Source organism: Cupriavidus sp. 22TCCZM04-2, assembly GCF_057798895.1.
In genome coordinates this window covers 57672-114531 of sequence record NZ_JBYOJS010000015.1, presented here as the reverse complement: position 1 = coordinate 114531, position 56860 = coordinate 57672, and the positions used below count along the sequence as shown (strand labels likewise).

48 protein-coding genes, 1 pseudogene and 1 riboswitch (2 of these 50 only partly in view) are annotated in these 56860 nt (G+C 67.4%); of the genes and pseudogenes, 23 read left to right on the top strand and 26 right to left on the bottom strand.

Features of this window, described 5'->3' with window-relative positions; all coding sequences use genetic code 11:
• Positions 1-517, top strand: partial view of a ribosome-associated ATPase/putative transporter RbbA gene (rbbA, locus tag AC3FKG_RS21225; RefSeq protein ID WP_488744044.1) — the final stretch only. It extends 2216 nt beyond the left edge of the window; 517 of the gene's 2733 nt are visible here — the last part of the coding sequence; its start codon lies beyond the left edge, outside the window; the stop codon is at positions 515-517.
• 2 nt (positions 518-519) lie between these two features.
• Complete coding sequence (locus tag AC3FKG_RS21220) at positions 520-1644, top strand: ABC transporter permease (RefSeq protein ID WP_483711966.1); 1125 nt, start codon at positions 520-522, stop codon at positions 1642-1644.
• Positions 1645-1701: 57 nt separating this feature from the next.
• On the opposite strand, the gene AC3FKG_RS21215 is transcribed toward AC3FKG_RS21220, so the two are convergent.
• Both AC3FKG_RS21215 and AC3FKG_RS21210 read right to left on the bottom strand, forming a co-directional pair.
• Positions 1702-2478 carry a 3-hydroxybutyrate dehydrogenase gene (locus tag AC3FKG_RS21215; protein ID WP_483711967.1) on the bottom strand — a complete coding sequence of 259 codons (777 nt, stop codon included), beginning with the start codon at positions 2476-2478 and terminating at the stop codon, positions 1702-1704.
• 32 nt (positions 2479-2510) lie between these two features.
• The gene (locus AC3FKG_RS21210) at positions 2511-3902 is read right to left on the bottom strand and encodes a GntP family permease (RefSeq protein WP_483711968.1); all 1392 of its coding nucleotides are present in this window, start codon (positions 3900-3902) and stop codon (positions 2511-2513) included.
• Positions 3903-4188: 286 nt separating this feature from the next.
• Between AC3FKG_RS21210 and AC3FKG_RS21205 the strand changes: the two genes are divergently transcribed.
• Complete coding sequence (locus tag AC3FKG_RS21205; protein ID WP_483711969.1) at positions 4189-5694, top strand: sigma-54 interaction domain-containing protein; 1506 nt, start codon at positions 4189-4191, stop codon at positions 5692-5694.
• 6 nt (positions 5695-5700) lie between these two features.
• Here AC3FKG_RS21205 and AC3FKG_RS21200 read toward each other — a convergent pair whose 3' ends face one another.
• From AC3FKG_RS21200 to gudD, 4 genes are all read right to left on the bottom strand, one after another.
• On the bottom strand, positions 5701-6951 hold the full coding sequence (locus tag AC3FKG_RS21200; RefSeq protein WP_483711970.1) for a D-amino acid dehydrogenase: 1251 nt from the start codon (positions 6949-6951) through the stop codon (positions 5701-5703).
• A 144-nt stretch (positions 6952-7095) separates the two neighbouring features.
• Positions 7096-7195: riboswitch (glycine riboswitch) on the bottom strand.
• 177 nt (positions 7196-7372) lie between these two features.
• Positions 7373-8716, bottom strand: a complete 1344-nt coding sequence (gene gdhA, locus AC3FKG_RS21195) for an NADP-specific glutamate dehydrogenase (RefSeq protein WP_483711971.1) — start codon at positions 8714-8716, stop codon at positions 7373-7375.
• 321 nt (positions 8717-9037) lie between these two features.
• On the bottom strand, positions 9038-10000 hold the full coding sequence (locus tag AC3FKG_RS21190; protein WP_483714381.1) for a Bug family tripartite tricarboxylate transporter substrate binding protein: 963 nt from the start codon (positions 9998-10000) through the stop codon (positions 9038-9040).
• A 103-nt stretch (positions 10001-10103) separates the two neighbouring features.
• Positions 10104-11465, bottom strand: a complete 1362-nt coding sequence (gene gudD / locus AC3FKG_RS21185) for a glucarate dehydratase (RefSeq protein ID WP_483711972.1) — start codon at positions 11463-11465, stop codon at positions 10104-10106.
• Between the two features lie 196 nt (positions 11466-11661).
• Here gudD and AC3FKG_RS21180 point away from each other — a divergent pair, with 196 nt between their 5' ends.
• Together AC3FKG_RS21180 and AC3FKG_RS21175 are read left to right on the top strand one after the other, a co-directional pair.
• Entirely contained in the window at positions 11662-12399 is a 738-nt protein-coding gene (locus AC3FKG_RS21180; protein ID WP_488744043.1) for a FadR/GntR family transcriptional regulator, read from the top strand.
• A gap of 147 nt (positions 12400-12546) precedes the next feature.
• Entirely contained in the window at positions 12547-14124 is a 1578-nt protein-coding gene (locus AC3FKG_RS21175) for an aldehyde dehydrogenase (NADP(+)) (protein WP_483711974.1), read from the top strand.
• A 6-nt stretch (positions 14125-14130) separates the two neighbouring features.
• Here the strand turns inward: AC3FKG_RS21175 and AC3FKG_RS21170 are convergent, their stop codons facing one another.
• The 6 genes from AC3FKG_RS21170 to AC3FKG_RS21145 all read right to left on the bottom strand — a co-directional run bounded on the left by AC3FKG_RS21170 (position 14131) and on the right by AC3FKG_RS21145 (position 20704).
• The gene (locus AC3FKG_RS21170) at positions 14131-15153 is read right to left on the bottom strand and encodes a porin (protein ID WP_488744075.1); all 1023 of its coding nucleotides are present in this window, start codon (positions 15151-15153) and stop codon (positions 14131-14133) included.
• Positions 15154-15234: 81 nt separating this feature from the next.
• Positions 15235-16230 (bottom strand): Bug family tripartite tricarboxylate transporter substrate binding protein, encoded by a 996-nt coding sequence (locus tag AC3FKG_RS21165; protein WP_483711975.1) that lies wholly within the window; start codon positions 16228-16230, stop codon positions 15235-15237.
• A 90-nt stretch (positions 16231-16320) separates the two neighbouring features.
• Positions 16321-17499, bottom strand: a complete 1179-nt coding sequence (locus AC3FKG_RS21160; RefSeq protein WP_483711976.1) for an acyl-CoA dehydrogenase family protein — start codon at positions 17497-17499, stop codon at positions 16321-16323.
• Between the two features lie 37 nt (positions 17500-17536).
• Positions 17537-18760, bottom strand: coding sequence for an acyl-CoA dehydrogenase family protein (locus AC3FKG_RS21155; RefSeq protein WP_488744042.1), 1224 nt, complete (start codon positions 18758-18760; stop codon positions 17537-17539).
• Positions 18761-18773: 13 nt separating this feature from the next.
• Positions 18774-19484, bottom strand: coding sequence for an enoyl-CoA hydratase/isomerase family protein (locus AC3FKG_RS21150; RefSeq protein ID WP_483711978.1), 711 nt, complete (start codon positions 19482-19484; stop codon positions 18774-18776).
• Entirely contained in the window at positions 19481-20704 is a 1224-nt protein-coding gene (locus tag AC3FKG_RS21145) for a CaiB/BaiF CoA transferase family protein (RefSeq protein WP_483711979.1), read from the bottom strand. The genes AC3FKG_RS21150 and AC3FKG_RS21145 overlap by 4 nt, the downstream gene beginning before the upstream one ends.
• 391 nt (positions 20705-21095) lie before the next feature.
• Between AC3FKG_RS21145 and AC3FKG_RS21140 the strand changes: the two genes are divergently transcribed.
• Complete coding sequence (locus AC3FKG_RS21140; protein WP_488744041.1) at positions 21096-22349, top strand: alkyl sulfatase dimerization domain-containing protein; 1254 nt, start codon at positions 21096-21098, stop codon at positions 22347-22349.
• A gap of 38 nt (positions 22350-22387) precedes the next feature.
• Here AC3FKG_RS21140 and AC3FKG_RS21135 read toward each other — a convergent pair whose 3' ends face one another.
• The 5 genes from AC3FKG_RS21135 to AC3FKG_RS21115 all read right to left on the bottom strand — a co-directional run bounded on the left by AC3FKG_RS21135 (position 22388) and on the right by AC3FKG_RS21115 (position 28899).
• Positions 22388-23398 carry a tripartite tricarboxylate transporter substrate binding protein gene (locus tag AC3FKG_RS21135; protein ID WP_488744040.1) on the bottom strand — a complete coding sequence of 337 codons (1011 nt, stop codon included), beginning with the start codon at positions 23396-23398 and terminating at the stop codon, positions 22388-22390.
• Between the two features lie 16 nt (positions 23399-23414).
• Entirely contained in the window at positions 23415-24725 is a 1311-nt protein-coding gene (locus tag AC3FKG_RS21130; RefSeq protein WP_488744039.1) for a DUF1254 domain-containing protein, read from the bottom strand.
• A gap of 55 nt (positions 24726-24780) precedes the next feature.
• A complete protein-coding gene (locus tag AC3FKG_RS21125; protein ID WP_483711983.1) occupies positions 24781-25782 on the bottom strand; it encodes a Bug family tripartite tricarboxylate transporter substrate binding protein in 1002 nt (333 codons plus the stop codon).
• Positions 25783-25883: 101 nt separating this feature from the next.
• Entirely contained in the window at positions 25884-28055 is a 2172-nt protein-coding gene (locus AC3FKG_RS21120; protein ID WP_488744038.1) for an acetate--CoA ligase family protein, read from the bottom strand.
• 37 nt (positions 28056-28092) lie between these two features.
• Positions 28093-28899 (bottom strand): IclR family transcriptional regulator, encoded by an 807-nt coding sequence (locus AC3FKG_RS21115; protein WP_483711985.1) that lies wholly within the window; start codon positions 28897-28899, stop codon positions 28093-28095.
• 154 nt (positions 28900-29053) lie between these two features.
• Between AC3FKG_RS21115 and AC3FKG_RS21110 the strand changes: the two genes are divergently transcribed.
• Positions 29054-30085 (top strand): LysR family transcriptional regulator, encoded by a 1032-nt coding sequence (locus AC3FKG_RS21110; RefSeq protein ID WP_483711986.1) that lies wholly within the window; start codon positions 29054-29056, stop codon positions 30083-30085.
• 371 nt (positions 30086-30456) lie between these two features.
• Positions 30457-31785, top strand: a complete 1329-nt coding sequence (locus AC3FKG_RS21105; RefSeq protein WP_483711987.1) for a TAXI family TRAP transporter solute-binding subunit — start codon at positions 30457-30459, stop codon at positions 31783-31785.
• Positions 31786-32106: 321 nt separating this feature from the next.
• Here AC3FKG_RS21105 and garD read toward each other — a convergent pair whose 3' ends face one another.
• Complete coding sequence (gene garD / locus AC3FKG_RS21100; protein ID WP_483711988.1) at positions 32107-33696, bottom strand: galactarate dehydratase; 1590 nt, start codon at positions 33694-33696, stop codon at positions 32107-32109.
• A 16-nt stretch (positions 33697-33712) separates the two neighbouring features.
• On the bottom strand, positions 33713-35092 hold the full coding sequence (locus AC3FKG_RS21095; RefSeq protein WP_488744037.1) for an MFS transporter: 1380 nt from the start codon (positions 35090-35092) through the stop codon (positions 33713-33715).
• A 371-nt stretch (positions 35093-35463) separates the two neighbouring features.
• On the opposite strand from AC3FKG_RS21095, the gene kdgD reads away from it, so the two are divergent.
• Both kdgD and AC3FKG_RS21085 read left to right on the top strand, forming a co-directional pair.
• On the top strand, positions 35464-36378 hold the full coding sequence (gene kdgD, locus AC3FKG_RS21090; RefSeq protein ID WP_488744036.1) for a 5-dehydro-4-deoxyglucarate dehydratase: 915 nt from the start codon (positions 35464-35466) through the stop codon (positions 36376-36378).
• Between the two features lie 518 nt (positions 36379-36896).
• On the top strand, positions 36897-37406 hold the full coding sequence (locus tag AC3FKG_RS21085) for a hypothetical protein (protein WP_483711991.1): 510 nt from the start codon (positions 36897-36899) through the stop codon (positions 37404-37406).
• Between the two features lie 79 nt (positions 37407-37485).
• Here the strand turns inward: AC3FKG_RS21085 and AC3FKG_RS21080 are convergent, their stop codons facing one another.
• Positions 37486-38481: a Vgb family protein gene (locus AC3FKG_RS21080; RefSeq protein ID WP_483711992.1), complete on the bottom strand. Its 996-nt coding sequence runs from the start codon at positions 38479-38481 to the stop codon at positions 37486-37488.
• Positions 38482-38636: 155 nt separating this feature from the next.
• Between AC3FKG_RS21080 and AC3FKG_RS21075 the strand changes: the two genes are divergently transcribed.
• The 4 genes from AC3FKG_RS21075 (at position 38637) to AC3FKG_RS21060 (ending at position 42260) form a co-directional block, all read left to right on the top strand.
• Positions 38637-38954: a YnfA family protein gene (locus AC3FKG_RS21075; RefSeq protein WP_483711993.1), complete on the top strand. Its 318-nt coding sequence runs from the start codon at positions 38637-38639 to the stop codon at positions 38952-38954.
• Positions 38955-39186: 232 nt separating this feature from the next.
• Entirely contained in the window at positions 39187-40707 is a 1521-nt protein-coding gene (gene adh, locus AC3FKG_RS21070) for an aldehyde dehydrogenase (RefSeq protein ID WP_483711994.1), read from the top strand.
• A gap of 115 nt (positions 40708-40822) precedes the next feature.
• Positions 40823-41851 carry an alcohol dehydrogenase AdhP gene (gene adhP / locus AC3FKG_RS21065; protein WP_488744035.1) on the top strand — a complete coding sequence of 343 codons (1029 nt, stop codon included), beginning with the start codon at positions 40823-40825 and terminating at the stop codon, positions 41849-41851.
• A gap of 10 nt (positions 41852-41861) precedes the next feature.
• Positions 41862-42260: a DUF779 domain-containing protein gene (locus AC3FKG_RS21060; protein ID WP_483711996.1), complete on the top strand. Its 399-nt coding sequence runs from the start codon at positions 41862-41864 to the stop codon at positions 42258-42260.
• A 57-nt stretch (positions 42261-42317) separates the two neighbouring features.
• Here the strand turns inward: AC3FKG_RS21060 and AC3FKG_RS21055 are convergent.
• Positions 42318-42422: pseudogene (locus AC3FKG_RS21055) on the bottom strand (helix-turn-helix domain-containing protein); the annotation flags it as partial.
• A 66-nt stretch (positions 42423-42488) separates the two neighbouring features.
• Positions 42489-42731 carry a hypothetical protein gene (locus AC3FKG_RS21050; RefSeq protein ID WP_483711997.1) on the bottom strand — a complete coding sequence of 81 codons (243 nt, stop codon included), beginning with the start codon at positions 42729-42731 and terminating at the stop codon, positions 42489-42491.
• A gap of 172 nt (positions 42732-42903) precedes the next feature.
• Between AC3FKG_RS21050 and AC3FKG_RS21045 the strand changes: the two genes are divergently transcribed.
• The 3 genes from AC3FKG_RS21045 to AC3FKG_RS21035 are packed head-to-tail and all read left to right on the top strand — an operon-like array spanning position 42904 to position 47135.
• Positions 42904-43794: an alpha/beta hydrolase gene (locus AC3FKG_RS21045; RefSeq protein ID WP_483711998.1), complete on the top strand. Its 891-nt coding sequence runs from the start codon at positions 42904-42906 to the stop codon at positions 43792-43794.
• A gap of 9 nt (positions 43795-43803) precedes the next feature.
• The gene (locus AC3FKG_RS21040; protein ID WP_488744034.1) at positions 43804-45837 is read left to right on the top strand and encodes a penicillin-binding protein 1A; all 2034 of its coding nucleotides are present in this window, start codon (positions 43804-43806) and stop codon (positions 45835-45837) included.
• 38 nt (positions 45838-45875) lie between these two features.
• Positions 45876-47135 (top strand): arsenic transporter, encoded by a 1260-nt coding sequence (locus tag AC3FKG_RS21035; RefSeq protein WP_483712000.1) that lies wholly within the window; start codon positions 45876-45878, stop codon positions 47133-47135.
• A gap of 25 nt (positions 47136-47160) precedes the next feature.
• Here the strand turns inward: AC3FKG_RS21035 and AC3FKG_RS21030 are convergent, their stop codons facing one another.
• A complete protein-coding gene (locus AC3FKG_RS21030; RefSeq protein ID WP_483712001.1) occupies positions 47161-47322 on the bottom strand; it encodes a hypothetical protein in 162 nt (53 codons plus the stop codon).
• Positions 47323-47642: 320 nt separating this feature from the next.
• Here AC3FKG_RS21030 and folE point away from each other — a divergent pair, with 320 nt between their 5' ends.
• The 3 genes from folE to AC3FKG_RS21015 all read left to right on the top strand — a co-directional run bounded on the left by folE (position 47643) and on the right by AC3FKG_RS21015 (position 49343).
• Positions 47643-48404 carry a GTP cyclohydrolase I gene (folE, locus tag AC3FKG_RS21025; protein ID WP_483712002.1) on the top strand — a complete coding sequence of 254 codons (762 nt, stop codon included), beginning with the start codon at positions 47643-47645 and terminating at the stop codon, positions 48402-48404.
• Positions 48405-48426: 22 nt separating this feature from the next.
• Positions 48427-48870, top strand: a complete 444-nt coding sequence (locus tag AC3FKG_RS21020) for a BLUF domain-containing protein (protein WP_483712003.1) — start codon at positions 48427-48429, stop codon at positions 48868-48870.
• Between the two features lie 179 nt (positions 48871-49049).
• Positions 49050-49343, top strand: a complete 294-nt coding sequence (locus AC3FKG_RS21015) for a nicotinamide mononucleotide transporter (RefSeq protein WP_483712004.1) — start codon at positions 49050-49052, stop codon at positions 49341-49343.
• A gap of 23 nt (positions 49344-49366) precedes the next feature.
• On the opposite strand, the gene AC3FKG_RS21010 is transcribed toward AC3FKG_RS21015, so the two are convergent.
• Positions 49367-49621, bottom strand: a complete 255-nt coding sequence (locus AC3FKG_RS21010) for a hypothetical protein (RefSeq protein ID WP_483712005.1) — start codon at positions 49619-49621, stop codon at positions 49367-49369.
• A gap of 647 nt (positions 49622-50268) precedes the next feature.
• On the opposite strand from AC3FKG_RS21010, the gene AC3FKG_RS21005 reads away from it, so the two are divergent.
• From AC3FKG_RS21005 to AC3FKG_RS20995, 3 genes are all read left to right on the top strand, one after another.
• Positions 50269-50916, top strand: coding sequence for a response regulator (locus AC3FKG_RS21005; RefSeq protein ID WP_483712006.1), 648 nt, complete (start codon positions 50269-50271; stop codon positions 50914-50916).
• Positions 50917-50922: 6 nt separating this feature from the next.
• Complete coding sequence (locus AC3FKG_RS21000) at positions 50923-53988, top strand: hybrid sensor histidine kinase/response regulator (protein ID WP_488744033.1); 3066 nt, start codon at positions 50923-50925, stop codon at positions 53986-53988.
• A 117-nt stretch (positions 53989-54105) separates the two neighbouring features.
• Positions 54106-55497 (top strand): MFS transporter, encoded by a 1392-nt coding sequence (locus tag AC3FKG_RS20995; RefSeq protein ID WP_488744032.1) that lies wholly within the window; start codon positions 54106-54108, stop codon positions 55495-55497.
• 72 nt (positions 55498-55569) lie between these two features.
• On the opposite strand, the gene AC3FKG_RS20990 is transcribed toward AC3FKG_RS20995, so the two are convergent.
• A complete protein-coding gene (locus AC3FKG_RS20990; protein ID WP_483712009.1) occupies positions 55570-56544 on the bottom strand; it encodes a Bug family tripartite tricarboxylate transporter substrate binding protein in 975 nt (324 codons plus the stop codon).
• 63 nt (positions 56545-56607) lie between these two features.
• A protein-coding gene (locus AC3FKG_RS20985) for an SDR family oxidoreductase (protein WP_483712010.1) crosses the window boundary here: on the bottom strand, positions 56608-56860 show its 3' portion. 560 nt of this gene lie beyond the right edge of the window; 253 of the gene's 813 nt are visible here — the last part of the coding sequence; its start codon lies beyond the right edge, outside the window — the gene reads right to left on this strand; the stop codon is at positions 56608-56610.

The following is a 56860-nucleotide window of genomic DNA, read 5'->3' as shown; positions in this document are numbered from 1 at the left end:
GGAAAAGGAACTCGGTTCGATCACCAACCTGTATGTGACGCCCGTCACGCGCACGGAATTCCTGCTGGGCAAGCAATTGCCCTACGTGGCGCTGGCCATGTTCAATTTCCTGCTCATGGCCTTGCTGGCCGTTACCGTCTTCGGCGTGCCCGTCAAGGGCAGCTTCCCGGCCCTGGCATTGGCCGCGCTGATCTATGCATTCTGCGCGACCGGCATCGGCATGCTGGCGTCGACCTTCACGCGCAGCCAGATTGCCGCGATGTTCTTCGCCATCATCGGCACCATGATTCCGGCCGTGCAGTTCTGCGGCATGCTGGTGCCAGTTTCGTCGCTGGAGGGGAGCGCGCGGCTGGCCGGCCTGGCCTACCCGGCCACGCACATGCTCACCATCAGCCGCGGCGTATTCAACAAGGCGCTGGGGCTGCACGACCTGCTCGCATCGTTCTGGCCGATGCTCGTGGCGGTGCCGGTGATCTTCGCCGCCACCGCGGCGTTGCTGAAGAAGCAGGAGCGCTGACCATGCGGCACCTGGCCAACATCTACCGCCTCGGCATCAAGGAACTGTGGAGCCTGGTGCGCGACCCGACCATGCTGGTGCTGATCATCTATGTGTTCAGCGTGTCGGTCTACACCGGTGCCACCGCCGTGCCCGAGACGCTGCACATGGCGCCTGTCGCGGTGGTCAATGAAGACGCCTCGCCGCTGGCCGAGCGCATCGTCTCCGCGTTCTATCCGCCCCAGTTCGCGCCGCCGCTGCTGATCTCGCCCGCGCAGATGGACAAGGGCATGGACGCCGGGGACTACACGTTCACGCTGGACATCCCGCCCAATTTCCAGCGCGACGTGCTGGCCGGCCGTTCGCCCGCCGTGCAGCTGAACGTGGACGCCACGCGCATGACGCAGGCGTTCAGCGGCAGTGGCTACATCCAGCGCATCTTCACGGAAGAAGTGAACGAGTTCGTGCAGCGATACCGTGGTGCCGCGCCCCCGCCGGTGGACCTTGCACTGCGCGCGCGCTTCAACCCGAACCTGACGCAGTCATGGTTCGGCGGGCTCACGCAGATCATCAACAACGTCACGATGCTGTCGATCATCCTGACCGGCGCCGCGCTGATCCGCGAGCGCGAGCACGGCACCATCGAGCATTTGCTGGTCATGCCGGTGACGCCGACCGAGATCATGCTGGCCAAGGTGTGGTCGATGGGCATGGTGGTGATGGCTGCGGCCATGCTGTCGCTGGTGTTCGTGGTGCGCGGCGCGCTGCATGTGCCCATCGAGGGCTCGCTGCCGCTGTTCATGGCGGGCGTGGCGCTGCACCTGTTCGCCACCACGGCAATGGGCATCTTCCTGGCGACGGTGGCGCGCAACATGCCGCAGTTCGGGATGCTGATGGTGCTGGTGTTGCTACCGCTGCAGATGCTCTCGGGCGGCAACACGCCGCGCGAGAGCATGCCGCAGATCGTGCAGGACATCATGCTGGCGGCGCCGACCACGCATTTCGTGGCGCTCGGGCAGGCGATTCTGTTTCGCGGCGCAGGGCTGGATGTGGTATGGAAGCCGTTCCTGGCGTTGCTGGTGATCGGGACGGTGTTGTTTGCGATGTCGTTGAACCGGTTTCGGAAGACGATTGGGAAGATGGCTTGAAATTCGGATGGGTGCCGGGGTGTCCGGCATGCACCCATCCGCCAATGGCCGGAACCCCTACTGCGCCGTCCAACCCCCATCGGCCACCCACGTCGCCCCGCGCACTTCGGCCGCCATCGGCGAACACAGCATCAGCGCCAGCCCGCCAAGCTGCTCCGGTGTAACGAACTGCCCCGAGGGTTGCTTCTCGCCGAGCAGCCGAATGCGGGCGGCATCAGGCGAAAGCCCTTCCCGCGCAGCGAGATCATCGATCTGCTTCTGCACCAGCGGTGTCAGCACAAACCCCGGGCAGATGGCATTGCAGGTCACGCCGGTGCCGGCCGTCTCCAGCGCCGTTACCTTGGTCAGTCCCACCAGCCCATGCTTGGCGGCCACATAGGCGGATTTACCAGCCGATCCAACCAGCCCGTGCACCGAAGCAATATTGATGATCCTCCCCCAATTGCGCGCCCGCATGCCGGGCAGCACATGCCGCGTAGTGTGAAAGCCGGAACTCAGGTTAATGGCGATGATGTCGTCCCACTTCTGTGCGTCGAAGCTTTCGACCGGCGATACATGCTGGATGCCGGCGTTGTTCACAAGAATGTCCACGCCGCCGAAGCGTTCATTGGCCATGGCGATCATCGCGCCGATTTCATCGGGCTTGCGCATGTCGGCCGGGTGGTGCGCCGCCTCGCGGCCCGTGGCGCGGATAGCATTGAGCGCGGCATCCACGTCACCAAACCCGTTGAGCACGATATTGGCGCCGGCCTCTGCCAGCGCCTGGGCAATGCCCAGTCCAATGCCGCTCGTGGAACCGGTCACGAGCGCGGTCTTTCCGTTCAGGGTAGTCATGGCAATGCGAATTCGGTAGAGACAGGAAACGGTCAGACCAGTCCGGTCGTGTAGTAGACCAGGATGACGAAAAACACTGCCAGCGTCTTGATCATGGTGACGGCGAAGATGTCGCGGTAGGACTCGCGGTGCGTGAGGCCGGTCACGGCCAGCAGCGTGATTACCGCGCCGTTGTGCGGCAACGTATCCATGCCGCCGCTGGCCATCGACACCACGCGGTGCAGCACCTCCAGCGGAATGCCCGCTGCCTGCGCGCCCTGGATGAAGGTGTCGCCCATGGCCGCCAACGCAATGCTCATGCCGCCCGACGCCGAACCGGTGATGCCGGCCAACGCACTCACCGACACCGCCGCGTTGACCAGCGGATTCGGAATCGCGCGCAGCGCGTCGCCCACCACCAGGAAGCCCGGCAGCGCCGCGATCACGCCGCCGAAGCCGTATTCCGATGCGGTGTTCATGGCCGCCAGCAGCGCGCCGCCCACGGCCATCTTGCTGCCTTCGGCAAAGCGCTGGCGCACGGTGCCGAACGCGGTCACCACCACCAGCAGGATGCCCAGCAGCAACGCGCCTTCCACGGCCCAGATCGCGACCACGGAGGCGGTCGTGATGCTCACTGGCTTGGCCAGCCCCGGCAGCTCCAGCGAACTGGTCGCGCCGTACCACTGCGGGATCATGCGCGTCAGCACGAAATTGGCCACGCCCACCAGCACCAGCGGCGCCAGCGCCAGCAGCGGGTTGGGCAACTGTGCCGTTTCCACCGGTTCCGGCTCGTTCAGCAGCGACGTGCCATAGCCCTCGCCCTTGGCCATCGCGGCGCGGCGGCGCCATTCGAGGTAGCTCAGGCCCACCACGATGATGAACAGCGCACCGGCCACGCCCAGCACCGGCGCCGCCCACGCGGTGGTCTTGAAGAAAGTGGTCGGGATGATGTTCTGGATCTGCGGCGTACCGGGTAGCGAATCCATCGTGAACGAGAACGCGCCCAGCGCGATCGCGCCCGGCATCAGCCGCTTCGGGATATTGCTCTGCCGGTACAGCTCGGCCGCGAACGGATAGACCGCGAACACGACCACGAACAGCGACACGCCGCCATAGGTCAGCAGCGCGCAGACCGCGACGATCACCGCATTCGCGCGCGAGCTGCCGATGTAGCGGATGGCGGCCGCGACGATCGAGCGCGAGTAGCCGGACAGCTCGATTACCTTGCCGAACACGGCGCCGAGCAGGAACACGGGGAAGTACAGCTTCACGAAGCCGACCATCTTCTCCATGAAGATGCCGGTAAAGGCCGGCGCCACCGCCGACGGCTCGGTCAGCAGCACGGCGCCTAGCGCCGCCAGCGGGGCAAACAGGATGACGCTGTAGCCGCGGTAGGCGGCAAGCATCAGGAAGGCTAAAGCAGCAACGACGATCACAAAGGACATGAAGTCTCCGCGAGTTTGTTCTTGGTCTGGGGAAATATAGGCCCCGGCACCCGAAGGCGCCCAGTCACTTACATCTGTGGCAGGCAACGCGGCACGGGTCCGCGCATCCGGGACGGGGTGACATCGCAGGGAACATGCCAGGACAAAAAGTGGATCAACATCATCTTTTAGATCATTTGCGTGACAATTAGATATTCACCCGTCTTGATTTCGAGATAGCTCAAAAATAACTGACGAGAAAAGACTCCACTGTGAGACTATTTCGTCTCCAAATCGAGAAGAACAAATGGAAACACTCAGCGAAGCCGGAGACAACGTCCTGGGCAACTACGATTCCGTGGCGCGCCGCGCGATGGAATCGCTGTTCCGCACGTTCGAGAATTTCAGCGAAGGTACGATCGTGGTCGATGTGCAGGGCCGCGTGGTGTGGATCAACAAGCGTTATGCGGCGCGTTTCGGCTTTGCCGATCCGCGGGACGCGATCGGGCTCGACTGCGAGCGGGTCATTCCCAACAGCCTGCTGCGCGAGGTGGTGGCCACCGGCAAGCCGATCCTGCTCGACATCATGGAGGCCGCGCGCGAGCCGATGATCGTGATGCGCCTGCCGATCAAGGACGACGACGGCAATACCGTGGGCGCCGTGGGCTTTGCCCTGTTCGACGAACTCAAGGCCCTGACGCCGCTGCTGTCGCACTACACCCGCGCCCGCGACGAACTGGCCGCCACGCGACGCACGCTGGAGCAGACGCGCCGCGCCAAGTACACCTTCGCGAGCTTCGTCGGCAATTCGCCCGCCACGCTGGAGCTCAAGCGCCTGGCACGCCGCGCGGCGCAGGTCGATGCGCCGGTTTTGCTGCTTGGAGAAACCGGTACGGGCAAGGAACTGCTGGCCCACGCCATTCATGCCGGGTCGCTGCGCGCCGACCGGCCGCTGGTCACCGTCAACGTCGCGGCGATTCCGGACGCGCTGCTGGAAGTTGAATTCTTCGGCGCCGCGCCCGGCGCCTATACCGGCGCGGAGCGCAAGGGACGTGTCGGCAAGTTCGAGCTGGCCGATGGCGGCACGCTGTTCCTCGACGAGATCGGCGACATGCCGCTCTCGCTGCAGGGCAAGCTGCTGCGCGCGCTGCAGGACAAGGAGATCGAGCCGATCGGCTCGAACCGCATCATCCGCTCGGACGTGCGCATCATTGCCGCGACGTCGGCCGACCTGCCCGCGCTGGTGGAGGCGGGCAAGTTCCGGGCGGATCTCTACTACCGCCTCAATGTCGTGCCGATCTGCCTGCCGCCGCTGCGCCTGCGCCAGGCGGACCTGCTGCCGCTGGCCTACGCGATCCTGGAAGAAATCTGCCGGCGCACCGAACGCGATGCGCCGGTGCTGTCCGACTCCGCGCTCGCGCTGATGGGCGAGCACGACTGGCCGGGCAATGTCCGCGAACTGCGCAACACGCTGGAACGGCTGGTGATGATGCACGACGGCGGCGAGGTCGATGCATCGATGCTGGCGCCGCTGCTTGGCCGGCGCGCGGTCACGGCACCGGCTCAAGCGCCCGCCACGCAGCCGGTGGTGACGGATACGCCAGCGCCGTTGCTGCCGCCGGCGCCGCAGGGCTACGCCGATGCCATGGCGCAGTACGAGGCCGCATTCCTGACACAGGCGCTGGCTGCCAGCCGCGGCAACGCGCCGCGCGCGGCCGCGGCCATCGGCATCAGCCGCGCGGCGTTCTACAAGAAGCTGGTGGCGCACCGCGCGGCCGGCCGCATGGCGCCGGCCGGGGCGGCGGAGGACTGAGCGAAGTCAGTGAACCGGGTGGCTGGCGGCGATGGTGTGACTGATCATCGCGGCCGTGGCGGCAGAAAGCGTCCAGCCCAGATGTCCGTGTCCCGTGTTGTAGAACACGCGCGTGGCGCGACCGCGCGCGACCCGAGGCATCATGTCGGGCATCATCGGCCGCAGGCCCGCCCATGGCACCGCCCGCGAAGTCTCGATATCGAAATTGCGCCGCACCCATGACACCAGCGGTGCGATGCGGTCCGCCCGGATATCGCGGTTGTCGCCGTTGAATTCGGCGGTGCCGGCGACGCGGAAACGGTCCACGCCCAGCCGGCTGGTCACGATCTTGGCGCTCTCGTCGAGCAGGCTCACATACGGCGCGTTCTTCACGCTGCGCGCGTCATCGAGATGCACGGTGATCGAATAGCCCTTGACCGGATAGACGTTGAGGCGGTCACCCAGCATCGCGGCGATATGGCGGCTGCCCACGCCGGCGCAGACCACTACGGCGGTTCCCTTGATTTCGTGTTCGCCGCCATCCTGCCCCGAAGCGATGGCGGCTTCCGATGCGCCCACGCGCATCGTGACGCCGTCCGGGCGCAGGTCCACGGCCTTCACGTCGACGCCGTGCAGGAACGTCACGCCAAGCCGCTCGCATGCGCGCGCCAGGCCGCGCGTGAACTTGTGGATGTCGCCGGTGGAATCGGACGGCGTGTAGTAGCCGCCGTAGTAATGGCCCTGCAGGGTCGGCTCGATCGAACGGATCTCTTCCGGCGTGACGGCGTAGCGCTCCAGGCCGCCTTCCACCAGCATCTGGTTGGTACGGCCCGCGGCCTCGAAGCTGGGGCGGTCGTGATAGAAGTGCAGGATGCCGCGGCGCTCCAGATTGAAATCGATCTGCTCGCGCTCCGCCATGTCGAACAGGTGCTGGCGCGCGGCGATGGCCAGGCGCGTGGTCTCGATGGTATTCGCGCGGTAGTTGCGGAGGTTGCCGACGAATTCACCGAGCCACGAGTACTTGTGCCACGACGGACGCGGATTGAGCAGCAGCGGCGCGTCGCGCCGCATCATCCATTTGAAGCCCTTGAGCAGCGTGCCGGCATTGTTCCAGACCTCCGCGTTGCAGGCGGAAAGCTGGCCGCCATTGGCGAATGACGTTTCCATCGCCGGATAGTGGTGACGGTCCAGCACGGTGACGCGATAGCCCTGTTTCGCGAGGGTATAGGCGGTCGTGACGCCGGTAATGCCGGCGCCGATGACGAGCATGTGAGACATGACAGATTGTCCTGAAGCAAGGATGAATTTGACCGTTGCCGGTCCCCTGCCCCATCTGTCCGTGGTACCTGAGAGCTTCGGCATGGCCAACGACCATGCCGTCCCCTTCGGTGGGCGCGAAGCGCCTCTCTCCAGATCTGTACTTGCGACGCCACAGTCCTCGGTGCCTGAGAGTTTCCGGGGCGGTTGCTCCGTCGGCGCCGGACCCGCCAAGCGGCGAGCCGGTCTCTCCTGCGATGTCGCACGACGCCGGAGGTTGATCCGGCGCCGCTTGTTTTTTGACAGGCGAGGGCCTGTCGAGCGGGATGATAGCTTGAAGATGCGGGGGTTGGTGAGTGGGGTTATCCCCCACGGCAGAGGGAGATTGGATTTTTGGGATGATTGGCTTGTCGTGCTTGGCGGCCCTCCAGGAACGACAAGATCAAATCACCCCTTGCGCCAGCATTGCATCCGCAACCTTCACAAAGCCCGCGATATTCGCGCCTTCGACGTAGTTCACATAGCCTCCGTCCTTCTGGCCATGGTGAATGCAGTTCTGGTGGATATCCTTCATGATCGCGTGCAGCTTCTCGTCGACCTCCGCGTGGTGCCACGACAGCCGCATGGCGTTCTGCGACATCTCCAGTCCCGACGTGGCCACGCCACCGGCGTTGCTGGCCTTGCCCGGCGCGTAGAGGATCTTCGCGTCAACGAAGCGGTCCACGGCTTCCAGCGTGGAAGGCATGTTGGCGCCTTCGGCCACGCAGATGACGCCATTGCCGAGCAGGGCCTCGGCGTCGTTGCCATCGAGTTCGTTCTGCGTCGCGCACGGCAGCGCCACGTCGGCGGGCACGTGCCACGGCGTGCGGCCTGCCTCGAACGTCAGGCCATGGCGCGCGGCAAAGTCAGAGAGACGGCCGCGCTCTTCGTTCTTGAACGCCATGACTTCGGCAAGCTGTCCAGCGGTCATGCCCTGCGGGTAATGCAGCACGCCGCCGGAGTCCGACAGCGTCAGCACCTTGGCACCCAGTTCGATAGCCTTTTCAGCGCCGTACTGCGCAACGTTGCCCGAGCCGGAAATCAGCACGCGCAGGCCGTCGAAGCCCATGCCGCGGCGGTGAAGCATTTCCTGCGCGAAGTACACCGTGCCGTAGCCGGTGGCTTCCGGACGCATCAGGCTGCCGCCGTACGCCAGGCCCTTGCCCGTGAACACGCAGGCGGACTGGTTCGACAGCTTCTTCATCATGCCGGCCATGAAGCCGACTTCGCGCGCACCCACGCCGATGTCGCCGGCAGGGATGTCAGTGTCCGGACCCAGGTGGCGGAACAGCTCGGTGACCAGGGCCTGGCAGAAGCGCATCACCTCGGCGTCCGACTTGCCCTTCGGGTCGAAGTCGGAACCGCCCTTGCCGCCGCCCATCGGCAGCGTGGTCAGCGCGTTCTTGAAGGTCTGCTCGAAGCCCAGGAACTTCAGCACCGACAGGTTCACCGTCGGGTGAAAGCGCATGCCGCCCTTGAACGGGCCGATGGCCGAGCTGTGCTGCACGCGGAACGCGCGGTTGACCTGCACGCGGTTCTGGTCGTCGGTCCACGCCACGCGGAACTGGATCACGCGCTCGGGTTCGACCAGGCGCTCGAGCAGCGCCTGGTCGGCATAGCGCGGGTGACGCTCGACAAACGGCCAAAGCGTCATCATGACTTCTTTCACGGCCTGCAGGAATTCGGGCTGGCCGGGGTCGCGCCGGGCTACGCCGGCCAGGAATGCGTCGAGGGAGGGAGAATTCACGGGATGTCTCTGCTGTGCTGGAAAGATCGGCCGCGCCGGATGCGTGCCCGGCTTGCGTGCCGTAAGAATTGCGCGATTCGTGGAACTACCCCGGCCAACGCAATTGTTAATACATTGACGAAATGCGATGAATGTATTAACGGGGCAACACTTTACCACCGTGAAGCGATTTCCCGACAGTCAAAACTGCTTGACCGTTACGCATGCGACCCGAAAATCCCCCCCAAACGGGACTGCGATTAAACGGCATGGCAAGGCGCCGCCACGTCTGTGCGCCCTGCAGTTCCCCGCCAAGCACGATCACGCGGTTGTTGGCCCAGCTCAGTCCATCGTGATCTTGCCCTGCTCGATCACCGTCTTCCAGCGCTTGAGTTCCTGGTTCTCGAACTGCGCGAACTGCTCCGGCGTATTGGCCACCACCTCGAAGCCGCTTTCGGCCAGCTTCTCGCGCATCTTCGGCTCGTTGAGCGCGCCGACCAGCGCGCCATGCAGGCGGCTCTTCACCTCGGGCGACAGCCCGCGCGGTGCGGCAATACCCTGCCACGAATAGACCTCGACGTCCTTCACGCCGCCTTCGGCCATGGTCGGCACATTGGGCAGCACCGCGGCACGCTTGTCCGACGTCACCGCCAGCGCGCGCAACTTGCCGGTGCGGATATGCTGCAGCACGGCGTTGATGTTCTGGAACGACACGTCGACCTGTCCGGCCAGCAGGTCCGAGATTGCCGGCGCGCCGCCCTTGTACGGAACGTGCAGACCCTCGGTGCCGCTCTTCTGCCAGAACAGCGCGGCGGTCAGGTGGTCGGACGAACCCGCGCCCGAGGTCGCGAAGGCGACCTTGCCCGGGTTCTTCTTCATGTAGCTGACCAGTTCCTGCAAATTCTTCGCCGGGAAATTCGGCGTGGCGACCAGCACGTTGGGCGCCCGCACCGCCACGGTAAGCAGGTCGAAATCCCTGGCCGGATCGTAGCCCAGGTTCTTCTGCAGGAACGGATTCACCGCGAACACGCCGATCGACGCCACCAGCATGGTGTAGCCGTCCGCCTGCGCGCGCTTGACGAACGTGGCACCGATCGCGCCCGTGGCGCCGGGACGGTTATCGATGACGAAAGGCTGGCCCAGCTTCTCGTTGAGCGGCGGAGCAAGCATGCGCGCGATGGTGTCGGTCGAGCCGCCGGCCGGGAATGGCACCACCACCGATACCGGCTTTTGCGGCCAGGCCGGACTGGCCGCCATGGCCGCACCGCTTGCCACGGTCACGGCTGCCAGGGCCGCTGCAGCCATGCCCGCGCCCGCACAGCGGCGCAGCAGCGTGGAAAGATGGATCATTGTTGTCTCCTTTGGAATTGGTTTGGTGCTGCAGTATTGGATCGCGACGGCGGCGTTCTCAGCGGACCATGCAGGGCGCCTTGTTGTTGAACTTCCAGCCCGGGATCAGGAACTGCATGGCGATGGCGTCGTCGCGCGCCCCCAGTCCCTTTTCCTGGTAGAGCGCATGGGCACGAGCCAGCGCGTCCATGTCGAGCTCCACGCCAAGCCCCGGCGTCTTGGGCACCTGCACCATGCCGCCTTCGATCCTGAGCGGGTCGCGCGTCAGGTTCTCGCCGTCCTGCCAGATCCAGTGCGTGTCGATCGCGGTGATGCGGCCTGGCGCGGCAGCGGCCACGTGGGTGAACATCGCCAGCGAGATATCGAAGTGGTTGTTCGAATGCGACCCCCAGGTCAGACCCCACTCGGCACACATCTGCGCCACGCGAACCGAGCCCTGCATGGTCCAGAAGTGCGGGTCGGCCAGCGGGATGTCCACCGACTGCAGCCGCACCGCGTGGCCCATCTGGCGCCAGTCGGTGGCGATCATGTTGGTGGCGGTTGGCAGCCCCGTCGCGGCGCGGAACTCGGCCATGATCTCGCGCCCGGAGTAGCCGTCTTCGGCGCCGCACGGGTCTTCCGCGTAGGCCAGGATGCCGTGCTTGTCGCGGCACAGGCGGATGGCGTCCTTCAGCAGCCAGCCGCCGTTCGGATCGAGCGTCACGCGCGCCTTCGGGAAGCGCTCGTGCAGGGCGATGATCGCTTCCATCTCCTCGTCGCCGCGGAGCACGCCGCCCTTGAGCTTGAAGTCGTTGAAGCCATAGCGTTCGTAGGCGGCCTCGGCCAGGCGCACCACGCCCTTGGCGTCCATCGCGACTTCGTTGCGCACGCGGAACCATGCGTTGCCGGCGTCGGGCTCGGTGCGGTAGTCGAGCGAGGTCTTCTTGCGGTCGCCTACGTAGAACAGGTAGCCCAGCATCTCAACGGCATCGCGTTGCTGGCCTTCGCCCAGCAGCGCGGCCACCGGCACCTGCAGATGCTTGCCCAGCAGGTCGAGCAGTGCGGCTTCGAGTGCGGTCACGGCGTGGATCGTGATGCGCAGGTCGAACGTCTGCAAGCCGCGGCCGCCCGCGTCGCGGCTGGCGAACGTGGAGCGGACCTGGTTGAGGATCGCCTGATACTGGCCGATGCCCTGCCCCACCACCAGCGGGCGAGCGTCCTCGAGCGTCTGGCGGATGCCCTCGCCGCCCGGCACCTCGCCGACCCCGGTGTTGCCGGCGCTGTCCTTGAGGATCACGATGTTGCGGGTGAAGTACGGGCCATGCGCGCCCGACAGGTTCATCAACATGCTGTCGTGGCCGGCAACCGGCACTACGGTTAGTTCAGTCACCACCGGCGTTGCGGCCTGGTTGCCGTGGATGGCGGCTTGCGATGCGTTCATGCGGGCTGTCTCCGGAATCTGATTGGCTTTCGGTGGCGCAGCGGCGTCGGCTGCGGCATCCCTGTATCGGCAGATCCCGGACTACGGATCCTTTCGGCCGCAGTCCGTTATCAGTCGTCGTATAACTTATGACCGAGTATAATGACCACATTCCGGCCCGGTCAAGGCCGCAATTTCCCTACGCCTGCCCACGCCCATGTCCGACGCCCAGATCTCGACTCCCGCCCCCCAGCGCCGCCGCGGCCGTACGCTGGCCGAGGAAGTGGTGAGCGGCCTCACCGAGCGCATCCGCGAGGGGCAGCTCAAGCCCGGCGACAAGCTGCCGACCGAATCCGAGGTCATGACGAGCTTCGGCGTGAGCCGCACCGTGGTACGTGAAGCGTTGTCGCGCCTGCAGGCCAGCGGGCTCGTGGAAACGCGCCATGGCATCGGCACCTTCGTGCTGGCACGTCCGGCCGAGACGGCCTCTCCGTTTCGCATCGACCTGGCGACCATGGGCACCGCCATGGACGTGCTGGCCATGCTCGAATTCCGCGTCAGCCTGGAGGCCGAGGCTGCCGGCCTGGCCGCCACGCGCCGCAGCGACGAGCAGCTTGCCGCCATGCGACTCGCGCTCGACGCCATGACGCGCGGCGCCACCGAGGGCAGCGATGCCGTCAGCGCGGATTTCGACTTCCACCTGTCCATTGCCCGCGCCACCGGCAACCGCTATTTCACGGACATCATGGGCCACCTGGGCACCATGCTGATCCCGCGCAGCCGCCTGCAGGTGAACAGCCAGGAACGCGCCCAGTACCTGGAGCGTGTGCATATCGAGCACGAAAATATCTACGACGCCATCGAGCGCCACGATCCGGAAGCTGCCAAGGCCGCCATGCGCATGCACCTGACCAACAGCCGCGAGCGGCTGCGCAAGGCTTCCGCCGCCGCCTGAGCCGGCGGCTGGCCGCACGGGTTGCGGCCAGCCATCTCATGTCATATGATGTCTTACGAGATGACACCTCGCGGCGTCACACCGGGACCGGATCGGCCTGTGTGACCGCGGCCTCCGCCCCCTCTTCCCTTTGCAGGAAATCCAGACATGACCATCACCGGCGAAATGCTGATCGGCGCGAGCGCCGTGCGCGGCACCGACGAACCCTTCCACGCCATCAACCCGGCTACCGGCGAGACCCTGGAACCGGTCTTCCACGGCTCCCGCAGCGCCGATGTGGCGCGTGCCTGCGAGCTGGCCGAAGCGGCGTTCGATACCTTTCGCGCCACCTCGCCCGAGCAACGCGCGAGCTTTCTCGAAGCGATTGCTACCCAGATCGAAGCCCTTGGCGACGCGCTGATCGAACGCGCCCATGCCGAGAGCGCGTTGCCGATCGCGCGCCTGCAAGGCGAGCGCGGCCGCACCACAGGCCAGCTGCGCCTGTTCGCCACGGTGCTGCGCGCCGGCCGCTGGCAGGACGCCACGCTCGACAGCGCGCTGCCCGAGCGCACGCCGCCGCGGCCCGACCTGCGCATGCAGAAGATCGCCATCGGGCCGGTGGCCGTGTTCGGGGCCAGCAACTTCCCGCTGGCCTTCTCCGTGGCCGGCGGCGACACCGCATCGGCCCTGGCGGCTGGCTGCCCGGTGATAGCCAAGGCGCATCCCGCGCATCCGGGCACCTCCGAACTGGTCGGCCGCGCGATCCGGCAGGCCGTGGCCGATGCCGGCCTGCCGGAAGGCGTGTTCTCGCTGCTGACCGGCGCCGGCCACACCGTGGGTACCGAACTGGTGGCCCACCCGGCCATCCAGGCCGTGGGCTTCACCGGCTCGCGCGCCGGCGGCCTGGCGCTGATGCAGGTTGCCAGCAACCGCGCCCAGCCGATCCCGGTCTACGCGGAAATGAGCAGCATCAACCCGGTCTTCCTGCTGCCCGCGGCACTGGCGGCACGTGGTGAAGCCATCGCGCGCGACCTGGCCGATTCGCTGGTGCTCGGCGTGGGCCAGTTCTGCACCAACCCCGGCCTGCTGCTGGCGCTGGAAAGCCCGGCGCTCGATACGTTCCGCGCCACGGCCGGCACCGCCGTGACGGCCAAGCCGGCCGGCACCATGCTGACGCCGGGCATCCAGCGCGCGTTCGAACAAGGCATCGGCAAGCTGTCGGCCATCGATGGCCTCGCGCGTACCGCCAGCGGCCAGGCCAGCACGGGGCCGAACCAGGCCCGCGCGGCGGTGTTCGAGACCACGGCGCAGCGCTTTGTCGCCGATCCGCGCATGCATGCCGAGGTGTTCGGCCCGTCCACCGTACTGGTGGCCTGCCGCGATATCGGCGAAATGCTTGCCGTCACGCGCGAGCTGGAAGGCCAGCTGACCGCCACCGTCCAGGCCGACCGCGGCGACTACGCGCTGGCCGCGCAACTGCTGCCGGTGCTGGAGCGCAAGGTCGGCCGCGTACTGTTCAACGGCTATCCGACCGGCGTGGAAGTGTCGTATGCCATGGTCCACGGCGGCCCCTTCCCGGCCACGTCGGACACGCGCACGACTTCGGTCGGCACCACGGCAATCGATCGCTTCCTGCGGCCGGTGTGCTACCAGAACGTGCCGGCGGAACTGCTTCCCGCCGCGCTGCAGGACGGCAATCCGCTAGCTCTGTGGCGCCTGAAGGACGGCCAGCCCGTGCGGGACTGACGGTCTTCAGAACCGGTGGCGGAAGCCGACGCTCACGGACCGGGCATCGTCCCCGCTGCCCGGATCGATCGCGATGCTGTTGTTGGTGACGCTGCCGCCGGGACTGTTGTGCACAAGCACCGCACGCAGGTAAGCCGTGGTGCGCTTGCTCAGGTCATGGTCCCAGCCCAGCGTCACCGCCAGCGGCCATTGTCCGCCGCCAAGGATCTGTTGCTTGACTGCCGCAGCCTTGAACGTGTCTTGCTGCGTCACCGTCCAGCTCAGCGTCACGCCATAGTGCCGTGCCGAACGCGTATCGGGCCGGTTGCTGCTGGCCGCGTTGAACAGCAAGCCGACCTCGACCGGCGCGAACCTGTAGGAGCCGCCGACGAAATGGTTCGACGTCAGCGACGGATCGACCGGCACGTTGGCGCCCGTGTACATGCCCTGGTAGCTGTAGAACGCATAGGCGTTCCCTGCCTCGTAAGTCGCGTTCATGCCGAAGTTCAGGCCCGAGCGCGATGCGCCGGGCACCTCGCCCGGCGCCACGGCGGCCGTGAAGGAAAAGCCGCCCCAGTTCGGCGAGAAGTACTGCACCCCGTTGTCGAAGCGCGCGCCATAGGCAACCTGCCCGGTGCCCTGCGATGCCGTGGCGCTGAGCAGGTTGAACGGCGACACCGCGCCATTGAGCAGGAACGGGTCAAGCCGCAGCAGGGCATAGAACGACGGCGTGTACTGGCGGCCGAGCCGGAACTCGCCCCAGCCATCCGACAGGCCCATGTAGGCCTGCCGCCCGAACAGCCGGTTGTTGCCGAAGAACTCGGTACCGGTGTCGATATTGAAGCCCGATTCGACCAGGAAGTTCGCCTTCAGCCCGCCACCCAGGTCTTCGATCCCGCGGATGCCCCAGCGCGACGCAGCCTGCTGGCCTTCACGCATGCGCACCACGCTTTCCGATCCCTTCGCGTATTCGATCGAGGCATCCACCACGCCGAACAGCTGCATCGTGCCCGCCGCCGCAGTGCCGGCGGCCAGCGCCGCGCCCGCCATCCCCATCCCGATTGCCACCCACTGTCTGGCCTTCACGCTCGATCTCTCCCGTTCTCGTTGCTGGTTTGTCTTGCGGTGCGCTCACTGCGCCTCCAGTCCGGCCACTTTCACCACCTCGCCCCATGCGGCCAGGTCGGCGCTGAGCAGCGTGGCCAGTTCCGCCGCGCTCGTCGGCGTGGCCGGCTTCAGGTTCATCGCGGTAAAGCGTGCACGGTCTTGCGGCGACTGCAGGATGCGGTTGACCTCGGCGTTGAGCCGCGTCACGATCGGCGCCGGCAGGCCCCTGGGCCCGAACAGCGCCACCCAGCTCGCCTGCTGGAACGGCACGCCCTGCTCCGTCATGGTCGGTACGTCAGGCGTAGGCAACAGCCGCTCCGGGCCCGAGACCGCGATGCCACGGATACGGCCGGACTTCAGGAGCGGGATGGAGGAGATCGAATCCGTGATGCCGATGGTCACGTGGCCGGCGGCCAGGTCGTTGCTGCATTGGGTGGCGGTCTTGTACGGGATATGGCGCAGCCGGACGCCGGTTTTGGCCTTCAGGTACTCCATCGCCAGATGGCCGCCCGAGCCCACGCCCCATGAGCAGTACGCGAGTTCGGTCTTGCTGGCCTTCACGTAGGCCAGGAACTCCTGCAGGTTGCGCGCCGGCACGCTGGCGCTGACCGCCAGCAGGTTGCCGCCGGGCGCGCTGGGACGCGCGATCGGCGTGAAGTCCTTGAGCGGGTCATACGGCAGTGCCAGGGTGGTCCACGGATTCACCGTCAGCGTTGCCGAGTACGTGAACAGCAACGTGTAGCCGTCGGGCGCGGCACGCGCCACGGTCTCGCTGGCGATGATGCCGTTGGCGCCGGGGCGGTTGTCGATCACCACGGGTTGCCTGAGCGCGGTGCTCAGGCGCTCGGCAATCAGCCGCGCGGTCTGGTCCGTCACGGTGCCCGCGCCCGATGGCAGGACCATGCGGATCGGGCGGTTGGGATACGGGGCCTCGGCGTGCGCGGCGGCGGCGCTGGCCAGGGCCAGCGGCACGGCGAGCGCCGCGCCGGCCCAGCGGGTACCGGTGTGATGGCTGAACATGATGGGGTCTCCACTGCGGCGCATTGGCCGCCCAAGCCGGTGCATTGCCGGCGTGTCGTCAGAGGGCGCGCAGCGCCCAGGCAAAGCGACTCAGGCGGCAAGCGCCTGGGTCGCGTGATCGAGGGCCGAAAGCCGTTCGTAGTGCCAGTCGGCATCGCCGAACAGGTTGGCCAGCGCGGCCAGCCGCTTGTAGCAATGACCGATTTCCATCTCGTCGGTCATGCCAACCGCGCCGTGCAACTGCACCGCGTCTTCGCCGAGTGCGCGTCCGGCAACCGAGACGAAGGCCTTGGCCAGCGAGACCGCGCGCATCCGCGCGGGCGGACTGTCCTCCAGTGCCGCAGCGGCGGCTTCGGTGATGCAGCGCGCCTGCTCGACACTGACGTACAAGTCCACCAGCCGGTGGCGGATCACCTGGTTGGCGGTCAATGGCCGCCCGAACTGTTCGCGCGTGGCCAGGTAATCGCGTGTCAGCGCGAACGCACGCGCCATGGTGCCCACGGCTTCGGCGCAGGCCATGGTGGTGGCGCGATCGATCGCCGCGTCCACCGCCGGCCACGCGCCGCCCACGGCGCCGATGCGCGCGCTGTCGTCAACGCTCACGCGACTGAGCGTGACATGAGCGGTCTGTCGGCCGTCATAGGTCGGCAGTGGCTCGATGGCGACGCCACGCGAGCCGGCCGGCACGGCGAACAGCGTCAGGCCGTCGCGCTCGCGGCGCTGGCCGCTGGTGCGCGCCAGTACCAGCAGGATGTCCGCGCTGCCGCCGGCAAGGACCAGCGTTTTGCGGCCATCCAGCGTCCAGCCCGCCGGGCGGTCGCCAGCGCCGTGCGGCCGCGCGGATGTGTCGACGTCGAACGCGTCATAGCGTCCCTGCGGCTCCCACGCGGCCAGCGCCAGCATGGTGCGTCCGTCCGCCATCGCCGCGGCGGTGGCGGCATGGGCGGGGTCGAAGCACCCGGCCAGCAGCGGCCCGCACAACGCGGCATTGGCCAGCCACGGCTCGGCGGGTTGCGCGCTGCCAAGCGCCTCCGCCAGCGCCGCCTGGTCCGCGGCATCGCCAAATCCGCCGCAGGTTTCGGGCAGGCCCAGCGCGAGCCAGCCGAAGCCGGCAAACGCCTGCCAGTGCCGGCGCGAGAATCCACCGGGCTCGGCCAGCGCCGCGCGCCGCTGTTCAAAGCCGTAGTCACGTTCGACGTAGCGCTGCACACTTTCCTGCAGCATGCGGCGGTCGTCGGGGTCGTGATCGTGGTCGTGGGAATCGCTCATGGTCCTTTCCTTTCGCAAACTGAGGGTGGCCGGGGGGCTATAGCCCGAGCACCTGCCTGGCCAGCAATTCGTGCTGGATCTCGCTGGAGCCGCCGGCAATGGTGTAGCCGCGCGTCACGAAACGCCTGGCCGAAGCGGCTGCCGCATACGCGGATTGCCCTGGGCGTGGCGCCGCCGGTTCGAAATGCGCGGCACGGTCGTAGGGCAGCGTGTCCGGGCCCAGCGCGTCGACCGCCAGGTTCTCGATGTCCTGGATCAGGCGGCTGCCGAGCAGCTTGAGCATGCCGGTCTCGGGCCCGAGCCGTTCACCCGCGCGAGCGCGCCGGCGAAAGCGCAGCACGGTCGCGGCCAGCGCTTCGAGCCGCACGTCCAGTTCGCGGAACCGGCGCGCAAACCACGGCCGCTCCGTCAATGGCTGCCCACCCTCTTCGAGCTCCGCGGCGATGGCACGTACCTTGGCCAGGCGGCGCCGGTTCTCGGCCACGCGGGCGAGGTTCAGGCGCTCATGTTCGAGCAGCGACTTGGCAATCGACCAGCCCGCGTTCTCGTCGCCGACGCGGTTGTCGGCCGGCACTTCGACATCGTCGAAGAACACCTGGTTGAAGAGGTGCCAGCCGTGGATGCCCACCAGCGGGCGCACGCTGATGCCGGGGCTGCGCATGTCGATCAGCAGGAAGCTGATGCCCTGCTGTGCGCGCGCCGCGCTGTCGGTACGCACCAGGCAGAAGATCCAGTCCGCGTACTGCGCATAGGACGTCCAGATCTTGCTGCCGTTGACGACATAGACCTCGGTGCCGTCCGCGCGCGTCTTGCGCACCGCATGCGTCTTCAGCGAGGCGAGGTCGGAGCCGGCGTTGGGCTCCGAATACCCCTGGCACCACCAGTGCTCCAGGCTGAGGATGCGCGGCAGGAAATACTGCTGCTGCGCTGGCGTGCCATAGCGGATCAGTATCGGCCCGATCATCTCGATGGAGATACCGCCGGTCTCGGGCGCGTGGGCGAGCACCAGTTCCTCCTGGAACACGGCGCGCCGCTCGGCGCTCCAGCCCAGTCCGTGCCAGTCGCGCGGCCAGTGCGGTGCAAGCCAGCCGCGTTCTGCCAGCCGGCGCTGCCAGTCGATCATCTCGTCCTTGCCGACTTCCAGGCCCAGGCGCACCTTCTCGCGCACGGCGTGCGGCAATGCCTGGACGACAAAGGCGCGCACTTCACGACGGAACTCGTGCAGCGCGGCTTCGCTGTCATGGATGGTGGAATCGCTCATGCGGGATCTCGCTTCAGTCATGGGTATCGCGGCACGCGCCGAGCCACTGCGGCAGCGCCATGCGCGTGCTGGCGGCGCGCATGCCGCGCTTGATCGCAGCCACGCCGTCCGCCGGGAATGCGGCAATGGTCGCTGCCATGCCGCACGCGCGGTCCAGTACCTGCGCGTCGGCGGTGACTTCCGTTGCGATGCCGAGCCGCAACAACTCCGCAGCGGGCACCCTGTCGCCCAGCAGGCACAACCGCGCCGCCACCGCTTCGGCGTGCCGCAGCGCGAGCCATGCCGCATTGCGCGGCGCGGCCATGCCAAGGCGGATCTCGCCGATCTGCAGGAAGGCGCCGGCGCCGCAGACCATCAGGTCGGCGGCCAGTGCCAGCGCCGCGCCGCCGTTGATCGCATGGCGCTCAAGCGCCACGATCCATGCCTTGCGGCTTTGCAGCAGCGACAGGTGGACGCGCTCCCAGACCTGCGCGAACTTCGCCATCCCGTCCGGCTCGGCCTGCAGCGCCGGCAGGTCGAGGCCCGAGCAGAATGCGCCATCGGCACCGCGCAGCACGACCGCACGGGTGGACGCGTCGGCATTGACACTGTCGATCGCCGCAGCCAATGCGCACGCCAGCGCGCCATCCACGGCATTGCGGCGCGCGGGCCGATTCAGCACGATCTCGGTCCAGCCGGCATGGCGCTCCAGCAGCACCGGCGCCGGGGTTTCGGTTGCGCTCATGCGAGCTCTCCTTGCGCGCTGCCGATGCCGATGGCGCCGGCGCGCACCAGCGCGTCGACCTCGACGGCATCGTAGCCAAGCTCGGTCAGCACTTCGGCGGTGTGCTGGCCCAGCTTCGGCACAACGCGAATGTCGTCCTCCGGCAGGCTCGCCATCGTGAACGGCAACCCCGGCAGTTCGAGCCAGCCACCCTCGCCGTTGCCAACCCTGCGCAGGATGCCGCTGGCACGCACGTCGGCGCTGGCGCCGACCTGGTGGTAATCGCGCACCACGCCGACGACCACCTGGTGGCGTTCGAGCAAGGCGCGCGCGGCGTCGCCGCTCAGGTGGCGCAGCGCATCGTGCAGCACCGCCAGCAGCGCCGCGCGGTTCTGCACGCGCAACGCATTGCTGGCGAAGCGCGGATCGTGCACGAGCGCGGGACTGCCGATCGCTTCGCACAGCCGTGCCCAGTGCTCGTCCAGATACGCGGACAGCACCACATGGCCGTCGGCTACCGCGATGACATCGGCCGCAGGCGCAGCCTTGGGCTGGCTGTTGCCGCTACGTACTGGCAGCGCGCCGGAACACTGGTACTCCGCCCAGAGCTGCGCCTGCAGTTGCACGCCAACCTGCAGCAGCGATGTCTCGATGGTTTCGCCCATGCCGGTGCGCAGGCGGCGGAACAGCGCGGCGAGAATGGCGTTGCCGGCGGCCAGCGCCGTGGCTGCGTCGATCAGCGCAAAGCCGGCTTTCAACGGCTGTCCGCCCGCTTCGCCGGTCACGGACATCATGCCGCTTTCGGCTTGCGCGGCAATGTCGAGCCCGGGCCGCGAGCGCGACGGCCCGCGCGTGCCGAAGCCGCTGATGGACGCATGGATCAGTTCCGGCCTGGCGGCGCGCAGCGTGGCGGCATCCAGCCCCAGCGCTTCCATCACGCCGTGGCGCGTGTTGTGCAGCACCACGTCGCTGGCCAGCGCGAGCCGCCGCGCCGTTTCCACGCCGCCGCGGCTGCGCAGGTCCAGCGCGATGCCGCGCTTGCCGCGGTTGTACGCCATGAACATCGGGCTCTGCGCGCTGGTGCCGTCGAAGCGCCGCGCACTGTCGCCGCGCAGCGCTTCCACCTTGACCACGTCCGCCCCGAGGTCGGCCAGCATCATGGCGGCGCCTGGCGCCGCGATGAACTGCCCGAACTCCGCTACCCGAATTCCTGCCAGCGGCAGGTCTTGACGGCTTGCCATGCGATTCACTCCATGCCGGCGCGGCCGGCGTTGCGATGATGCGAAAGGATCATGCGGCATGCACACGGATCCGGGCAGCTGTCAGGTTCGCGCTGGCGCAAACCTGCGGTTAGCACCCCACGGCGCTCCAGCCCTTGCTGCTGGCATAGCGCAGCGGGCGCCGGCTGGGAACTGCCGTGCAACGCCGGCTGCCAACCAGCGGTTCACACCGCGACGCGGTGAACGGCTGCCATCCCCCGCCAGCGCTGGGCTGGCGAGCGGCGGCCAGGTGCGGAGCGGAGTTTCCCCAATCGCCATGCGCCGTCGCCTCGACTGAAATTACCGCTGGAGGAAACCGCCACAGCAAGGCACGAGGGGTGCCGCAAACCCAGTTTTCGCTAAGGAGTCACGCATGCAGGATCTCGAGGAAAAGGCCGTCGCACTGGTGACCGGCACCGGCATCGAAGCCGTCGACGATGGTGTCTGGCTGCTGCACGGCCAGGGGCAGAGCTTTGTTGCGGATGTCGGTGGTGGCCTGCTGGTGGTCGACAGCGGCCCGGGCGGCCGCGTCACCGCCGGCATGATTGACGCGCTGCGCACGCAGACCAGCCTGCCGCTGCTGGCGATCTGCTACAGCCACGGCCATATGGGCTACAACGCCGGCGTGCGGCAGTGGCTGGACCACGCCGCGGCGCGCGGCGAAACAGCACCGCGCTTGCTGGCCCACGTGAACGTGCTGGCACGCCAGGCACGCTACCGGGAAACCAGCCGCATGCAGGAGCGCATGGCGGAGATCCAGTTCCGCCGGCCCGCCGGCGCCCTGGCGGGCAAACTGGGCCACACCGCGCCAACCGAGACCTTTGCGGACGGCCTGACCCTGGGCCACGGCGATGCCCGCGCGGAGATCCTGTGGGCACCGTCCGAGACCGACGATGCCGTCGCGGTATGGCTGCCGGGACGCCGGCTGCTGTACGGCGGCCCGGCTGTCATCGATTCCATTCCCAACATCGGCACGCCGTTCCGCACGCTGCGCGACACCGTGCGCTGGGCCGAGACGCTGGAACGCATGGCCGCGCTGCAGCCGCGCACCGTCGTGCGCGAATTCGGACCGACGCTGCGCGGTGTGGACGAATGCGAGCGCGTGCTGACCCACACGGCGCGCGCGCTGCGCTGGCTGCGCGCCGAGGTAGTCCGGCTGATGAACGACGGCTGCAACGAGCGCCAGATGCTCGCCGCGCTCAAGCCGCCGCCGGAACTGTTCGACACGCCGTGGATGCGGCCCACGTATGGCGACCCGAGCTATATCGCACGCGACATCTATCGCTCGGAGAACGGCTGGTGGGACCGCAATGCGACCACGCTGCACCCGGCTGCGCCACAGGAATGCGCAGCGGAGATTGCCGCGGCCGTGGCCGACCACGGCGCGCTGATCCGCCATGCGCAGTCACTCGCGGCACGCGGCGCCACCCAGCTCGCACTGCACGTGATCGACGTGCTGGCGCTGGCCCCGGGCGATGCGCCCACGCTGGCCGAAGCGCGCCGGCTCAAGGCCGCATGGCTGCGCCAGCGTGCCGGCCAGGTCAGGAGCTATGTCTCGCGCAGCCTGTACGGCACCGCCGCGGACATGCTGGAGACCGGCGCGACCGATACCTTTGGCCTTCACTGAGCCACGCCGCGCAGCCCGCGCCCAGGGGCGCGGCTATCCTATTCCAGCACCACGCCGCTGCTCTTGATGACGGCGCTCCACTTGCTCACCTCCGCATCGATGAAGCGCGCAAACGTGGCACTGTCGCCCGGCTCGGCTTGCAAGCCGAGCGCGGCCAGCTTGTTGCGCACGTCGCTGTCGGCCAGCACGGCGCTGGCATCGCGGTTGAGCTGCTGAACGATGGCGGCGGGCGTGCGCGCCGGCGCCATCAGGCCGAACCAGCCAGAACCGACCACACCCGCAAAGCCCTGTTCGGCAAAGGTGGGCGCATCCGGATAGACCGGCGTGCGCTGTTCCGATGCCACCGCCAGCACCCGCAACTGGCCCGCCTTGATAAACGGGAGCGCAGATGTGATTGCGGTCAGCGTGGCATCCACGCGGCCGGCCAGCAGTTCGGTGTAAGCGGTCGTGTCGCCGCGGTAGTGAACGCTCAGCGCCTTGAATTTCGCCTGGGCCGCGAACAGCTCGGCCGTCAGGTGCGGCCCCGAGCCCGCGCCGGGCGACGCAAAGGTAGCGCCGCCGGGTTTTGCGCGCGCCATCCGCACGAAGTCCGCGACCGAGCGCAGCGGCGAATCCGCCTTGACGATCAGGAAGATGGGGCCGATCACACGCGGGCCCACCGCGGTGAAATCCTTGTGGATGTCGTATGGCTGCGGCAGGCCGGCCGCCGTGTTGATGGCGAACGGCGCCGCCGCCCACAGCAGCGTGTAGCCGTCTGGCGCGGCGCGCGCCAGCGTCTCGTTGGCCACGCGGGTGCCGGCGCCCGGCTTGTTCTCGACCACGAACTGCTGGCCGTACTTGCGGCTCAACGCTTCGGCCAGCAGCCGGGCCGAGGTATCGTTGGACCCGCCGGGGCCGTATGGGGAGATCAGCCGCACCGTGCGCGCCGGGTATCCCTGCGCCAGCGCAGCCCACGGCGCCAGTGCCGGCGCAGCGCCCAGAAGCAACAGGTCCCGTGCGCGTGCCAGCATGGCCCGGCGCGATATCCGCGATTTCGTGTCAGTGTTCATCTTCCCCCTCCGCTCATCAGGAAATGCGGCGTACGGCCGGGATGCGGTACTGGCCTTCGATGAAGGCCGGTGCCGGGTGATAGAGACGCAGGATCAGGTAGAACGGACCCGCAGGCGCCGGCAGCCAGTTGTCGGCATGCCCCGGGCGCTTGTGCGAGATGGGAATGACCAGGCTGCCGTCGGGCTCGATGCGCAGGCCGGGTGTGCGATCGCCCACCGCGTAGCGGCCGATCTCGTTGGCGCTGAAGAAGCGGTCCTCGCCGTACAGCGAGACCGACCAGAAGGCCTGCGCGGGCGGCAGCATGCCGGGAGCAAAGCGCAACGCGTATGTGTGTTCCCCGTGCAATCGCTCACCGTCCGCGTCGAAGTCGGCCATCGCGTAGATCGCCTCGTCGGCCCGCAGCGCGCCGAGGCCTTTCATGGCGGTGCAGGCGCGCTGCAGCCAGTCATCGCCATAGACGCCGAGCTTCAGGCTGTAGCCCCAGCTCTTGCGCCCCTGGCTGCGCGTATGCGCCTCGATCAGCTGCATGGCCTGGCGGTACGCGTTTTCCAGGCCCGCACGGACCTCAGCGCGTAGCGCGGCGAGGTCCACCTCGTCCTCTGCTCTCAGGCCTGCCTTGCGCAGCAGCGTCAGCACGCCCTGCTCCCGTTCGGCAGGCGGGATCTCGCGCAGCGCGTTGAACAGGTTCTGGAAGAAATCGAGCGCCTCATTGCCGGTCTCGCTCCAGGCGCGCACGCATTGGGGCAACGCCTTGCCCGGCGCGTCGAGCGCAAAGCCGCACTCAAAGGCATGGGCGGCAGCGAGGTCGCCGGGGCCCTGCACCAGCACGCGGCCCAGCAGCCAGACCAGCGAAGTCGGACAGGCCACGACATGGCTGCCTGTTGCCGTCTGGCCGGGCCCGACCAGCGTGACGGTGGCGCCTTCGGCCGGCACATTGCGCGGGCCCAGGTTCTCGAAATTGTTGGTCCAGGCGTCCAGCAGTTCCACCACGTAGTACCGGTCGCGTTCCGGCAGCGGCGGCACGCGCAGCGTGACCGGGCCGTCGGCCAGGTTGATCCAGCCGCAGAAATAAAGCAGGTCATTGGCAGGCGTGACGACGTCGCGGTCTTCATGCGTCCACTGGCGCGCGCTGGCGGACAGCGTGTTGACCGGCGCGCGGCCGTAGCCGGTTGCTGCGCTGACGGCGGTCTGCACGCGGCAGGTGCGCAAGGTCTCGATCAGCGGATAGCCGTAGATCACGACCGGCAAGGCCGCCGCGGCGACCAGCGCCTCCTGGCTGGAGCCATAGACGGGGGTGGAGAAGAACTGTGGCGCGGGATGGTTCATGCGGGACTCGGTTAATGTGAATCGGGGACGGGTGCGTGCTGGCGCGGGCAGCGTTTCATTCCTGCGCGGCACCGCTCGACTTGACCAGCGCCGCCCAGGCCGTCACATCGCTGCGCATCTGCGCGGCAAAGGCGCTGCGTGGCTGCGGTGCGTAGCGCATGCCCAGTGCATCGGCCTGCGCCCTGATGGCGGGATTGGCCATGGCGGCTACCGTAGCGCGCTCCAGCTTGTCGACGATGCCGGACGGCGTGCGTGCCGGGGCGAACAAGGCGAACCAGCTATCGACGCCGAACGCGACGCCGGCTTCGGTAAAGGTCGGCACCTCCGGCAACGCGGGCGAGCGCTCGGAGCCGGTGACGGCCAGCGCCCTCACCTTCCCGCCGCGGATCAGCGGCAGCGTGCCGGCAAGGTCGGACATGGCCACGGGCAGCGTGCCGCCGATCACATCGGTCAGCATCGGGTTGACGCCCTTGTACGGGATGTGGCGCAGGTGGATGCCGCTCAGTACGTTGAGGCTCTCGCCAGCCAGGTGGCCGCCCGAGCCCGTGCCCCACGAGCCATAGGTCAGGTCCGCGCCCGGGCGCTTCGCCGCCGCGATCAGCGCGGGCAGATCGCGGCCGGTGAAGCCGGGGCCGGCGATCAGCACATTGCCGCCGTAGAACAACCGGCTGACCGGCACGAAATCGCGCAACGGGTCATACGGCAGCTTCGGGAAGATGGCCGGCGCAATCGCATGCGTGGCGGAGATACCGAGTACCAGCGTGTAGCCATCCGGCGCGGAACGCGCGACCTGCGCCGAGCCGATGGTGCCGGTGGCACCCGCCACGTTCTCCACCACCACGGTCTGCCCGAGTTCCTTCGACAGTCCCGCCGCCAGCAGCCGGCCCACCACGTCGGTCCCGCCTCCCGGGGGAAACGGCACGACCAGCCGGATCGGCTTGTCGGGATAGGGGCCCGCATGCGCGCCGGGTGCTCCCCCGCAGATTGCGGTCACGGCGAGCGCGCCCAGTCCGCGCAGCACCATGCGCCGTGCCGGCAAGTGCGTCTGCAAATGCATGCTTGTCTCCTTTGATGTCTTGAGGTACTGCCGCGGAGCAGGCGCCCGTCTGTGCGGGCATCCTTGCCACCGTATCGTGTTGCAATGCGCTCCCTGTGTGTCTATGGAGCGGGGGGACCGGACTGGCGAAGCGTCACGACAGCGTCGGCGGCTACGAGGCCCTGCGCCGTGACAATGAACGGATTGATCTCGATCGTATCGAGCCGGTCGCCCAGTTGCGCAGCAAGCCGCGACACACTGGCCAGTACCTGTGCAGCGGTATCCAGGACGATTTGCGGATGGCCCCGGTGTCCTTCGCATAGCGCAGCGGCCTTGCTCTGGCGCAGCATGTCGCGCGCTTGCGCAGGCGACAGCGGGGCCAGGCCGCAGGCGGTCTGGCGAAAGATCTCGACGGCCGTGCCGCCGATGCCCGCCAGCGCGACCAGCCCGAACACCGGATCGCGCCGCACACCCACCATCACCTCGCCCCAGCCGCGCACCATGCGCGCCACCAGCACGCCTTCGAACGGGACCGGCGCGCCGCTGTTCGTGCGCACGCCGGCGACGGCCTGCACCATGCGGCCGAAGGCGTCGCGCACGGCCTGCGCATCGGCGAGATTCAGTGCCACGCCGCCCACATCGCTCTTGTGCAGGATGTCGCGCGAACACAGCTTCACCACCACGGGGTAGCCCAGGCGTGCGGCAATGCGCACGGCTTCTTCAGCATCGCGCGCCAGGTCATGCGGGGCCACCGGTACCCCGGCACCAGCAAGCAGCTGCATGGCCTCGTACTCGGACAGCGCCGTAGCCGTGGGCGGGACATCGCGCAGCAGACCGGCGTGCGATGCGGGTTGCGGAGGCTGATCGGCCGCGCCGCGTTCCCGTTCCATGGCCGCTGCACGCGCCAGCGTGGCCACCGCCTCCACCGCATGGCCTGGCTCGCGGAAGACCAGGCAGCCGCGGGCTTCCAGCCACGCGCGCTTGTCGTCGTCGACGATGCCCGCCATCAGCAGTGGCGCCGCCTCAGGGTCTTCGGCGAGCGCGCCGATGGTCTGCTGCAGCTCCGGCCACAGCCGCGGGGCATTGGCGCCACCGGCCAGGAATGCGGTCACGCAACCATAGGCCCCGCTGCGTGCCACGCTGGCCATGGCGTCCATGAAGACACGCGGTTGCGCCACCACCTGCCCCGTTACGTCGATCGGGTTGGCCGTGCTCGCGAACGGGATGGCGGTACACAGGGCCGCTGCCGCCGCGTCCGGCATCGGGGGCAGCGGCAGGCCCAGCTGTTCGGCGCGGTCGGCCATCATGATGCCCACGCCGCCCGACACGGTGACGATCGCCAGCGGCGTGGCGGCAGCGGCCTCGCACCCGTCCGGGCGCTGCCACGATGACGGCCGCCGGCCGCGCGACAGCACATAGCCAAGCCGGAAGAACTCTTCCAGCGTATGCGCGCGGTGCACGCCGTAGGCGTCGAACACCGCCTGGTACACCGCGTCTTCGCCGGTCAGGCTGGCCGTGTGCGATTGCGCGGAGCGCGCGCCGGCCGCGGTGGTGCCGACCTTGGTGATCACGACGGGCTTGCCGGCCGCACGCGCGGCGGCAAGTGCCTGGCGCAGGCGCGTGCCGTCGCGGCAGCCTTCGATGTAGGCCAGGATCACGCGCGTATTCGGATCATCGGCCAGCCAGGCGATCACATCGGCCACCTGCAGCCCGGCCTCGTTGCCGGTCGTGACCCAGTGGCTCAGGCCCAGGCCCGCTTCGCGCGCGAGCGCATACGCATAGGCGCCGAACGCGCCGCTCTGGCTCACCAGGCCGACTTCGCCGACCGGCGGCGTGCCGCTCAGCGCGATCGGCGAAAACGTGGCGAACATGCGCTCGCGCAGGTTCATTGCGCCCAGGCAGTTGGGACCGAGCAGCGTGACGCCGGCCTCGCGCGCGCGGCTTGCGAGCCGGGCCTGCCTCTGCACGCCGGATTCGCCTGCCTCGGCGAAGCCCGAGGTGAAGACCACCGCGGCGCGCGCGCCGTTGCCGGCAAGCTGCGCCATGACATCCTCGCTGGCAACCGCCGGCACCGCGACGATGGCCAGGTCCACCGCCTCGCCGATATCGGACAGCGAGCCATACGCCCGCAGGCCCTGCACTTCGGCCGCGGACGGGTTGACCGGAAAGATGCGTCCCGCATAGCCGAGTTCGCGCAGCAGCCGGATCGGCATGCCACCCACCTTGTCCGGCTGGGTGGACGCACCGACCACCGCGATCGAACGCGGGTACAGCAGGGAATTCAGGTCAACCATACGGAAGTCTCCAGGTCTTGTGGCCAGGGGGCGGCTGCTATGGGTGCAGGCCGCTGGCGGCCTCGATGGATCGGACCATCTCCCTCAGCAGGGGCGCCACTTTCTTTTCCATCATCCCGCGCTTCACCTGCGAGCCGGGTACGGCACAGTTGAACAGCAGCGGACGGTTCAGGTAGCGGATGCGCGAGTAGACGCCCACGCCGTGCACGCCGATCCCCGCATCCCCTTCATTGATCGCGAAACCGCGCTTCGGGTAGTGGGCGACGTTGTGGCACAGCGTGTCGTAGAAGGCCGCGTATTCGTCGGGCCGCTCCTCGCTCGCGGCCATCATCAGCGTTTCGAACTCCGCCTTTGACAAGGTGCACAGGTAGGCGCGGCCCATTGCCGTACTGAGCACCGAGCGCACGGCGCCGGTGCCGGGGCGGGCCGGCGTGCCTTCGTTGTGGGTGCAGGACTGCAGGTAGGTCACGTCGAGCCGGTGCGCCACGCCCATCGACACGGCGCCCTCGATGCGGTCGGCCAGTTCCTGCATCAGCGGTCGGGCCACGTGGCGCACGGGTAGCCCGGTCAGGTAGGGGTAGCCGAGCGCCAGCACCTGCGCGCTGACGAAGTACTTGTCGAGCTTGGGATCCCAATCAAGATAGCCAAGCTCGAACAGCGTGCGGCAAATGCGCGACACCGTGGCGCGCGGCAGTTGCAGGCGCTGCGCGAGTTCGCCATTGCCAAGCGGGCGCGGCTCGTCGATGAAGCAGCGCAGCAAGGCAAAACCCTTGGCCAGCAAGCCCCCGAAGGACGGATCCTCGCGGCGGCGCTCGGCAATGAATTGTTCGACGGGCAGGTTCATGGCGTTTCCTCTTTAACCAGTCTGGACAGCGCGCCGCCCAGTGTCAAAAAGTGGAATCTATTTCCACATATTGGAAATATAGGCCATGACCTTGCCCCATTTACGGGTACGCCATAAGGTACAGCCGACACCGATTCGAAACCGGATTGCCCGCATGCGACTCAGCCAGATCCAGGATTTCATCGCGGTGGCGGAAGGCGGCAGCATCCGCGCCGCCGCGCGGTCGCGCGACGTGTCGGCGCCGGCGCTGACCAAGAGCATTCGCCAGCTGGAAGAGGAACTGCACGTGCCGTTGCTCACCCGGACGACGCGCGGGGTCGTGCTGTCGCACTATGGCGAGGCCTTCCTGCGCCGAGCGCGGCTGATAGCCGCCGAGGCGCGTCGGGCCACGGAAGAGATGACGCAGATGCTCGGAGCGCGGACCGGCACGGTGCGCATCGGCGTCACCGGCGGTCCTGCGCACCTGCTGCTGCCCGCCGCATTGAACCGTTTCCGCCGCCAGCATCCGGAAGTCCAGGTGAACATCGACAGCGGCCGCTATGCGGTGCATTTGCAGGATCTGCGCGCGGGCCTGATCGACGTGGCGGTGAGCCCCATTCCCGACGAAGGCATCGAGCATGACTTCATCTGCGAGCCGCTCTACAACAACGACTCCGTCGTGGTCGCGCACCGGGACCACCCGTTGCGCCATGCGCGCACGTTGCGTGAACTGGTCGGTTCCGAGTGGATACTGACCACCTGCCGCATGCACGGCCCCGGGGCGGCCATCATGGACGCCTTCCGCGCGCAGGACCTGCCGTTGCCGCACGTGGCCGTGCGCTGCGACACCTTCGGCATCATCCAGGCCCTGCTGCAGGACCGCAGGCTGCTGTGCATGGTGGCGCGCCAGCTCATGCAGGGCCGGCTGGCCGGCACGAATGGGCTGGCTGTCCTGCCGATCGAAGACCCGCTACCGAGCCACACCGTCTGCCTGGCCTACCGTGCCGATTCCCCGATGCCGCCGGTGGTGGCGAGCTTCGCCGCGCAACTGCGGCGCGAGGCGCACTACCTGATCAACATGCCGGACAGCCCGCTGCGGCGCCCCGGCGCGCAGCCGCCATTGCCGTCGCCGTTGCAGGACAGTGCAGCGACGCAGGCCTGCGCTACCGCGCGCCAGGCGCGCGCAATCGATCCGCTCATGACATAGGCGCGCCGGCATCGGCATGCGCAAACAGCTGCTGGACCGTGCCGCGAAGGTCCGCGAGATCCGCCTCGAGGCCGGCATGGTCGTGATGCAGACGCTCGGGCATAACGATGGTCGTCGTCACCCATGAAATGGCAATTGCGCGTAAGCAAACGATCGCTACGCGCGCTGGCGCGCCGCGAGCAGACGATCTCGGCGCTGAATATCGAGACGGAGCAGGACGCGAGGCCTCCCCTCACGCCGCCGCCGGCCTCAGACAGGACAATCTGATATCGTATGGCGCCCCACGCCTTGCGACACAGAAGCAAACCTGACAAGAGAGCCAAGCAATGCCCAGGCCCAACCCAGCGCTCCGACGCAGCCAGAAGGCGCCCATGACACCGATGCGCCGGCGCCTTGTCGTCACCGCCGCCATCGTGCTGGTCGCCGCACTGAGCTGGGGCGTGGCGGTCGTCGTTGAACCCGCCATCCAGCGCACCGTCGTGATCACGACCGGTGCGGACAAGGGCATCTACCGCGGATTCGCGGATCGCTATGCCCCACTGCTCAAACGTGATGGCATCACGCTGGATATCCGCAGTTCGGCCGGGTCGGTCGAAAATTTTTCCAGGCTGACCGATCCCAACAGCGAATACGACGTCGGCTTTATCCAGTCGGGCACCACTACCCCGCAGGAAACCGACCACTTGCAGACCATCGCCGCCGTATCCTACGAGCCGATCTGGGTGTTCTATCGTGGCAAGGCCACGATCGACCGGCTCGCACAGCTCAGTGGCAAGCGGATCTCGATCGGCGTGCCCGGCAGCGGCCTGCTGAATGTCTCGCGCGTATTGCTTAACCATAGTGATGTGAACACGAGCAACAGCACGCTGCTGGAAATGGACGCCGGCCAGGCCTATCAAAGCCTGCGCAATGGCGAACTCGACGCCGCCTTCTTCATCGGCAGGCCGGATGCCGAGATGCAGCAGAAGCTGCTGAATAGCGACCTGAAGCTGATGAACTTCGCCCAGGCCGACGCCCTGGTGCAGAGATTCCCCGCTCTCTCCAAGCTCACGTTCCCGCGCGCATCGACCAGCATCGCCAAGGATCTTCCGCAGGCGGACGTCACGCTGCTGGCCGCCACGGCCCTGCTGGTCTCGAAGGACACGCTGCACCCCGCCCTGGTCTACCTGCTGCTGGAGGCCGCTCGGTCCGTGCATGGCGGCGAGGACTACTTCACGCGGCTGGGTACGTTTCCCAACCTGAATACGAGCGAGTTTCCGATTTCGGACGAAAGCACGCGCTACTTCAAGTCCGGACGCCCCTTCCTGCAGCGCTACCTGCCTTTCTGGCTTGCCAGCTTCATCGAACGGCGCCTGCTGATCCTGCTGCCCTTCATGGCTTTGCTGCTCGGCTTGCTGCAAGCATTGCCGCGCATGATCGAGGCGCGGTACAAGAACCGGCTCGTAGTCTGGTACCACGAGATCAAGGCGCTGGAAGATGAAATCTGGAGAAACGAAAAGCCGACCGCGGAACAGGTCGCGCAATGGCGCGAAGAGATCGAGAACATCGATGCGCACGCCAGCCAGATACAGCTGCCGCAGCGCTACTTCCAGGATGTCTATGCACTCAAGCAGGCGATCGGCGTCGTTAGGGACCGGATTTCCCACGCCGTCGCGAGGGCAAGGAAACCCGTCGAGGACCGAGCCACGAACCGATCGTGAAAGGCATCCTTGAAGGTATACGCCGACGTCTCGCCCGTCCCAGTCAGGTATTCGCCCTCGACGTAGTAGTCGGAACTTGCCGATGGTGACGCTTCCCTCGAACCCGGCAATTGGACCGTGGGCGCCACCGGTAACGAAGCCAAGGATCGGCGTTACATTGAACCGGATTGTGTCGCCGCTGGCGAACGACCATCCCACCAAGGCCGACTACTTATCGTATGGCGCGCCCGGGCCGGTCTCCTCGGTGATGCTGACGCTGCCCGTGAAGCCATGTGGGAGGACGTCCGAGGGGGCGGCGTATCGCCCGGCCGGCGCCCCGGGTCAGGTCACCGGCGCCGGATTAAACAACGCCAGCGAGTTATACAACTTGTGGTGCTCCGCCCACGTCTTTTTGCGGCCGCTGGCCACGTCGATCATCAGGCGGAACAGCTCCCAGCCCACATCCTCGATGGTGGCTTCGCCGGTGGCGATGCGGCCCGCATTCACGTCCATCAGGTCGTGCCAGCGCCGCGCCAGGTCGCTGCGCGTGGCGACTTTGATGACAGGCACTTCGGCCAGGCCATAAGGCGTGCCGCGGCCGGTCGTGAACACGTGCAGGTTCATGCCGGCGGCCAGCTGCAGCGTGCCGCAGATGAAATCGCTCGCGGGGGTGGCCGCGTAGATCAGCCCCTTCTGCTTCAGCTTCTCGCCGGGCGACAGCACGCCGGTGATCGGTGCGCTGCCCGACTTGATGATCGAGCCCATCGCCTTTTCCACGATGTTCGACAGGCCACCCTTCTTGTTGCCCGGCGTGGTGTTGGCGCTGCGGTCCACGCGGCCGCGTTCGAGGTAGCTGTCATACCAGGCCATCTCGCGGATCATCGCCTCGGCCACTTCCGGCGTGGCGGCGCGAGCGGTGAGCTGGTCGATGCCGTCGCGCACTTCGGTGACCTCGGAGAACATCACGCTGGCGCCGGCACGCACCAGCAGGTCCGTGGCAAACCCCACCGCCGGATTGGCCGTCACGCCGGAGAACGCATCGCTGCCGCCGCACTGCACGCCGACCACCAGCTCGGACACCGGACACGTTTCGCGCCGGCGCGCATTCAGGCGCTCCAGGTGCGTCTCGGCCATCGTCATGATCGACGCGATCATCGAGGCAAAGCCGACGTGCTGCTCGTCCTGCAGGCACACCACGCCGACCTGCACTTCGCCCGCGCCGGTCTGGATCGGGATGGTGCCCGCCGGCATCAGGCGGTCCGGCTGGAGCTTCTCGCAGCCGAGGCTGACCATCATCGCGGTGCCGCCGAAATTCGGATTGAGCGCGATATTGCGCAGCGTGCGGATCGGGATGACGGCATCGGGCGCGTCGATGGCCACGCCGCAGCCGTAGGTGTGCTCCAGCCCGATCACGTCATCGACATTGGGATAGCGCGGCAGCAGCTCTTCGCGGATACGCCGCACAGCATGCTCGACCACGCCCGACACACACTGCACGGTCGTGGTGATGGCCAGGATATTGCGCGTGCCGACCGAACCATCGGGGTTGCGGAAGCCCTCGAAGGTATAGCCTTCCAGCGGCGGCAGCGGCGCCGGGAGGCGCGTGCCGACCGGCAGGTCCGTGAGGCCGGGCGCCACAGGCATTTCGATGACGCGCTCGTTGACCCAGCTGCCGCGCGGCAGGTCCTTCAGTGCGTAGCCGATCACCACGTTGTAGCGCATTACCGCATCGCCCTGCTTCAGGTCCGACAGCGCGACCTTGTGCCCTTGGGGCACGGCCTCTTGCAGGACCAGCCCGCACGGGAACTCGGCGCCGGCCGGCAGGCCGCCGTCGTTGGCGACGATGGCCACATTGTCTGCCGGATGGATGCGTATATAGAGCGGCGCCTGGACCGGCTGGGCGGCCGGGGCGCGCGAATCATGTTCGGACATGCTGTGTTTCCTGCGGTTATTGCGGATGCCTGAGTTCCACGCGGCGAATGTCCTTGACGATCACCAGGTAGCTCAGCACCGTGACCAGTGCATGGACCCCGACGAACACCAGCGCGCCGTTGAACGAGCCGGTGACGCTCAGGATATAGCCGATCGCGATCGGCGTGACGATGCCGGCGATATTGCCGAACGTATTGAAGATGCTGCCCGCCAGGCCGATGACTTCCTTGGGCGCGGTATCCGCCACCACGGCCCAGCCCAGCGCGCCGATGCCCTTGCCGAAGAAGGCCAGCGCCATGAAGCCGACCACCAGCCACTCGGCATCGACATAGTTGCAGGCAATCATGCTGACCGACAGCAGCATGCCGGCCACGATGGGCACCTTGCGGGCAATGGTCAGCGAATGGCCGCGGCGCAGCAGTGCGTCCGAAATCATGCCGCCCAGCACGCCGCCGAGGAAACCGCAGATCGCCGGCAGCGACGCCACGAAGCCCGCCTTGAGGATGGACATGCCGCGCGCCTGCACCAGGTACACGGGGAACCAGGTCAGGAAGAAGTACGTGAGCACGTTGATGCAGTACTGGCCCAGGTACACCCCCGCCAGCATGCGGTTGCCCAGCAACTGGCGCGCATAGAACCAGCCCGCCGGCACTGCGGCCTTGCCGGTGGCGCGCCCTGCCCCTTCATTCATGTGGATCAGGCCGCCGCCCTGCTCGATATGCTCGAGTTCCGCGCGATTGACCGCCGGATGATCGGCCGGGCTGCGCATGACCTTGAGCCACAGCACGGCCAGCGCCATGCCGAACACGCCCATCCACATATAGACATGGTGCCAGCCCCAGCTGTGCGTTACCCATGCCATCAGCGGCGTGAACACCACCGCCGCGAAATACTGGGCGGCGTTGAAGATGGCGGACGCCGTGCCGCGCTCGGCAGTGGGGAACCAGCTCGCCACGACCTTGGCATTGGCCGGGAACGCCGGCGACTCGGCCAGGCCCACGGCAAAGCGCAGCATGAACAGCGCCGTCATCACCGCGCCCATCGAGGCGAACACGCCCACCCAGGCCTGCAGCAGCGTGAAGATCGACCACAGGCAGATGCTGACCGCATAGATGCGGCGCGCGCCAAAGCGGTCAAGCAGCCAGCCGCCGGGGATCTGCGCCATGACATAGGCCCAGCTGAAGGCGGAAAAAATATAGCCCATCTGCACGGCACTGAAGCCGAAGGCCTCGCGCATCGCGGGCCCGGTGATCGACAGCGTGGCACGGTCGGCATAGTTGACCGTGGTGACGATGAAGATCATCGCCAGGATCCAGTAGCGGACATTGGTGCGGCGCGCGGCGGCTGCACTGCCGGCAGCGGCCGTCGTGGCAGTGGGGGTATGGCTTGCGTTCATCGGGTCTCCTGTGGCCATATGCCAGCAAACCCGTCAAAGGCCAACTGAGATATGTCGTCATATGACTAGGATTATAAGGAGATGATCCGTCGATCGTAGTGCGCGTTTACCCTGAAACCGCCGGATATCTTGTATTACCGCCTTTCCCTTTCCTTACAAGACATAGGGTTCCCGGGCAATCCTCATGGCCGCGCAGGTAGGTTGCCGCATGTCCATGCACGGGGTTTTCCCCAACATCGTGACGTTTGCTCTTGTCTTCTTCGATCGCTAGTTGTACGATGACGTACATTGATAACGCCACAGCAGGACTGCGGAACACCGCCCTGCCCTATCCATCATCAAATTGCCGGCCTCGGCCCAGGATGAGAGACATGACGACACCGCAAGAACTAAAGCAGATCATTTCCGAAGGCCTGCTGTCCTTCCCAGTCACCGACTTCGACGCGCAAGGCAACTTCCGCCCCGAGACCTACGTGAAGCGCCTGGAATGGCTGGCACCCTACGGTGCCTCGGCGCTGTTCGCCGCGGGCGGCACTGGCGAGTTCTTTTCGCTGACGCCGGACGACTACTCCAATGTGATCCGCACCGCGGTGGAAACCTGCCAGGGCAAGGTACCCATCCTGGCCGGCGCCGGCGGCCCGACCCGCATGGCCATCGCCTATGCGCAGGAAGCGCAGCGCCTGGGCGCCAAGGGTGTGCTGCTGATGCCCCACTACCTGACCGAAGCGAGCGAGGAAGGCATTGCCAACCACATCGAAGAAGTCTGCAAGGCGGTCAACATCGGCGTGATCGTCTACAACCGCGCCAACTCGCGCATCGGCGCCGACCTGCTGGAACGCGTGGTGGACCGCTGCCCCAACCTGATCGGCTTCAAGGACGGCGTCGGCGAGATCGAAGCCATGGTGCGCGTGCGCCGCAAGCTGGGCGACCGGCTGGCTTACCTGGGCGGCCTGCCGACCGCGGAAGTCTATGCCGCGGCCTACAAGGCGCTGGGCGTGCCGGTGTACTCGTCGGCCGCGTTCAACTTCATCCCGCGCACCGCGATGGACTTCTACCGCGCTGTTGCAGCCGATGACCATGCCACCATCGGACGCCTGATCGACGATTTCTTCTTGCCCTACCTGGACATCCGCAATCGCCGCCAGGGCTATGCGGTGAGCATCGTCAAGGCCGGCGCCCGCCTGGTCGGCCACGACGCAGGTCCGGTGCGCGCGCCGCTGACGGACCTGAACGAAGAGGAAATGGCGCAGCTCGACGCGCTGATCCGCAAGCTCGGGCCGCAGTAAGCCTGCCCCCTCCCGGGAAGCCGGGTCACGAACTGATACCCCGCCATGTGCGGGGTATCTTGTTTTATGGGACGCCATCCCACCGGGTTCACGGACAAGGTCGCAACCGCGGCCTTTCGTCGTTTACGGCAACCCGGAATGGAATAAACACGGGCTGCCACGCGTTTAGTCAGACGAATCCGCAACTCCTGGCAATGCCAGGCTTTTTTCACCGATGCGACATTGGGAGCACGTGATGTCGAGTCCATGTCTCGCGGCATTGCTTGCCGTATTGGCCCTCGCCGCTTGCGGCGGAGAGGGGGACGAACCCGGCGCAACATCCGGCGCGGGGCCGGGCATGACCGGCGGTGCATCGTCGGGAAGCGCGCCCGGATTCCAGCCGGCGCCGGGCGCAGGGGGGACTGGTGGCGGTGCAGGCGGCAACGGCAGTGCGGGAGCGGGGTCCGGAATGTAGGGAACTATGCTTGAATCGGGTATCAGCCGAAAAAAACATCACCATTCGGCATTGGAGAATGTCCATGGCTTATCGCTTAGCCAGTTGGGTGGCTGGCGCCGCGGTCGCGCTGTCCGCCTGTGCGTCCCTGCAACCGATCCAGACCGCGCAGAAAATGGTCGGTAGCCCCGAAAGCTCCGTGCGCGAGACATTCGGCGAACCCACGGAGGTCTACAAGCTCGCCGACGGCAGCGTGCGCTGGATCTATTCGCACCAGCCGCTGGGATTCGAGGTCTACGCCGCCGATTTTGATGGCAACGGCAGGCTCGTCAACTTCCGCCAGATGCTGACCGAGAAAGAAATCTACGAAGCCAGGCCAGGCGTTTGGACCAAGCGCGACATTGCGGAACGCTTCGGCATGCCGCGCGAGCCAGTCCAGTACTACCCGCTGATGAAGCGGGAGGCATGGTCGTACCGGCTCTATGCAAGCGGCTACCAGCCTGCGCACTTCAGCGCCTACTTCGACGACCAGGGCGTGCTGGATCGCACGATGATCATTGTGGATTCGTATGGAGGCGACCGGCGGCGCCGGTGAGCTTGCGCACGCGCACGGTGCTGCTGTCCGCCACGGTCGAGTTCTGAGACGGCCCGCCGCTGACGCTCCGACCACCCACTCATCTCGGCCCACCCGCGCCAAAGCGGTACACGACCAGATGGTCCGTGCCGGATTCCGCCGCCCAGGCCTCGCCCGGACGCCCGAGCATCTGGCGCACATTGGCATCCGGCCTCGGACTGGCGAAGGTCTCGAACCGGCCAGTCTGCGGGTCGAAGCGCAGGACGGCGTTCTTGCCCCAGTCGCTGAGCCATACCTTGTCCTGCTCATCCACATACATCGCATAGGCATGGGGGCTGGCGCCAGGCAGCGTCCATTCCCGCCAGCGCCCCGTGCCGGGATCGTAGGCGCCAAGCTTGCCCGCGGTCCATTCGCTGACCCATAGCACGCCCTTCGAGTCCGACCAGATGCGGCGTGGCCCGGACCGTGGCGAAGGCGGCATAACGACGTGCGCGGCACCGGAGGCCGTATCGATGCGGGCAATGTAGTCACCGGCCAGCGAAGCAAAGTAGATATCGCCCCGCGGCGTGACGGCGATGCCGTACGGACCCTGCCCGCGGGGCGCGTCGAACATGCGCATGCGGCCGCTGGCCGGATCGAGCTCGCCATAAACCCCGCTCTGCCCGGTGAACCACAGATGTCCCCGCGCATCGAACACCGCGGTGTTCAGGTTGGCATTGGCCTGTCCCGACGGAAGCGGGTAACGCTTGACGCCATGGTTCCCGGGATCGACCCGGAGAATCGAATTCTGACCGCCATCCGTGACCCATGCAGCGCCATCGGGCCCAATGATCACGCCATGCGGCGCGGACGCTTCGCCGAGGGCAATATGGATGGTCTTGCCCGTTGCCGGGTCCAGCCGCCCAAGCTCGCCCGTGCTCTGGGCCGTGTACCACACCGCGCCATCAGGCGCAGGCGCAACGTCGTGCGGATGCGCGCCGGCCGGCACCGGATAGCTCTGGACGCGTGGCGGCACTGTGCCCTGGGCACACACTGTGGTGACCGACATGGCCAGAATGCCGGCAGCCAGTACGGCACGCGGCAAGCGCAGGGACATCGCCATCTCCTGATCAGTCGAAGAATCTTCGATCCAAGCATAGGCCAGCCGACGGCCAGACGGGGACATGCGTGCCCGTATACTGCGCGATTGATCATCGAGTTCCAGTCCCGCGACTACCCAGTGCGGCACCTGAGCCGAGACCACGCTGCCGCATGAAAACCATCACGCTCTACCTGCTCACCGCCGTGGCCGAAATCCTTGGCTGCTACCTGCCCTACCTGTGGCTGCGCCAGGGCGCGAGCGCCTGGGTATTGCTGCCGGGCGCGCTGTCGCTGGCATTGTTCGCATGGCTGCTGTCCCTGCATCCCGATGCGTCCGGGCGCGTGTATGCGGCCTACGGCGGCGTCTATATCGGCGTGGCCGTGCTCTGGCTATGGCTGGTCGATGGTCTGCGGCCCAGCGCGTGGGACCTGGCCGGCGTCGGTGTTGCTTTTCTCGGCATGGCCATCATCGTGTTCCAGCCGCGCTGAGGCAGCCACGGGACGACGACTGTTCCGTTTTGGAACAGCTGTGCCAGCGCGGAACAGCCGCCCCGCCACACTGGCACAGCCGGCGCCTCGGCATCGGCGCCTGAAACCTCCGGAACCCTGAATCCACGGCGTTTTGGCCATCTGACCTGGCTCCGGCACACCTCTTGCGATATCTGCCTCGCGCGCGGCGCATCGCCGTGCCGACCAACGACTTCACAAGACGGAGCGAGACATGAACATGGCCGAGATCGCCCAGCTGGGCGTCAGCAACCCTTATAAGCAGCAGTACGAAAACTACATCGGCGGGTCGTGGGTTCCACCGGCAGGCGGCGAGTACTTCGAGGCCATCACGCCGATCACCGGCAAGCCGTTCACGCGCGTGCCGCGCTCGAAGCAGGAAGATGTCGATGCCGCGCTCGACGCCGCGCACGCCGCCAGGGCGGCCTGGGGCCGCACCTCGACCACCGAGCGCGCCAATATCCTGAACCGCATCGCCGACCGCATCGAGGCCAACCTGACGCTGCTGGCCGTGGCCGAAACCATCGACAACGGCAAGCCGGTGCGCGAGACCACCGCGGCGGACCTGCCGCTGGCGGTCGACCATTTCCGCTACTTCGCCGGCTGCATTCGCGCGCAGGAAGGCGGCATCTCCGAGATCGACGCCGAGACCACCGCCTACCATTTCCACGAACCGCTCGGCGTGGTCGGGCAGATCATCCCGTGGAACTTCCCGCTGCTGATGGCCACGTGGAAGCTCGCGCCGGCACTGGCCGCGGGCAACTGCGTGGTGCTCAAGCCCGCCGAGCAGACGCCTGCGTCCATCCTCGTGCTGATGGAGGTGATCGGCGACCTGCTGCCCCCGGGCGTACTCAACGTCATCAACGGCTTTGGCCTGGAAGCGGGCAAGCCGCTGGCATCGAGCCCGCGCATCAGCAAGGTCGCGTTCACCGGCGAGACCACCACGGGCCGGCTGATCATGCAATACGCGTCGCAGAACCTGATCCCGGTCACGCTGGAGCTGGGCGGCAAGTCGCCCAACATCTTCTTCGAGGATGTGCTGGCCGCCGACGACGCCTACTTCGACAAGGCGCTCGAAGGCTTTGCCATGTTCGCGCTGAACCAGGGCGAGGTGTGCACGTGCCCTTCGCGCGCGCTGATCCAGGAATCGATCTACGACCGCTTCATGGAACGCGCGCTCAAGCGCGTGGCGGCAATCCGGCAGGGGCATCCGCTCGACAAGGGCACCATGATCGGCGCGCAGGCGTCGGCCGAGCAGCTAGAAAAGATCCTGTCCTACATCGACCTGGGCCGCAAGGAAGGCGCGCAATGCCTGGCGGGCGGCGAACGCAACCAGCTTGATGGCGACCTGGCAGGCGGCTACTACGTGAAGCCCACCGTGTTCAGGGGCCACAACAAGATGCGCATCTTCCAGGAAGAAATCTTCGGGCCGGTGGTATCGGTCACCACCTTCAAGGACGAAGAGGAAGCGCTGGCCATTGCCAACGACACGCTCTATGGTCTCGGCGCGGGCGTCTGGACGCGCGATGGCGCGCGCGCGTTCCGCATGGGCCGCGGCATCCAGGCCGGCCGCGTGTGGACCAACTGCTATCACGCCTATCCCGCGCATGCCGCATTCGGTGGATACAAGCAGTCCGGCATTGGCCGCGAGAACCACCGCATGATGCTCGACCACTACCAGCAGACCAAGAACCTGCTGGTCAGCTACAGCCCGAACGCCCTCGGCTTCTTCTGACGATGGGCAAGGCATCGCGTTTTGGCGGAAAAATTGAATTCCCGGTCCGCCGGACGCGTGCCATGATCGCGTCGGTGCCCGCCTCTGCGGGCACCGCATCCAACCAGGAGTCGATATGCCAGCGATGATGAAAGCTGCGGTGGTGCGCGCCTTTGGCGCCCCACTCACGATCGATGAAGTGCCCGTGCCGCAACCCGGCCCCGGTCAGGTCCAGGTAAAGATCGAGGCCTCCGGTGTCTGCCATACCGACCTCCACGCCGCCGACGGCGACTGGCCGGTCAAACCCACCCTGCCCTTTATCCCCGGCCATGAAGGCGTGGGCTACGTGTCCGCCGTGGGCAGCGGCGTCAGCCGCGTGAGGGAAGGCGACCGCGTCGGCATTCCATGGCTGTACAGCGCCTGTGGCTATTGCGAGCACTGCCTGCAGGGCTGGGAAACCTTGTGCGAGAAACAGCAGAATACCGGCTACTCGGTCAACGGCGGCTATGGCGAGTATGTGGTGGCCGATCCCAACTACGTGGGCCTGCTGCCCGACAAGGTCGGCTTTGTCGAGATCGCGCCGATCCTGTGCGCCGGCGTCACCGTGTACAAGGGCCTGAAGGTCACCGACACGCGTCCGGGCCAGTGGGTGGTGATCTCCGGCATCGGCGGGCTCGGCCATGTGGCCGTGCAGTATGCGCGGGCCATGGGCCTGCGCGTGGCCGCGGTCGACATCGACGACGCCAAGCTCGACCTGGCGCGGCGGCTCGGCGCCGAGGTGGCGGTCAATGCGCGCGACACGGACCCGGCCGCGTGGCTGCAGAAGGAAATCGGCGGCGCGCATGGCGTGCTGGTCACCGCGGTCTCGCCCAAGGCGTTCTCGCAAGCGATCGGCATGGTGCGGCGCGGCGGCACCATCGCGCTCAACGGGCTGCCGCCGGGCGATTTCGACACGCCGATCTTTGACGTCGTGCTCAAGGGCATCACCATCCGCGGTTCGATCGTCGGCACGCGCAGCGACCTGCAGGAATCGCTCGACTTCGCCGCGCACGGCGACGTGAAGGCCACGGTGTCGACCGCAAGACTCGAAGACGTCAACGATGTGCTCGGCCGCCTGCGTGACGGCAAGGTCGAGGGCCGCGTGGTGCTCGATTTCTCGCGCTGAGGGAGCGACCATGCCGCAAGCCCACGCTGATCCCGGCAGTCCCGTGCCACGCGTCGTCGCCACGCCGGCCGCACTGGCGCTGATCGGCGCGCTGCGCGCGCGGCATGGTCCGCTGATGTTCCACCAGTCCGGCGGCTGCTGCGACGGCAGTGCGCCGATGTGCTTCGCCGCCGGCGACCTGATCGTCGGCGATGCCGACGTCCGCCTCGGCGAGATCGGTGGCGTGCCGTTCTACATGACGCGCGCGCAGTTCGAGTACTGGCAGCACACGCGGCTGGTGATCGATGTCGTGGCCGGTGCGGGCGGCATGTTCTCGCTGGAGAGCGGAACCGGCCAGCGTTTCCTGACGCGCTCGGAACTGTTCAGCGACGAAGAGGCCGCGCTGCTGGCCTTGCAGCCCGCGCTGTAGGAGCGCTCCGCGGTACTGCCCCGTAGTCCCGCGCCACGATGCGTCGCGCAGGCGCCGGTAAATCGTATTGCGCGACACCCCCAGCTCGCGCGCTACCAGGCTGATGTTGCCGCGATGGCGCTCCAGCGCCTGGCGGACCAGGCCCGCCTCCCAGTCACGCATGCGACCTTCGGCGGGAGTCCGCGATAACGACGCTGCCCCGGGGGATTGCGCCTTCACGGCGCGCGTCTACCGCGCCTCGTCAAGCAGGTCGTTCAGGATTTCATCGAAGGTCGCCTGGGCGTCTTCCAGCGCCTGCAGCGCGGCGTCGAACGTCTGCAGCGCCATCTTGGACGGCTTGCCGCTGCCTTCCGGGGGATACTGGGACTGCAGGGCGGCAAAGGCGACCTGCACCTGACGGGTCGCATCGACCACACGCTGCATGGCCTGCGCCTCCTCGGCGCGCAATTGTTCGTGCTTCTGTTCACTCATGCCTTGGGCTCCTGCCGGCGCTCTGTGGTGGCGCGGCGTTATGAGCCGTATCGTACAAGAACTGAACGGGCTGGCAGCGGAACGCGCCTCGACTTGCGCAAAAATCGGTTAGGCTCCACCTGGGGGGCCCGGTGCGCCGTGCCCCCGAGCGCCACGGATTCCGGACCCCGATATGTCATCCCTCATGCGCCGCGCGCTGGCCGCCACCCTGGTGACCGCGGGCGGCTTTGCCTGCTACTGGACCTATCTCACGGTCAACCAGGCGCGCCTGCTGTTCGACGCGCGCCGCCGTCCGCCACGCGACCTGCCTGACGGCATCGTCGGCTATTCGCACCTGGTGCCGGGCGGCGTGCTGCGCGGCTACATCTACCATGCACCGGGCGACACGGTGCGGGATCTCCTGTTCTACCTGCCGGGCCGCGGCGAGGATGTGCTCGACACCCTGCAATTCGCCCGCTGGCTGCCGGCCGGCATGGGCTTCGCGACATTCGACTATCGCGGCCTCGGACATTCCGACGGCCAGCCCTCCGAAGCCGCCGCGGTCGCCGATGCCAGCCAGTTCCTGCTGCACCTGCGCCGCGTCTTTCCCGGCACGCGGGCGCACGTCGTGGGCCGCAGCCTGGGCACTGGCGTCGCCATCCAGCTCGCCGACCTGCAGGACTTCGAAAGTCTGCAGCTGATCACGCCCTATGACTCGATGCTGGAACTGGTGCGCCAGCGCTTTCCGCTCGTGCCGCTGCGGCAATTGATGCGCCACCATTTCGATTCCATTTCACATTGCAAGAAAGTGGTCCAGAGCACCAAGGTGCTGCTCGCGGAGGCCGATGACGTGGTGCCGCATGCCTGCTCCGAGCGCCTGGTGGCCGCGTGGCCGGGGCCGGTGATGCTGCAGACCATGCCTGGCACGGATCACTTCACGATTGTCGAGCGCGAGGAAACCTGGCTGACGCTGTGCGAATTTGCGCGCCAGGTGCAGCATGCCACGCTCCCGGATACCCCGCGCGCACCGCCGCCGGACCACGACGAGACCGGAGTGCCGCTTCCGCTTGCCCGGTTCCGCTAGAATGCGCGCATGAAAAAATTCGCAGTCAAGGCAGGTGGCGCCGCGTTGGCGCTGGCTGCAGCCGGCGTGCTGCTCGCCGGTTTCGCCGCGGTGGTCAGCCTGCGGCAACTCCCTCCCGTCGATGCCCTGCGCGAGTACCGCCCGGACGTGCCGCTGCGGATCTTCACCAGCGACAACGTGCAGATCGGCGAATTCGGCAGCGAGCATCGCGAATTCATCCCGTTCGAAAAGATGCCGCGCCAGATGACGCAGGCGCTGCTGGCCGCCGAGGACGACCAGTTCTACGAGCACGACGGCATCGATATCCCCGGCATCTTCCGCGCCGCGCTGGCCAACCTGGGTCGCGGCTATGCGCAGGGCGCCTCCACCATCACCATGCAGGTGGCTCGCAATTTCTACCTGTCGCGCGAGAAGACGCTTTCGCGCAAGTGGTACGAAATCCTGCTCGCCTGGAAGATCGATCGTACGCTCTCCAAGGACCGCATCCTGGAGGTGTACATGAACCAGGTCTACCTGGGCGAGCATGCCTACGGCTTCGGCAGCGCGGCCCACGCCTATTTCGGCAAGCCGCTGGACGGGCTTTCGCTGGCCGAGACCGCCATGCTGGCTGGGCTGCCCAAGGCGCCGTCCACCATGAACCCGGTCGCGAACTTCACGCGCGCCAAGCGCCGGCAGGAATACGTGCTCGGACGAATGCTGGCGTTGGGCATGATCAGCCAGGACCAGTACCGCGAAGCGCGCTCCGCCCGACTGGAAATTGCCCCCGACAGCGCCGGCCAGTTCGCCGGACACGCCGAATATGTCGCCGAACTCGCGCGCCAGCTTGCACGCGAACGGTTCGGCGACGAAGCGTACACGCGCGGCCTCAATGTCTACACCACGGTATCGTCGGTGCGGCAGACCATGGCCTACGACGCCGTGCGGCGCGGGCTGGACGGCTACGGGCAGCGGCATCGCATCGCCGGTCCGGACAGCGCCCCGCAGGCAGCGCTGGTTTCCCTGGAAGGCGACACCGGGGCGATCGAGGCCCTGGTCGGCGGCGCCGATTTCGGCGCGAACCGCTTCAACCATGCGACCCAGGCGCTGCGCCAGCCGGGCTCGACCTTCAAGCCGTTCATCTATGCGGCGGCGCTGGAGCGCGGCATGTCGCCGGGCACGCTCATCAATGACGCGCCGCTTGACAACGGCTCGCGCTGGCAGCCGTCCAATGACGACGGCCGCTTCCTCGGCGCGGTCACGGTGCGCCAGGCGCTGGCGGACTCGCGCAACCTGCCGGCCATCCGCACGCTGCAGGCCATCGGCATTCCGTACGCGGTGGAGTTCGCCAGCCGCTTCGGCTTTTCGCCCAGGCGGCTGCCGCGCTTCCTGCCGCTTGCGCTGGGCGCGGGCACGACATCGCCATTGCGGCTCGCAGCCGCCTATTCGGTATTCGCCAACCACGGCCATCGGGTCGAGCCGTATCTGATCTCTCGCATTACCGACAGTGACGGCAAGGTGCTGTTCGCCGCGGATACCGAAGCGCAGCCGCCGCGCGTCATCAGCGAGCGCAATGCCTTCGTGATGGACAGCCTGCTGCGCAGCGTGGTGGACGACGGCACCGGCGCCGGCGTGCGCCGCTACCTGCGCCGCGGGGACATCGCGGGCAAGACCGGTACAACCAACGATGCCGCCGACGGCTGGTTCGCCGGCTACGCCGGCAACGTGGTCACGGTGGCATGGATGGGCTTTGACGACAACCACAGCCTGGGCGCCCACGAGTTCGGTGCCACCACCGCGTTGCCGATGTGGGCGTCGTATATGGAAGGCCGGCTCGCAGGCATCCCGCTGGCCGCCGCCACGCCCCCGTCCGGCGTGGTGCGCAGCACGGGAGACTGGATGTACGCCGAATATGCCGAAGGCAAGGGGATCGCCTCGCTCGGCTTCCCCGCGCCGCCAATCGCGTCCGATCCGGCACAGGATGCTTCCGCCGCCCCGGTGAACAGCGAAGCCGTGGGCCTGCCCGGCCAGCCCGCCACGCGCGGCGACGACCGGACGAGCCTTTAGTCCCCGCCCCTTTCAACCCTCCAACAACAAGAACCACAATGTCTAGCGTCAGCGCGGTATGGATCTGGTCGATCGCCGCCCTCACTACGGCTGGCGTGCTGATGCGCCCGCTGCGCCTGCCCGAGGCCTTCTGGGCCGTTGCGGGCGCAGTGATCCTTTGCCTGAGCGGCTTGCTGGCCGTGCCCGACGCATGGGCCGCCGTCGCGCGTGGCCTGGATGTCTACCTGTTCCTGGCCGGCATGATGGTGATCTCCGAACTGGCGCGCAAGACCGGACTGTTCGACCACGTGGCCGCAGTGGCCGTGCGGCGCGCGCGCGGCTCGTCGCGCAGGCTGTTCCTGCTGGTCTACGGCTTCGGCACGCTGGTCACCGCGTTCATGTCCAACGACGCCACCGCCGTGGTGCTGACACCGGCGGTGCTGGCCGCCACGCGCGCGGCCAGAGTCAGGAACCCGCTGCCGCACCTGTTCGCCTGCGCCTTTATCGCCAACGCGGCCAGCTTCGTGCTGCCGATCTCCAATCCGGCCAACCTCGTGATCTTCGGCACGCGCATGCCGCCGCTGGCCGGCTGGCTGACCCACTTTGCCCTGCCATCGCTGGTGGCCGTGGCGGCCACGCTGGCGGCGCTGTACTGGACGCAGCGCACGGCGCTGGCCGAACGGATCGACGCCGACGTGCCGGTGCCGCCGCTGAGCCTGCAGGCATGGCTGACGGCGCTTGGCATCGTGCTTACCGGGGTGGCGCTGCTGGTGGCCTCGCTGCGCGGCAGCGACCTGGGCTGGCCCACGTGCGCGGCCGGGGCGGCCACGCTGCTGATGGTGTGCGCGACACGGCGCGACCTGCTTGGGCCGGCCTTGCGGGAAATCTCGTGGGGTGTGCTGCCGATGGTGGCTGGCCTGTTCGTGATGGTGGCGGCGCTGGAGCATACCGGCGTCATCCACTGGCTCGCCGGGGTCATCCAGGCGGCGTCGCAGCGCGACAGCCTCGGCGGACTCATGGGGATCGGCGGTGCCGTGGCGCTGGTGGGCAATGTCGCCAACAACCTCCCGGCCGGGCTGATCGCCTCGTCGGCCCTGGCGGCCGGTCATGCGTCCAATGCCGTGACCGGCGCGGTGCTGGTGGGCATCGATCTCGGGCCGAACCTGTCGGCGACCGGCTCCCTGGCCACGCTGCTCTGGCTGACCGCCCTGCGCCGCGACGGCCATATGGTCAGTGCCAGCCAGTTCCTGCGGCTCGGCGCCATTGTCATGCCGGCAGCCATGGTGCCGACGCTGGCCGTGCTTGCGCTGGCGCGCTGAGCGCCCCGGGCTGCCTGGCGCGGCTTCAGTCGTGGGGACCGAACTGGACCAGGTTTGCGCGCCGGGACAGCGCCCCTTCCCAGCGCCGGCGCGGCGCGCTGACGCGCACGGCGCGGCTGTGATGCTCCACCACCCCGGCTTCCATTGTCGGCTGGGGCAGCGGCACCGTGGCGACATGAAGCAACATCAGGCTGCTGCAAGGAAACGCAATCGGCAAGATCACTCGGTGGTCCCTGGAAGATACCCCGTCGGGGGAAGAACCGCTGCCGGTCAGGCGGCGCGGTTCGGAAATTATGTGGGTTTGTCGGCGGCTTGCGTGCCGCACTTTAGCGTTGTCATCAACAATTCACGGAGGCCTTGCGCGGTGTGCACCGGGCATCGCTTGCCGCCCTTGCCGCAGGTTGTGGGGGCCGGACATCTGCCATATAGTGAAGCACGGCGCACCACGCCGGCCGGCCCGGGGCGGGCAGCACCATCCGCCCTTTTTCTACACTGAAGCGGCTCTCCATGACAGACAAGGACGCGGCGCATCACGGCGCGAAGAAGGTACCCGGCGAAGCCACTCCGGCGCGCGGCGAGTCCGGCTTGTCGTCCGCCACATCGGACCGCATCCGCGCACGCCTGCTGGCCGCGCGGGAACGCTTCCACGCCAACGACAACATTGCCCGATATATCGAGCCGGGCGAGCTCGATGCGCTCCAGGAAGAAGTGCAGGCACGCCTGGAAGAGGTCCTGCGCGCGCTGGTGATCGACGTGGACGAGGACCACAACACGCGCGAAACCGCGCGCCGCGTCGCCAAGATGTACCTGAAGGAAATCTTCGCGGGGCGCTACGCCAAGCCGCCCCCGGTCACCGAGTTTCCGAATGTGGAGCAGCTCAGCGAACTGATGATCGTCGGGCCGATCCGCGTGCGCAGCGCCTGTTCGCACCACCTGTGCCCGATCATCGGCAAGCTGTGGGTCGGCGTGATGCCGAACCAGCATTCCAACCTGATCGGCCTGTCCAAGTACGCGCGCCTGGCCGAGTGGATCATGTGCCGGCCGCAGATCCAGGAAGAAGCCGTGGCGCAGGTGGCCGACCTGCTGCAGGAAAAGATGAACCCGGACGGCCTGGCCATCGTGATGGAGGCCGAGCATTTCTGCATGCACTGGCGCGGGGTGCGCGATACCGACGCCAAGATGACCAACAGCGTGATGCGCGGCTCCTTCCTGAAGGACGGCAGCCTGCGCCGGGAGTTCCTCGCGCTGCTCAACCGCAACGGCAAATAGCGCCACCATCCGGAGCCGCCGTATGCTCGTCCGCCTGCTCTATGCCAGCCGCGCCCGCCAGGCAATCGACGCCGCCATGCTCGACGCCATCCTGGCCACCGCCCTGGAACGCAACCCGCGCCATGGCATCACCGGCGTGCTGTGCCATGGCAATGGCGTCTTCCTGCAAGCGCTGGAGGGCGAACGCCAGGAGGTGTCCCGCTTGTTCCAGGCGATCACGCGCGATCCGCGCCACCATGACATCGTGCTGCTGCACTTCGAAGACATCTGCCAGCGCGATTTCACCGGCTGGGCCATGGGCCATGTCAACGCCGCCCGCATCAACACCGCCACCCTGCTCAAATTCTCCGCGCGCGCGGAGCTGGACCCGTTCCGCACCGCCGGCCAGGCATCGCTTGCGCTGCTCAAGGAACTGAGCGCCGGTGCCTCGGTGGTGGCACGCGCCGCCGATCGCGGCCGGTCCTGAGTTCCAGCTTCGTCCAAGTTTGTTCGCGAATTGACGGTCCTGCGGCCAATACGGGCCTTGCGCCGCAGATTCCAACCTTCCATGCAAACCTGAAAACACTTGCACACGCCTGCGTTCCCCGCTAAAGTTCGCGGCAGATTGTATGCAAAAAATGAACACAAAATCAGGAGACACGCGACATGGATTTCGCCCCGCAAATCGTTCCCAATCTGCTCAACGGACTTGAATGGTCAGGCTGCGCCCTGGCCATGAGCGGGTCGCTGCTGGTGGCCTTGCACAACCGCGCGTCGCGCTGGGGATGGATCGCGTACCTGTGCTCGAACCTGGTCTGGAGCGTCTTTGCGCTGGTGACGGGCACCTATGGCCTGTTCGTGCAGCAGCTCGGCTTCACGGCGACCAGCTGCTATGGCCTGTACCGCCACACCATGTATCACCGCGATCTCGACCGCAAGGCGGCGGGCGCCGCCGCCTGAGCGCCGGCGCGTTCCCCTATCCGCTACACGGTCACCCGGCCAAACAGGCCGCATTCGAGATCGCTCTCGAATTCCTCGACCCATTCGCCACCCGCGCCCGCTTCATAGGCACTGCCAGCGTCCGTGCTCAGCCGGCGCACGCTGATGCGGCGCAGCGCATCGCCATTCCTTTCGTCGGTGATGTCGAAGTCGTCCGGGACCATGCCCATCTGCCTGCATACCTGCGCGAACTGTTGCTGTTCCTCCGGGGAAAAATCGGAAAACGGTCTCGTAGCCATGGCATCCTCCGTCAGGTCATGAGATCGCCGCATGCGCGCAGCGGGAGCGTGCATCACGCAGGAGGCGCGACGCAAAAAATGGCTGGCATGCCGGTGGCATGCATCGACCCACTGTGAGTTGTTGTTCCGGGGGTTCAGCGCTTGCGCCCGGTCTTCGCCACGAACGGCGTGGGCGCATGCTGCACCGAATGGCCGCCGCACGGGGCACGCACCGCCGGGCGGCACACACGTGCCGGCAGGCATCCTTCGTGTTGCCGAATTCATTCTAGGCGCAGGCGGCAAGGTGGCAAGGCCGACGCCGCGCCGGCGCCTGCCACGCCACCTGAGGATTGCGCTGCCTCAGCATTCGTGCACGCCAGCATCAGGCGACCCTTAAAGCGCGAAATAAACTAGCCGAAATACGATTCAACGGCGCATATAAGATAGCCAGAATCTCGGGGATTGTAGGGATGCAATAGCTCGTCTCAATCGGCCATTGCCGGTTGGCGTCCACAATTACGAGGTCATCGTCAAATGTTTCCTGACTGTAGGCATCGGCCGGCGTTGCGCCGGCCGCAACGCAGCACCCCTTACCCCAGCTCCGCCCTCCCCCTTGCCAGGAACCGCGCGCGCCGCCATGATCCGCGCGCAGGCGCCGGAGGCCTGCCATGAACGAACCGCTCATACGCGTCGCCGTTGCCGACGACCACCCGCTGGTCGTCACCGCGCTGCGTGATTGCCTGCAGCGATCCGCACGCTTCGAGGTCGCCTGCGCCTGCGCGAGCGGCTCGGAACTGGTGCAGGCGCTCGACAGGCAACCGGCCGACATCGCGATCACCGACTTCTGCATGGGCCACGGCAATGCCACGCTGGACGGCTTCAACCTGCTCCATCGGCTGGCGCGGTGCCATCGCGGCACGCGCGTCGTCGTGGTCAGCGCGCAGTCGAATGCGGCGATCATCCGGCGAGCCATCAGGCTGGGGGCGCGCGCCTTTGTCAGCAAGGAAGACGAACTCGATGAAACCTTGCGCGCGTGCGTCCATGTCATGAGCAGCGACATCTGCTACTACTCGCCGTCCATACGCGCGATCCTCGACAACGCGGCCATGACGGACGCACCCGCCACCGATCTCACGATGCGTGAACTGGAAGTGATCAGGCTCTATGCGCAGGGCATGCAGCTCAACGTCATCGCCGCCAAGCTCGGGCGTTCGGTCAGCACCATCTCCAGCCAGAAGACGGTCGCCATGCGCAAGCTCGGCGCGCACACCAATACCGACCTGATCCGTTTCGCCTACGAGAACGGTCTGATCTGAGCGCCCATGCAGCAGCTTCTGGACAGTACCCGCGTGTCGCTGGAGAGCGCCTTCGACACGCTCGCCGACAAGGCTCGCCGGCAGCAGCGTCTTTACTCGGCGACCATTGCCGTGCTGATCGCGCTGGTGGTATTCACCGGCATCGTGCTGGCGGCGCTGGAAACAGACAAGCACCTGAGCCGTCAGCAAAACCAGGTTAGCCGTTATGCCGCCACCCTCTCTGAGCGCCTGGAAAGCGAGGCGGCCTTCGTGAAGCGCAGCATCCTGAGTGTGCGCCGCTACCGTGAACCAGGTCCCGCGCAGATGGCGGACGCGGCCGCGATGGCGTCGGTCCGCGCGACCGGCGTTGCCCGCGTCGCCGATCCGCTCGCCGGACACGACTACTACCTTCTCGCAACGGCCGCCACGCGGCATGCCTGGGGACCTTCGCTGCCGGCGCAGCTTGCACGCCTGCAGCAGATTGCGCTCGATACGCTGGCCACGCAGCAGGCCTTCGGCCTGGACCAGCCGGTCTATGTCCTGTCGCTGGAGGACGACAGCGCCGCCGTCCTCGCGCGCCGGCGCCCTGCCGCGCAAGCCACGACGCCGATCCGGCCCGCGCTGATCGACGCCCTGCGCGACGCCATCACGCAGGCCCTTCTGGACCGCACCGGCCATGCAGTGCCGCATGGCGACGCGCAGGTCTGGGCCGGCCCGATCCGGGATCCGCTCACCGGTACGATGGCCATGCTGAGCATCGCAGCGACCTATTCGGGCGATAGACCGACCGTCCTGATCGCGACGTGCGTGCCGGTCGGGGACTTCCTGGCGCAACTCGACCGCACCGCAGACACCGCGCTGCTGGCCCTGCTCAACCCGGCCGACGAGGCCATCGACGTCGCCGCGCCGGCCTTGCCGGTCCAGGCGCCGGTGATCCGCGACGCCATATCTCAAGCGCGACGACAACCGCGCAACCTGTCGCACTACACGCGCCGGGGCGTGCTGATGGTCCAGCCGCTGAAGCCGGCGTTCGGCACGCTGGTGTGCTTCGTGCCGTATGGCTTGCTGATGCCTGCGCTTGCTCCGGGACTGGCGGTGATCCTCGGCGTCGGGCTGCTGCTGATCGGCGCCATCGTCCTGATTGCGCGCTACTGGGGCCGCCAGCTGTTGCGGCGGACCCATTCGGAGGCGGCGCGCGCGCTGGAACAGCAACTGCGTTCCGCACAGCAAGCTACCGAGGCCATGATGCGCGCGCGCTCGCGCTTCTTCGCCGCCATGAGCCACGAGATTCGCACGCCGCTCAATGCCCTGATCGGCAACCTGGAACTGCTCGCGCGCAGCCCCGGCCTCGAAAGCCACGCGCCGCGGCTGCAGGCGCTGGGCACCGCCGCGGAAGGGCTGCGGCGCATCGTCAACGACATCCTCGATTTCTCGAAGATCGATGCCGGCAAGCTACAACTGCTCAGCAAGCCCTTCCGGCTGGCCGATGCACTGGAAAGCCTGGCGCTGACATACGCGCCGATGGCCACCGAGCGCGGCATCCGGTTCAGCCTGCAACTGGAACCGCAACTGGATCGCGAAGTGTGCGGGGACCGCATGCGCCTGACGCAGGTCGTCAATAACCTGCTGAACAACGCCTTCAAGTTCACCACGAGCGGCCGCATCACGCTCAGTGGCAGTTACGGCCCGGACGCGCTCGGCCGCCCCATGCTGACCTGCCGCGTCAGCGATTCGGGAATCGGCATGCCGCCCGCACTGGCCGAACGCGTCTTCCAGCCGTTCGTGCAAGGCGATGCCGTCGCCACCAGCGGCCACGGCGGCACCGGCCTGGGCCTTTCGATCTGCGCGCGGCTGTGCGAACTCATGGGCGGCAGCATCGGCGTGCAGAGCGTGCAGGACGTGGGCAGCGCCTTCACCATTGCCGTGCCCTTGCCGGCCGCCGGCGACGACGCGGCGACGGCCAACCGCCCGGATGCCGTGCCCGCACGGCGCGGCAGCGTGATGGTGCTGTGCCCTGACGCGAAGACCGGCGAATGCCTGGAAGCCTGGCTGGCGACGGCGGGCTGGCGAACCCACTTGCCGGCATCGCCGGCCGCCGCGCGCGAGCACCTGGAGAGCCACCATCCGCAAGTCATCGTCGCCACGGAGGAATACCATCCGGAGGCCTTCGCTGCGCTGCGGGCGCTCAGTGCCGCGCCCGTGGTCTGGCTGACGCCGGACGGTCCCCATCGGCCCCGGCAAAGCGCGCCCGGCATCTTCGAGGTAACGAGCTTCAGCCACGACGCCCTGCTCGCCAGCGTGGCATCCGCTGCCGCGGGCCCGCAGGATGGCTCCGCGCCGTCACCCGCCGCGGGTGACCCCGGCCAGCCCGCCGCGCCGGCGTGGCGCCCCTTGCCAGACATCACCGGGCTGGACATCCTCGTTGCCGAGGACAATCCGCTGAACCAGACGGTGATCGCCGAGCAGCTCCGCGCCCTGGGCTGCCGTCCCATCATCACCGACAACGGCAAGCAGGCGCTGGCGGTCGCGGAGTCGACCCATGTGGATGCCGTCCTGACCGACATCCATATGCCGCTGATGAACGGCTACGCCCTGCTGGATGCCCTGCGCGCCCTGCATCCCGACCTGCCGGTGCTCGCGTTCAGCGCGCTTGCCCAGCAGGAGCAGGCCGAGGACTGGCAGCAGCGCGGTTTCAGCGGCTACATCACCAAACCCGCGTCATTGCGAGAGCTGGGCGACGCGCTGCAAGCCCTGCGCGAACTGCACGCGCGCAAGCTGCCGGACGCCTGTGCCGACCAGGAACGCTATACGCGCCTGCTGCGCGAGCAGTTGCAAACCGACTTGCCCGAGCTTGCGCAGATCCTGGCCGCCAGGGACCTGCACGCACTCCAGGCCTGGACGCACCGCGCCGCGAGCGGTTTCAGGATCGTCCTGCAGACCGCGCTGCATGCCCGTTGCCGCGCCGTCGAGCAGCTCTGCCTTGGCTCCCGCCACTGGAGTCCGGCCATTGCAGAAGCCGGCGAGGCCTTGCAGGCGCTGGCGCTGCGCTACGCCAGCGACGGCCCCGCAGCCGCCGCGCCCGACAGCGCCTGATTCCGGCGGCGCGACTTCTACCACAATCCGCCGATTTGCGGGCAACGACCGGCGCGCCGATAATGAGGGCGCCGCACCCGGCCTCGCGGGCGCGTCCTTGCCGCCATTGTCTTCCCCATGCCGTTACATCAAGGCCTCCCCCAGCCGCAGCGCACCTGGGCCATCCTCACCGTCTTCTGCGGGCTGATCATGGCCGTGCTGGACGGCTCCATTGCCAATATCGCGCTGCCGTCGATCGCGCGCCAGCTGCAGTCCGAGCCTTCGAACACAATCTGGGTGGTGAACGCCTATCAGCTCACGGTCACGGTGTGCCTGCTGCCGCTGTCGTCGCTGGGTGACATCCTGGGATACAAGCGTGTGTACCGCGCCGGGCTGGCCACTTTCCTGGTTGGATCGCTGCTGTGCGCGCTGGCAGTCAACCTGCCCATGCTGGTCGCGGCGCGCGTGCTGCAGGGCCTGGGCGGGGCCGGCATCATGAGCGTGAATACGGCGCTGGTGCGCTTCATCTATCCGCCGACGCGGCTGGGCCGCGGCATCGGGCTCAATGCGCTGGTGGTCGGCGTGACCACGGCGGTGGGCCCGTCGCTCGGGGCCCTGATTCTGTCGCTGGCGAGCTGGCAGTGGCTATTCGCCGTGAACGTGCCCGTGGCGATCTTCGCGCTGGCGCTCAGCCGCAGCGCGCTGCCGGCAACGGCGCCGCAGCCGCGCGATTTCGACTACCCGAGCGCCGTGCTGTCCGCGCTGGTGTTCGGCCTGTTTATCCTCGGCGTCGATGGTCTCGGCCATGGCGGCCTGCGCTACGCCGGTGCCGCCGCGGTAGGCCTCACCATCGTGCTGGGCTGGATCCTGGTGCGCCGCCAGCACGGCCGCCAGGCGCCGCTCGTGCCCGTGGACCTGTTTGCCAGCCGCGCCTTCACGCTGGCGGTCGGCACGTCGTTCTGCTCGTTCATGACGCAGATGCTGGCGTTCGTGGCGCTGCCGTTCTATTTCGAGTACCAGTTGGGCCGCTCGCTGCACGAAACGGGGCTGCTGATCACGCCCTGGCCGTTGACGGTGGCGCTGATGGCGGCGCTGTCGGGCCGCCTCTCGGACCGCTATCCCGCCAGCATCCTGGCGGGCCTCGGGCTGGCGCTGCTTGCGGCCGGCCTGCTTGGCCTGGCATGGCTCGGCCGCGATGCCAGCAGCCTCGATATCGTCTGGCGCATGGCGATGTGCGGGCTTGGCTTCGGCCTGTTCCAGTCGCCCAACAATCGCGCCATGATCGGCGCCACGCCGCCCGAACGCAGCGGCGGCGCGAGCGGAGCGCAGGCCACCACGCGCCTGCTCGGGCAGACCACCGGCACCGCCGTGGTGGCCCTGCTGTTCAGCCTGGACGAGACCGGTGGCGCGCGCTTCGCGCTCTATGTGGCGGTGGCCATGGCTACGCTCGGCGCGGCGATCAGCCTGAGCCGGCTACGCGATGCCGACACCGCCCAGCACACCCAGGCCACCCCGGAACCCGACGCCTGACGTCTTTGGTCATTGCACGATCGGAGGGCGGTTGGACCGTCATTGCCAAAGCCCCCCGAACGTCTTAACCCCTCACTCCGCCTTCGCCCCCGACTCCTTCACCACCCTCGCCCACTTGGCGATCTCCGCCCGCTGGTAGCTCGCCAGCCGCTCGGGCGTACCAAGCACCGGCTCCAGACCGAGCGTCCGGAGCTTTGCCTGCACGTCGGGAAGCGAATAGATCCGGTTCAGTTCCGCATTGAGCTTCGCAACCACATCCTTGGGCGTATTCACTGGCGCGAAAATCGCGAACCAGGAGTCCGCCTCGAAGCCGGGAAGGCCTTGCTCGGCCAGCGTGGGAATGTCCGGCGCCGAGGGCGAGCGCTTGGCGCTGGTGACGCCGAGCGCGCGCAGCTTGCCTTCCTTCACCACGGGCAGCGCCGACGGCAGGTTGTCGAACATCATCGTGATGTGGCCGCCGAGCAGGTCGGGGATCGCCATGGCCCGCCCCTTGTAGGGCACGTGCGTGATTTTCACGCCTGCCATCGCGTTGAACATCTCTCCGGCCACGTGCAGCGAGGTCCCGACGCCAGGCGTACCGAAGGTCAGGCCTCCCGGCTTCGCCTTGGCCATCGCGATCAGTTCGGCCACGTTCTTCGCCGGCACGTCCGGATGCACGACCAGCACATTGGGGGTCGTGGCAACGAGGATCACGGGCGCGAAATCCTTGACCATGTCATATGGCATCTTGCTGTAGAGCGCGCCGTTGATCGAGTGCGTGCCCACGGTGCCCATCGCCAGCGTGTAGCCGTCGGCCGGCGCATGGGCCACGGCCTCGGCGCCGATATTGCCGCCGGCACCGGGCTTGTTGTCCACCACGACCGGCTGCCCCCACGCAGGCGAGATCTTCTCGGAAACGATGCGCGCCAGCGTGTCGGGCGCGCCGCCGCTGGGAAACCCGACCACCATCCGGATCGGCTTGTTCGGATACGCCTGCGCCTGCGCGGCGGGGGCACTGAACACAGCGGCAGCGGCGAGCGCGGCCACGGCAACGGAACTGACTCGCATCGGTTGTCTCCTGGCGGTCCGGCGCCTGCGTGGGCGCCGGCTGTTCTGTGGAAGAATTTGGGACTACACGGCGCTACCGCCGAACTCCTGCATGACCTTCTCGTGCAGGCGGCGCATGCCGCGCAGCCAGCGGTCGTAGTCCTGTCCCTTGCGGCGATAGTATTCCAGTACCTCGGGGTGCGGCAGGATCAGGAAGCGCTCGTCGGCCATGCCTGCGAGCGTGGCATCGGCCACATGCTCGGCCGTGACCGATCCCTCCTGCAGGAAGCCCTTGCGCTCGCCGTTCTCGCCGAACAGCATGTTGGTCTGCACGCCC

Bases quoted from the DNA above. Each gene is read 5' to 3' on its own strand.
- AC3FKG_RS21220 (WP_483711966.1), top strand. From the start codon at position 520: ATGCGGCACCTGGCCAACATCTACCGCCTCGGCATCAAGGAACTGTGG.
- AC3FKG_RS21215 (WP_483711967.1), bottom strand. From the start codon at position 2,478: ATGACTACCCTGAACGGAAAGACCGCGCTCGTGACCGGTTCCACGAGC.
- AC3FKG_RS21210 (WP_483711968.1), bottom strand. From the start codon at position 3,902: ATGTCCTTTGTGATCGTCGTTGCTGCTTTAGCCTTCCTGATGCTTGCC.
- AC3FKG_RS21205 (WP_483711969.1), top strand. From the start codon at position 4,189: ATGGAAACACTCAGCGAAGCCGGAGACAACGTCCTGGGCAACTACGAT.
- AC3FKG_RS21200 (WP_483711970.1), bottom strand. From the start codon at position 6,951: ATGTCTCACATGCTCGTCATCGGCGCCGGCATTACCGGCGTCACGACC.
- AC3FKG_RS21190 (WP_483714381.1), bottom strand. From the start codon at position 10,000: ATGGCTGCAGCGGCCCTGGCAGCCGTGACCGTGGCAAGCGGTGCGGCC.
- gudD (WP_483711972.1), bottom strand. From the start codon at position 11,465: ATGAACGCATCGCAAGCCGCCATCCACGGCAACCAGGCCGCAACGCCG.
- AC3FKG_RS21180 (WP_488744043.1), top strand. From the start codon at position 11,662: ATGTCCGACGCCCAGATCTCGACTCCCGCCCCCCAGCGCCGCCGCGGC.
- AC3FKG_RS21175 (WP_483711974.1), top strand. From the start codon at position 12,547: ATGACCATCACCGGCGAAATGCTGATCGGCGCGAGCGCCGTGCGCGGC.
- AC3FKG_RS21170 (WP_488744075.1), bottom strand. From the start codon at position 15,153: ATGGCGGGCGCGGCGCTGGCCGCCGGCACTGCGGCGGCGGGCACGATG.
- AC3FKG_RS21165 (WP_483711975.1), bottom strand. From the start codon at position 16,230: ATGTTCAGCCATCACACCGGTACCCGCTGGGCCGGCGCGGCGCTCGCC.
- AC3FKG_RS21160 (WP_483711976.1), bottom strand. From the start codon at position 17,499: ATGAGCGATTCCCACGACCACGATCACGACCCCGACGACCGCCGCATG.
- AC3FKG_RS21155 (WP_488744042.1), bottom strand. From the start codon at position 18,760: ATGAGCGATTCCACCATCCATGACAGCGAAGCCGCGCTGCACGAGTTC.
- AC3FKG_RS21150 (WP_483711978.1), bottom strand. From the start codon at position 19,484: ATGAGCGCAACCGAAACCCCGGCGCCGGTGCTGCTGGAGCGCCATGCC.
- AC3FKG_RS21145 (WP_483711979.1), bottom strand. From the start codon at position 20,704: ATGGCAAGCCGTCAAGACCTGCCGCTGGCAGGAATTCGGGTAGCGGAG.
- AC3FKG_RS21140 (WP_488744041.1), top strand. From the start codon at position 21,096: ATGCAGGATCTCGAGGAAAAGGCCGTCGCACTGGTGACCGGCACCGGC.
- AC3FKG_RS21135 (WP_488744040.1), bottom strand. From the start codon at position 23,398: ATGAACACTGACACGAAATCGCGGATATCGCGCCGGGCCATGCTGGCA.
- AC3FKG_RS21130 (WP_488744039.1), bottom strand. From the start codon at position 24,725: ATGAACCATCCCGCGCCACAGTTCTTCTCCACCCCCGTCTATGGCTCC.
- AC3FKG_RS21125 (WP_483711983.1), bottom strand. From the start codon at position 25,782: ATGCATTTGCAGACGCACTTGCCGGCACGGCGCATGGTGCTGCGCGGA.
- AC3FKG_RS21120 (WP_488744038.1), bottom strand. From the start codon at position 28,055: ATGGTTGACCTGAATTCCCTGCTGTACCCGCGTTCGATCGCGGTGGTC.
- AC3FKG_RS21115 (WP_483711985.1), bottom strand. From the start codon at position 28,899: ATGAACCTGCCCGTCGAACAATTCATTGCCGAGCGCCGCCGCGAGGAT.
- AC3FKG_RS21110 (WP_483711986.1), top strand. From the start codon at position 29,054: ATGCGACTCAGCCAGATCCAGGATTTCATCGCGGTGGCGGAAGGCGGC.
- AC3FKG_RS21105 (WP_483711987.1), top strand. From the start codon at position 30,457: ATGACACCGATGCGCCGGCGCCTTGTCGTCACCGCCGCCATCGTGCTG.
- garD (WP_483711988.1), bottom strand. From the start codon at position 33,696: ATGTCCGAACATGATTCGCGCGCCCCGGCCGCCCAGCCGGTCCAGGCG.
- AC3FKG_RS21095 (WP_488744037.1), bottom strand. From the start codon at position 35,092: ATGAACGCAAGCCATACCCCCACTGCCACGACGGCCGCTGCCGGCAGT.
- kdgD (WP_488744036.1), top strand. From the start codon at position 35,464: ATGACGACACCGCAAGAACTAAAGCAGATCATTTCCGAAGGCCTGCTG.
- AC3FKG_RS21085 (WP_483711991.1), top strand. From the start codon at position 36,897: ATGGCTTATCGCTTAGCCAGTTGGGTGGCTGGCGCCGCGGTCGCGCTG.
- AC3FKG_RS21080 (WP_483711992.1), bottom strand. From the start codon at position 38,481: ATGTCCCTGCGCTTGCCGCGTGCCGTACTGGCTGCCGGCATTCTGGCC.
- AC3FKG_RS21075 (WP_483711993.1), top strand. From the start codon at position 38,637: ATGAAAACCATCACGCTCTACCTGCTCACCGCCGTGGCCGAAATCCTT.
- adh (WP_483711994.1), top strand. From the start codon at position 39,187: ATGAACATGGCCGAGATCGCCCAGCTGGGCGTCAGCAACCCTTATAAG.
- adhP (WP_488744035.1), top strand. From the start codon at position 40,823: ATGCCAGCGATGATGAAAGCTGCGGTGGTGCGCGCCTTTGGCGCCCCA.
- AC3FKG_RS21060 (WP_483711996.1), top strand. From the start codon at position 41,862: ATGCCGCAAGCCCACGCTGATCCCGGCAGTCCCGTGCCACGCGTCGTC.
- AC3FKG_RS21050 (WP_483711997.1), bottom strand. From the start codon at position 42,731: ATGAGTGAACAGAAGCACGAACAATTGCGCGCCGAGGAGGCGCAGGCC.
- AC3FKG_RS21045 (WP_483711998.1), top strand. From the start codon at position 42,904: ATGTCATCCCTCATGCGCCGCGCGCTGGCCGCCACCCTGGTGACCGCG.
- AC3FKG_RS21040 (WP_488744034.1), top strand. From the start codon at position 43,804: ATGAAAAAATTCGCAGTCAAGGCAGGTGGCGCCGCGTTGGCGCTGGCT.
- AC3FKG_RS21035 (WP_483712000.1), top strand. From the start codon at position 45,876: ATGTCTAGCGTCAGCGCGGTATGGATCTGGTCGATCGCCGCCCTCACT.
- AC3FKG_RS21030 (WP_483712001.1), bottom strand. From the start codon at position 47,322: ATGTTGCTTCATGTCGCCACGGTGCCGCTGCCCCAGCCGACAATGGAA.
- folE (WP_483712002.1), top strand. From the start codon at position 47,643: ATGACAGACAAGGACGCGGCGCATCACGGCGCGAAGAAGGTACCCGGC.
- AC3FKG_RS21020 (WP_483712003.1), top strand. From the start codon at position 48,427: ATGCTCGTCCGCCTGCTCTATGCCAGCCGCGCCCGCCAGGCAATCGAC.
- AC3FKG_RS21015 (WP_483712004.1), top strand. From the start codon at position 49,050: ATGGATTTCGCCCCGCAAATCGTTCCCAATCTGCTCAACGGACTTGAA.
- AC3FKG_RS21010 (WP_483712005.1), bottom strand. From the start codon at position 49,621: ATGGCTACGAGACCGTTTTCCGATTTTTCCCCGGAGGAACAGCAACAG.
- AC3FKG_RS21005 (WP_483712006.1), top strand. From the start codon at position 50,269: ATGAACGAACCGCTCATACGCGTCGCCGTTGCCGACGACCACCCGCTG.
- AC3FKG_RS21000 (WP_488744033.1), top strand. From the start codon at position 50,923: ATGCAGCAGCTTCTGGACAGTACCCGCGTGTCGCTGGAGAGCGCCTTC.
- AC3FKG_RS20995 (WP_488744032.1), top strand. From the start codon at position 54,106: ATGCCGTTACATCAAGGCCTCCCCCAGCCGCAGCGCACCTGGGCCATC.
- AC3FKG_RS20990 (WP_483712009.1), bottom strand. From the start codon at position 56,544: ATGCGAGTCAGTTCCGTTGCCGTGGCCGCGCTCGCCGCTGCCGCTGTG.